This window comes from Pantoea sp. ARC270 (genome assembly GCF_003236725.1).
GTDB classification, from domain to species: domain Bacteria; phylum Pseudomonadota; class Gammaproteobacteria; order Enterobacterales; family Enterobacteriaceae; genus Pantoea; species Pantoea anthophila.
Map to the genome: position 1 here is coordinate 114,427 of NZ_PUGA01000001.1, position 55,937 is coordinate 170,363.

56 protein-coding genes and 1 pseudogene (2 of these 57 only partly in view) are annotated in these 55,937 nt (G+C 56.2%); 22 read left to right on the top strand and 35 right to left on the bottom strand.

Features of this window, described 5'->3' with window-relative positions; all coding sequences use genetic code 11:
- Positions 1–508, bottom strand: partial view of an alkene reductase gene (locus CKF42_RS00530; RefSeq protein ID WP_111207177.1) — the start only. 611 nt of this gene lie to the left of the window's left edge; 508 of the gene's 1,119 nt are visible here — the first part of the coding sequence; it begins with the start codon at positions 506–508; its stop codon lies beyond the left edge, outside the window.
- Between the two features lie 442 nt (positions 509–950).
- Between CKF42_RS00530 and CKF42_RS21470 the strand changes: the two genes are divergently transcribed.
- Complete coding sequence (locus CKF42_RS21470) at positions 951–1,280, top strand: DNA topology modulation protein FlaR (RefSeq protein WP_369974589.1); 330 nt, start codon at positions 951–953, stop codon at positions 1,278–1,280.
- Positions 1,281–1,322: 42 nt separating this feature from the next.
- Here CKF42_RS21470 and CKF42_RS00540 read toward each other — a convergent pair whose 3' ends face one another.
- The 5 genes from CKF42_RS00540 to CKF42_RS00560 form a co-directional block, all read right to left on the bottom strand.
- Positions 1,323–1,760, bottom strand: a complete 438-nt coding sequence (locus CKF42_RS00540) for a GFA family protein (RefSeq protein ID WP_111207179.1) — start codon at positions 1,758–1,760, stop codon at positions 1,323–1,325.
- A gap of 141 nt (positions 1,761–1,901) precedes the next feature.
- Entirely contained in the window at positions 1,902–2,531 is a 630-nt protein-coding gene (locus CKF42_RS00545) for a LysE family translocator (RefSeq protein WP_111207180.1), read from the bottom strand.
- Between the two features lie 306 nt (positions 2,532–2,837).
- On the bottom strand, positions 2,838–3,869 hold the full coding sequence (locus CKF42_RS00550; RefSeq protein ID WP_009093105.1) for a methionine synthase: 1,032 nt from the start codon (positions 3,867–3,869) through the stop codon (positions 2,838–2,840).
- A gap of 23 nt (positions 3,870–3,892) precedes the next feature.
- Positions 3,893–4,876: a DUF1852 domain-containing protein gene (locus tag CKF42_RS00555; protein ID WP_111207181.1), complete on the bottom strand. Its 984-nt coding sequence runs from the start codon at positions 4,874–4,876 to the stop codon at positions 3,893–3,895.
- A gap of 337 nt (positions 4,877–5,213) precedes the next feature.
- Positions 5,214–5,924, bottom strand: a complete 711-nt coding sequence (locus tag CKF42_RS00560; RefSeq protein ID WP_009093107.1) for an IclR family transcriptional regulator — start codon at positions 5,922–5,924, stop codon at positions 5,214–5,216.
- A 172-nt stretch (positions 5,925–6,096) separates the two neighbouring features.
- Here CKF42_RS00560 and CKF42_RS00565 point away from each other — a divergent pair, with 172 nt between their 5' ends.
- Positions 6,097–6,789 carry an RraA family protein gene (locus tag CKF42_RS00565; RefSeq protein WP_111207182.1) on the top strand — a complete coding sequence of 231 codons (693 nt, stop codon included), beginning with the start codon at positions 6,097–6,099 and terminating at the stop codon, positions 6,787–6,789.
- A complete protein-coding gene (locus tag CKF42_RS00570; protein WP_046102874.1) occupies positions 6,789–7,739 on the top strand; it encodes a hydroxyacid dehydrogenase in 951 nt (316 codons plus the stop codon). The genes CKF42_RS00565 and CKF42_RS00570 overlap by 1 nt, the downstream gene beginning before the upstream one ends.
- A gap of 552 nt (positions 7,740–8,291) precedes the next feature.
- On the opposite strand, the gene CKF42_RS00575 is transcribed toward CKF42_RS00570, so the two are convergent.
- Positions 8,292–9,632 carry an MFS transporter gene (locus CKF42_RS00575; RefSeq protein ID WP_033736842.1) on the bottom strand — a complete coding sequence of 447 codons (1,341 nt, stop codon included), beginning with the start codon at positions 9,630–9,632 and terminating at the stop codon, positions 8,292–8,294.
- A gap of 279 nt (positions 9,633–9,911) precedes the next feature.
- On the opposite strand from CKF42_RS00575, the gene CKF42_RS21290 reads away from it, so the two are divergent.
- Complete coding sequence (locus tag CKF42_RS21290) at positions 9,912–10,154, top strand: DUF2938 family protein (protein WP_255420956.1); 243 nt, start codon at positions 9,912–9,914, stop codon at positions 10,152–10,154.
- Between the two features lie 156 nt (positions 10,155–10,310).
- Here the strand turns inward: CKF42_RS21290 and CKF42_RS00585 are convergent, their stop codons facing one another.
- Positions 10,311–10,937 (bottom strand): LysE family translocator, encoded by a 627-nt coding sequence (locus tag CKF42_RS00585; RefSeq protein WP_111207184.1) that lies wholly within the window; start codon positions 10,935–10,937, stop codon positions 10,311–10,313.
- A gap of 437 nt (positions 10,938–11,374) precedes the next feature.
- Here CKF42_RS00585 and CKF42_RS00590 point away from each other — a divergent pair, with 437 nt between their 5' ends.
- Positions 11,375–11,854, top strand: a complete 480-nt coding sequence (locus CKF42_RS00590; protein ID WP_009092704.1) for an Lrp/AsnC family transcriptional regulator — start codon at positions 11,375–11,377, stop codon at positions 11,852–11,854.
- Here CKF42_RS00590 and CKF42_RS00595 read toward each other — a convergent pair whose 3' ends face one another.
- Positions 11,855–12,364 carry a GNAT family N-acetyltransferase gene (locus tag CKF42_RS00595; RefSeq protein WP_111207185.1) on the bottom strand — a complete coding sequence of 170 codons (510 nt, stop codon included), beginning with the start codon at positions 12,362–12,364 and terminating at the stop codon, positions 11,855–11,857. It lies immediately after the preceding gene.
- 298 nt (positions 12,365–12,662) lie between these two features.
- Here CKF42_RS00595 and CKF42_RS00600 point away from each other — a divergent pair, with 298 nt between their 5' ends.
- Entirely contained in the window at positions 12,663–13,463 is an 801-nt protein-coding gene (locus CKF42_RS00600; RefSeq protein WP_111207186.1) for an SDR family oxidoreductase, read from the top strand.
- A gap of 184 nt (positions 13,464–13,647) precedes the next feature.
- Complete coding sequence (locus CKF42_RS00605; RefSeq protein WP_111207187.1) at positions 13,648–14,133, top strand: glutathione peroxidase; 486 nt, start codon at positions 13,648–13,650, stop codon at positions 14,131–14,133.
- 70 nt (positions 14,134–14,203) lie between these two features.
- Here CKF42_RS00605 and CKF42_RS00610 read toward each other — a convergent pair whose 3' ends face one another.
- On the bottom strand, positions 14,204–15,073 hold the full coding sequence (locus CKF42_RS00610) for a LysR substrate-binding domain-containing protein (RefSeq protein ID WP_111207188.1): 870 nt from the start codon (positions 15,071–15,073) through the stop codon (positions 14,204–14,206).
- A gap of 160 nt (positions 15,074–15,233) precedes the next feature.
- On the opposite strand from CKF42_RS00610, the gene bla reads away from it, so the two are divergent.
- Complete coding sequence (bla, locus tag CKF42_RS00615; RefSeq protein ID WP_111207189.1) at positions 15,234–16,130, top strand: class A beta-lactamase; 897 nt, start codon at positions 15,234–15,236, stop codon at positions 16,128–16,130.
- Between the two features lie 77 nt (positions 16,131–16,207).
- Here the strand turns inward: bla and CKF42_RS00620 are convergent, their stop codons facing one another.
- On the bottom strand, positions 16,208–16,936 hold the full coding sequence (locus tag CKF42_RS00620) for an SDR family NAD(P)-dependent oxidoreductase (protein WP_058957224.1): 729 nt from the start codon (positions 16,934–16,936) through the stop codon (positions 16,208–16,210).
- A gap of 98 nt (positions 16,937–17,034) precedes the next feature.
- On the opposite strand from CKF42_RS00620, the gene CKF42_RS00625 reads away from it, so the two are divergent.
- Positions 17,035–17,415 carry a helix-turn-helix domain-containing protein gene (locus CKF42_RS00625; protein ID WP_009092712.1) on the top strand — a complete coding sequence of 127 codons (381 nt, stop codon included), beginning with the start codon at positions 17,035–17,037 and terminating at the stop codon, positions 17,413–17,415.
- 71 nt (positions 17,416–17,486) lie between these two features.
- Here the strand turns inward: CKF42_RS00625 and CKF42_RS00630 are convergent, their stop codons facing one another.
- A complete protein-coding gene (locus CKF42_RS00630; protein WP_111207190.1) occupies positions 17,487–18,734 on the bottom strand; it encodes a sensor domain-containing diguanylate cyclase in 1,248 nt (415 codons plus the stop codon).
- A 393-nt stretch (positions 18,735–19,127) separates the two neighbouring features.
- On the opposite strand from CKF42_RS00630, the gene CKF42_RS00635 reads away from it, so the two are divergent.
- Complete coding sequence (locus CKF42_RS00635; RefSeq protein ID WP_111207191.1) at positions 19,128–19,901, top strand: hypothetical protein; 774 nt, start codon at positions 19,128–19,130, stop codon at positions 19,899–19,901.
- A gap of 124 nt (positions 19,902–20,025) precedes the next feature.
- Here the strand turns inward: CKF42_RS00635 and CKF42_RS00640 are convergent, their stop codons facing one another.
- The gene (locus tag CKF42_RS00640; RefSeq protein ID WP_046102866.1) at positions 20,026–21,096 is read right to left on the bottom strand and encodes a LacI family DNA-binding transcriptional regulator; all 1,071 of its coding nucleotides are present in this window, start codon (positions 21,094–21,096) and stop codon (positions 20,026–20,028) included.
- A gap of 265 nt (positions 21,097–21,361) precedes the next feature.
- On the opposite strand from CKF42_RS00640, the gene CKF42_RS00645 reads away from it, so the two are divergent.
- Entirely contained in the window at positions 21,362–22,624 is a 1,263-nt protein-coding gene (locus CKF42_RS00645) for a maltoporin (RefSeq protein WP_046102865.1), read from the top strand.
- Between the two features lie 105 nt (positions 22,625–22,729).
- Here CKF42_RS00645 and CKF42_RS00650 read toward each other — a convergent pair whose 3' ends face one another.
- The 6 genes from CKF42_RS00650 to CKF42_RS00675 all read right to left on the bottom strand — a co-directional run bounded on the left by CKF42_RS00650 (position 22,730) and on the right by CKF42_RS00675 (position 29,999).
- Positions 22,730–23,044, bottom strand: a complete 315-nt coding sequence (locus CKF42_RS00650) for a glucose PTS transporter subunit EIIB (protein WP_046102864.1) — start codon at positions 23,042–23,044, stop codon at positions 22,730–22,732.
- Positions 23,045–23,268: 224 nt separating this feature from the next.
- Positions 23,269–25,329 carry a beta-galactosidase gene (locus CKF42_RS00655; protein WP_111207192.1) on the bottom strand — a complete coding sequence of 687 codons (2,061 nt, stop codon included), beginning with the start codon at positions 25,327–25,329 and terminating at the stop codon, positions 23,269–23,271.
- 41 nt (positions 25,330–25,370) lie between these two features.
- Entirely contained in the window at positions 25,371–26,564 is a 1,194-nt protein-coding gene (locus tag CKF42_RS00660) for an arabinogalactan endo-beta-1,4-galactanase (protein WP_111207193.1), read from the bottom strand.
- A gap of 3 nt (positions 26,565–26,567) precedes the next feature.
- Complete coding sequence (locus tag CKF42_RS00665) at positions 26,568–27,419, bottom strand: sugar ABC transporter permease (RefSeq protein ID WP_046102861.1); 852 nt, start codon at positions 27,417–27,419, stop codon at positions 26,568–26,570.
- 10 nt (positions 27,420–27,429) lie between these two features.
- Complete coding sequence (locus CKF42_RS00670; protein ID WP_111207194.1) at positions 27,430–28,737, bottom strand: carbohydrate ABC transporter permease; 1,308 nt, start codon at positions 28,735–28,737, stop codon at positions 27,430–27,432.
- Positions 28,738–28,778: 41 nt separating this feature from the next.
- Positions 28,779–29,999 carry an extracellular solute-binding protein gene (locus CKF42_RS00675; RefSeq protein WP_111207195.1) on the bottom strand — a complete coding sequence of 407 codons (1,221 nt, stop codon included), beginning with the start codon at positions 29,997–29,999 and terminating at the stop codon, positions 28,779–28,781.
- 322 nt (positions 30,000–30,321) lie between these two features.
- Here CKF42_RS00675 and CKF42_RS00680 point away from each other — a divergent pair, with 322 nt between their 5' ends.
- Positions 30,322–31,440: an ABC transporter ATP-binding protein gene (locus tag CKF42_RS00680; protein ID WP_111207196.1), complete on the top strand. Its 1,119-nt coding sequence runs from the start codon at positions 30,322–30,324 to the stop codon at positions 31,438–31,440.
- A gap of 110 nt (positions 31,441–31,550) precedes the next feature.
- Here the strand turns inward: CKF42_RS00680 and CKF42_RS00685 are convergent, their stop codons facing one another.
- Positions 31,551–31,862, bottom strand: coding sequence for a cupin (locus CKF42_RS00685; RefSeq protein ID WP_046102857.1), 312 nt, complete (start codon positions 31,860–31,862; stop codon positions 31,551–31,553).
- 279 nt (positions 31,863–32,141) lie between these two features.
- On the opposite strand from CKF42_RS00685, the pseudogene CKF42_RS00690 reads away from it, so the two are divergent.
- The 3 genes and pseudogenes from CKF42_RS00690 (at position 32,142) to CKF42_RS00700 (ending at position 34,999) form a co-directional block, all read left to right on the top strand.
- Positions 32,142–32,825 (top strand): annotated as a pseudogene (locus tag CKF42_RS00690) (hypothetical protein).
- Between the two features lie 95 nt (positions 32,826–32,920).
- Complete coding sequence (locus CKF42_RS00695; protein ID WP_009092717.1) at positions 32,921–33,529, top strand: dTMP kinase; 609 nt, start codon at positions 32,921–32,923, stop codon at positions 33,527–33,529.
- Positions 33,530–33,685: 156 nt separating this feature from the next.
- A complete protein-coding gene (locus tag CKF42_RS00700; RefSeq protein ID WP_111207197.1) occupies positions 33,686–34,999 on the top strand; it encodes an FAD-binding oxidoreductase in 1,314 nt (437 codons plus the stop codon).
- A gap of 57 nt (positions 35,000–35,056) precedes the next feature.
- Here the strand turns inward: CKF42_RS00700 and CKF42_RS00705 are convergent, their stop codons facing one another.
- Positions 35,057–35,449, bottom strand: a complete 393-nt coding sequence (locus CKF42_RS00705) for a RidA family protein (RefSeq protein ID WP_111207198.1) — start codon at positions 35,447–35,449, stop codon at positions 35,057–35,059.
- A gap of 141 nt (positions 35,450–35,590) precedes the next feature.
- Between CKF42_RS00705 and CKF42_RS00710 the strand changes: the two genes are divergently transcribed.
- The gene (locus tag CKF42_RS00710; protein ID WP_111207199.1) at positions 35,591–36,190 is read left to right on the top strand and encodes a TetR/AcrR family transcriptional regulator; all 600 of its coding nucleotides are present in this window, start codon (positions 35,591–35,593) and stop codon (positions 36,188–36,190) included.
- A gap of 76 nt (positions 36,191–36,266) precedes the next feature.
- Here CKF42_RS00710 and CKF42_RS00715 read toward each other — a convergent pair whose 3' ends face one another.
- Positions 36,267–36,842, bottom strand: a complete 576-nt coding sequence (locus CKF42_RS00715) for a TetR/AcrR family transcriptional regulator (protein WP_111207200.1) — start codon at positions 36,840–36,842, stop codon at positions 36,267–36,269.
- 181 nt (positions 36,843–37,023) lie between these two features.
- Between CKF42_RS00715 and CKF42_RS00720 the strand changes: the two genes are divergently transcribed.
- On the top strand, positions 37,024–37,686 hold the full coding sequence (locus CKF42_RS00720) for a glutathione S-transferase (RefSeq protein WP_111207201.1): 663 nt from the start codon (positions 37,024–37,026) through the stop codon (positions 37,684–37,686).
- Between the two features lie 135 nt (positions 37,687–37,821).
- On the opposite strand, the gene CKF42_RS00725 is transcribed toward CKF42_RS00720, so the two are convergent.
- The 7 genes from CKF42_RS00725 to CKF42_RS00755 form a co-directional block, all read right to left on the bottom strand.
- Positions 37,822–38,610, bottom strand: a complete 789-nt coding sequence (locus CKF42_RS00725; RefSeq protein WP_111207202.1) for an ABC transporter ATP-binding protein — start codon at positions 38,608–38,610, stop codon at positions 37,822–37,824.
- Entirely contained in the window at positions 38,607–39,293 is a 687-nt protein-coding gene (locus CKF42_RS00730) for an ABC transporter permease (RefSeq protein ID WP_046102848.1), read from the bottom strand. The genes CKF42_RS00725 and CKF42_RS00730 overlap by 4 nt, the downstream gene beginning before the upstream one ends.
- A 9-nt stretch (positions 39,294–39,302) precedes the next feature.
- Positions 39,303–40,028: an ABC transporter permease gene (locus CKF42_RS00735; protein WP_190311330.1), complete on the bottom strand. Its 726-nt coding sequence runs from the start codon at positions 40,026–40,028 to the stop codon at positions 39,303–39,305.
- A 6-nt stretch (positions 40,029–40,034) separates the two neighbouring features.
- On the bottom strand, positions 40,035–40,883 hold the full coding sequence (locus CKF42_RS00740; RefSeq protein ID WP_181405368.1) for a transporter substrate-binding domain-containing protein: 849 nt from the start codon (positions 40,881–40,883) through the stop codon (positions 40,035–40,037).
- Positions 40,884–40,896: 13 nt separating this feature from the next.
- Positions 40,897–42,087 carry a M20 family metallopeptidase gene (locus CKF42_RS00745; RefSeq protein WP_111207203.1) on the bottom strand — a complete coding sequence of 397 codons (1,191 nt, stop codon included), beginning with the start codon at positions 42,085–42,087 and terminating at the stop codon, positions 40,897–40,899.
- Between the two features lie 241 nt (positions 42,088–42,328).
- Positions 42,329–43,225, bottom strand: coding sequence for an alpha/beta fold hydrolase (locus CKF42_RS00750; protein WP_111207204.1), 897 nt, complete (start codon positions 43,223–43,225; stop codon positions 42,329–42,331).
- Positions 43,226–43,276: 51 nt separating this feature from the next.
- Positions 43,277–43,891, bottom strand: coding sequence for a TetR/AcrR family transcriptional regulator (locus tag CKF42_RS00755; RefSeq protein ID WP_111207205.1), 615 nt, complete (start codon positions 43,889–43,891; stop codon positions 43,277–43,279).
- A gap of 170 nt (positions 43,892–44,061) precedes the next feature.
- Between CKF42_RS00755 and CKF42_RS00760 the strand changes: the two genes are divergently transcribed.
- Positions 44,062–45,093, top strand: coding sequence for an AI-2E family transporter (locus CKF42_RS00760; RefSeq protein WP_111207206.1), 1,032 nt, complete (start codon positions 44,062–44,064; stop codon positions 45,091–45,093).
- Here CKF42_RS00760 and CKF42_RS00765 read toward each other — a convergent pair.
- Both CKF42_RS00765 and CKF42_RS21140 read right to left on the bottom strand, forming a co-directional pair.
- Positions 45,082–47,802 carry a cation-transporting P-type ATPase gene (locus CKF42_RS00765; protein WP_111207207.1) on the bottom strand — a complete coding sequence of 907 codons (2,721 nt, stop codon included), beginning with the start codon at positions 47,800–47,802 and terminating at the stop codon, positions 45,082–45,084. The two genes, CKF42_RS00760 and CKF42_RS00765, sit on opposite strands and share 12 nt — an antisense overlap.
- A 221-nt stretch (positions 47,803–48,023) precedes the next feature.
- Positions 48,024–48,449, bottom strand: a complete 426-nt coding sequence (locus CKF42_RS21140) for a hypothetical protein (RefSeq protein ID WP_233501015.1) — start codon at positions 48,447–48,449, stop codon at positions 48,024–48,026.
- Between CKF42_RS21140 and CKF42_RS00770 the strand changes: the two genes are divergently transcribed.
- From CKF42_RS00770 to CKF42_RS00780, 3 genes are read left to right on the top strand one after another with little or no spacing between them, the layout of a single operon-like run.
- Positions 48,370–49,413: an efflux RND transporter periplasmic adaptor subunit gene (locus CKF42_RS00770; protein WP_233501007.1), complete on the top strand. Its 1,044-nt coding sequence runs from the start codon at positions 48,370–48,372 to the stop codon at positions 49,411–49,413. The two genes, CKF42_RS21140 and CKF42_RS00770, sit on opposite strands and share 80 nt — an antisense overlap.
- On the top strand, positions 49,413–52,481 hold the full coding sequence (locus tag CKF42_RS00775) for an efflux RND transporter permease subunit (protein WP_111207209.1): 3,069 nt from the start codon (positions 49,413–49,415) through the stop codon (positions 52,479–52,481). The genes CKF42_RS00770 and CKF42_RS00775 overlap by 1 nt, the downstream gene beginning before the upstream one ends.
- Complete coding sequence (locus tag CKF42_RS00780; RefSeq protein ID WP_111207210.1) at positions 52,474–53,439, top strand: acyltransferase family protein; 966 nt, start codon at positions 52,474–52,476, stop codon at positions 53,437–53,439. The genes CKF42_RS00775 and CKF42_RS00780 overlap by 8 nt, the downstream gene beginning before the upstream one ends.
- Here the strand turns inward: CKF42_RS00780 and CKF42_RS00785 are convergent.
- From CKF42_RS00785 to CKF42_RS00795, 3 genes are all read right to left on the bottom strand, one after another.
- A complete protein-coding gene (locus CKF42_RS00785; RefSeq protein ID WP_111207211.1) occupies positions 53,389–54,117 on the bottom strand; it encodes a DJ-1/PfpI family protein in 729 nt (242 codons plus the stop codon). The two genes, CKF42_RS00780 and CKF42_RS00785, sit on opposite strands and share 51 nt — an antisense overlap.
- 99 nt (positions 54,118–54,216) lie before the next feature.
- On the bottom strand, positions 54,217–54,540 hold the full coding sequence (locus tag CKF42_RS00790; RefSeq protein WP_058957249.1) for an AzlD domain-containing protein: 324 nt from the start codon (positions 54,538–54,540) through the stop codon (positions 54,217–54,219).
- Positions 54,537–55,205 (bottom strand): AzlC family ABC transporter permease, encoded by a 669-nt coding sequence (locus CKF42_RS00795; RefSeq protein WP_111207212.1) that lies wholly within the window; start codon positions 55,203–55,205, stop codon positions 54,537–54,539. The genes CKF42_RS00790 and CKF42_RS00795 overlap by 4 nt, the downstream gene beginning before the upstream one ends.
- A 111-nt stretch (positions 55,206–55,316) precedes the next feature.
- On the opposite strand from CKF42_RS00795, the gene CKF42_RS00800 reads away from it, so the two are divergent.
- On the top strand, positions 55,317–55,865 hold the full coding sequence (locus tag CKF42_RS00800) for a helix-turn-helix domain-containing protein (protein WP_046102838.1): 549 nt from the start codon (positions 55,317–55,319) through the stop codon (positions 55,863–55,865).
- On the opposite strand, the gene CKF42_RS00805 is transcribed toward CKF42_RS00800, so the two are convergent.
- Positions 55,866–55,937 carry the 3' portion of a hypothetical protein gene (locus CKF42_RS00805; protein ID WP_111207213.1) on the bottom strand. It continues 267 nt past the right edge of the window, so the window shows 72 of its 339 coding nt (coding positions 268–339); the start codon falls outside the window, past its right edge; it ends in the stop codon at positions 55,866–55,868.

Here is a 55,937-nt window from a genome sequence, read left to right on the forward strand (position 1 = left end):
CATTTTCCGCCGCCCGCCGGTAAAGCGCCACAATCTCTTTTACTTCCGCGTTCGTCAGCGCCCGCGGCTCGCTGGGCGCGGTTAACATTCCGGTACCCGGTCCGGTTTCAATAAAGACCCGGACGTTATCGGCGGCTATCGCTGACGGCGCAACCGGGGCCTCTTTTCCTGGCTGAAGCTCATTATGGGACACCCGCCCCACGTGCCAGAGCTGGCAGAAAAGAGTGGCACCTTCCTGATGCACTGCTTCGGTGACTTTTTTCCACCCCGCAATCTGCGCGTCACTGTGTATCCCCGGCGTCCATGCATAGCCCTGCCCGCGAGGCTCAATCTGGGTGCCTTCAGTGATCATCAGTCCGGCACTGGCGCGCTGGCGATAATATTCCACCATCATCGGACCGGGAACATTGCCCGGCTGCTCACTGCGGCAGCGGGTCAGCGGCGGCAGAACGATGCGGTTACGGAGCTGAAGGTCGCCCAGGCTCAGGGGGGTAAAAAGTGATGGCATGACAAAAAAATCCTCTGGTGTTTGAAGAAACGACATTATATTTACACATTTAAATTTGTAAATGTGTTTGCGGACTTTTTATTTGTCCTGTGCCTGATTTCATCAGGTTATGAGAGACTTATCGCCAGGCGATGAACCTGTGGGGTAAGATTTCTGTTCCGGATGCAGACGCACCCCCCCTCAGCGGCATTTACCGGATTTTAACAGGGAGCTATATGTGAACAGGCTAATCTCGTCAGACGCGCTGGGACCACGCATCTGTATTCTCGGGCCTTCTAACAGCGGAAAATCTACGCTGGCTGAGGCCCTGTCACGCAAAACAGGTCTGCCTGTGGTGCACCTGGATCAGTTACATCATATTCCAGGCAGTCAGTGGGTGCCCAGGGAGCCGGACCTGTTCCTTCGTTTACACGCCGAAGCAGTCAGTCAGGAGAGATGGATCATGGAAGGCAACTACACCAAGTGTATTGAAGCACGGCTCGCCCGGGCCACCGGACTGATTCTTCTGGATGTCAGCGTGCCCTTAGCGCTGCTGCGCTATGTCCGGCGATGCTACTCCTCCACGCCGCGGCTCGGGGGACTCAGGACTCACAGAGAGCCGGTAAGCCTGGCGATGATAAACTACATTGCCCGCATCGCCCCTCAGAACCGGAAGCGGCACAGGCAGCTCTATGACTCGCTCACGCTGCCAAAACTGCTGCTCAGTTCTCCTCGCGCCATGAATATCTGCGCGGAAGAGTGGGGACTTCAGCTAAAACACCCTGGAGCATAACCAGCCGACGGCCAGGAATGCAGACAGAAACCCTCAGAGAAACTATGGCGATTCATCAGCAAGTTTCAGATGGGTCAGCAGCGCCGTCAGCGACGGCACCGGTCCGGCATGGGTGGTTGCTGAGCGGGTCGTGTCCCAGGGCATCGCATCATCGGTGCAGAAGTCGCCGACACACTGCATATCCACCGCCCCATTGAGTAAACCCACCGGAACCCACACATAAGGCCTGTCCCGCAGCGGGTTGGGCACGGTGGAGCCACAGCGGGTGCAGAAATCGTTGCGATAACCGCTGGCTTTTTGCCATGACGCCAGGTGATCTTCTCCGCCAGTCCAGCGGAACTCCCCCGCTTTCACCAGCGTCGCCAGGTTATAACCGGTTCCGCTCTGCTTTCTGCACAGCGAACAGTGACAACGGTAGTAAAGCGTGGGTGGCGCTGCCAGCTCAAAAACCACCGTTTCACACAAGCACGAGCCTTTCATTTCACCGCCTTGTTGATGTAATGAGAGAGGCCACCGCTGCGGATGCCCCCCTGATCGCAGTGACACCCTGGCGAAACCGTTGTTTGCATCAGCACAGGGGGTGCCATTTTCATGCAGAAGTCGCGAACGGCCATCCCCGACTTAGTGGCGACTGAACACCAGTTTCAGCCCCGCCAGCGCAAAGCAGCAGGCTAACAGCGCCTCCAGTCCACGACGGATGCGGCGATAGAACGCGCTCATCACCGCCGTCGAGAAGAGCAGCGCATATCCGCCGAACACCAGCAGACAGATCGTTGCACAGCCAGCGACGATCAGCGGTACCGTGGAGGCAGCCATATCGGGCTTCAGGGCAAAAGACATGATCGCCACCCAGGTGAGAATCGCCTTGGGATTGCCGACATGCATGAGTATTCCCTGGCGAAACAGTCTGCCCCAGGCGACCCGCTCAGTGCTGGCATCAATGTCTGTCGCTTCCGTGCGGCGCAGGGCCGATTTACCCGCTTTAAATGCCAGCCAGAGCAGATATAACCCGCCGCCAACCTTCAATACAATCAGCAACTTTGCGAAGGTGGCCAGCACCGTCAGCACGCCACAGGCGGCCAGTAGCGCCCAGATCATCGAGCCGCTCACCACACCTGCTGCCAGCGCCAGGGCGGCTCCCCTGCCCTTTTTCATCGCCGTTCCCATTATCGCCATATTGCTGGGACCCGGGCTGGCCGTGGCGACAAAGTAGGTGGTGAAAATCAGGAGTAATTCATGCGAAAGCGCCATAACTGCCTCTGAGATTGATTGTTATCAATCTGTTATATCGGTTGTGGCGAACATTTACCAGTGATGCTGTCGTCCGCCTGATGGGCGGAATCTCATTCAGCGGCGATAAAGATCAGGTCGGATGAGAGTCCGGATGAAATCCGGCAGGTTGAGCGGTTTATATGCGCATTTGTCATCGCGCACGGGCGCAGTGCTGAAGAGGTTTAGCGGGAAATGAGACGGGCAAAAGCAGAATTAAGAGTCAGTCCGGCCGATCGCATTGTGAAAATGAAATCATTCGCCGGACTGAACGGGCTCAGGAAGCGCTTATTTGCCCAGAATTTCTCTGCGGACAATCTCTGCGCCTGCGCTCAACGCGTTGAGCTTGCCATTGGCAACATGACGCGGCAGCGGGATCATGCCGCAGTTGGTCGAAGGGTAGAGATTTTCGGCATCCACAAACTGCAACGCCTTGCGCAGCGTACTGGCGACCTCTTCCGGCGTCTCAATATTATGGGTTGCCACATCAATGGCGCCGACCATCACTTTTTTGCCGCGAATCAGCTCGATCAAATCCATCGGCACCCGCGAGTTCTGGCACTCCAGCGAGACGATATCGATCGATGAGCGCTGCAGTTTCGGGAAGACCTCTTCATACTGGCGCCACTCGGTTCCCAGCGTTTTCTTCCAGTCGGTGTTCGCTTTGATGCCATAGCCATAGCAGATATGCACGGCGGTTTCACACTTCAGCCCTTCGACAGCGCGCTCTAGTGCCGCAATGCCCCAGTCGTTGACTTCGTCGAAAAAGACGTTAAAAGCCGGCTCATCAAACTGAATAATATCCACGCCTGCGGCTTCCAGCTCTTTTGCCTCCTGGTTGAGGATTTTTGCAAATTCCCACGCCAGTTTTTCGCGACTTTTGTAGTGGTTGTCGTAGAGGGTATCGATCATGGTCATCGGCCCCGGCAGCGCCCATTTAATCGGACGATCGGTCAGCTTACGTAGAACCTTTGCATCTTCGACAAAGACCGGCTTCTGGCGGGAGACTTCACCCACCACGGTCGGGACGCTGGCATCATAACGATTGCGGATACGCACCACTTCGCGCTTTTCAAAATCCACGCCGCTGAGGTGTTCGATAAAGGTCGTGACGAAGTGCTGACGGGTTTGCTCACCATCACTGACGATATCGATCCCCGCCCGCACCTGATCGTCCAGGCAGAGACGCAGCGCATCTAATTTACCCGCCACTAACTCATCATCCTGCAGTTTCCAGGGTGACCAGAGCACCTCTGGCTGTGCAATCCAGGAGGGTTTTGGCAGGCTGCCAGCGGTGGATGTCGGTAATAAGGTTTTCATAGCAGGTGACCTTTTAATTTTAATTAAAGAACGGATTCAGCGGACCATTGCGCCAGCAGGGTCTGGTTAGGCTTAATGAAATGGGCCTCAGTAAATTTCCCCTGCTCAACAGCCAGCCGGCTGCGCTCTTCACGATCGTAAACAATCCGGGTTAAAGAATAATCCTGATGCTGCAGCGTCGGCTGATAGCAGTGACCGGCAGCGGAATTCGCGTTATAGATTTCAGGGCGATAGATCTTCTGGAACGTTTCCATGGTGCTGATAGTGCCGATCAGCTCAAGGTCGGTGTAATCGCTGAGCAGATCCCCGTGGAAATAGAATGCCAGCGGCGCAACGCTGCCCTGCGGCATAAAGAAACGCACTTTCAGGCCCATTTTCCCGAAGTAGAAGTCGGTCAGTGAGGGCGCATCCTGCTGATATTCAATGCCCAGAATGGGATGCTGATTGCCGGTGCGCACATAGGTGTTTTTGCTGGACACGCTCAGGCAGATAACCGGTGATTTGCTAAAATTCTCTTTATAGACCGCTGAGTTAACAAAGCTTTTAAAAATGTTGCCGTGCAGCTGGCCAAAATCCGATGGGGTGCTGAATTCAGTCTGCCCTTTATTGAAATCTGCCAGCACCACGCTGAAATCATAATCACGCACGTAGGATGAGAAATTATTTCCCACAATGCCCTCGCTGCGCTCACCGGTGTGATGATCCACGATATAGGTTTTTAAAATTTCGATAGCCGGAAACGCTTCGCCGTCAGCGCCACCCTGCAGATTCAGCTCCGCAGAAATGATCTCCAGTTCAACGGAATAGCGGTCAGCCTTTGGATTGTCCCAGTGCGCCAGCGAGTTAAAACGATTATCGATCATCACCAGGGCGTTGCGCAGATTTTCCTGACGCTTTTCGCCACGCGCTAAATTCGCAAAGTTCGTCGTCGCGCGCGTATTTTTTGAAGGGTTATAGTTTTCGTCGAAACGAATACGCTTGATGGTAAAGGCAAAATCGTTGTTCATCGCTATCGGGTATCCTGGTCGCTGATATGAATTGTTGCTGAGAGGGTTATGCAGCTTTGCTATCCCTTAACAAGCATTCATATTTCTCAAAGTTATTAACAATTCTTACTTTATGCCTCAACGGGCGGGTGAAAAAAAGTGATTAAATTTCAACGAACATGAAGGAAATTCATGTAGAGACGGGAAAGCGGGGGATTTTTCACGATCGGGCGGGACATTCATTTACCCGCCCCCGTGCGCGGGCCTGTCACCTTCGCACAGAACCCGGCGTCGCGGCAAATCTGCACGGGTGCCGGGCTTATCTCACCAGCGGTAACGTTACCGCTGGTGCGCTGCGCTAGATCTTATAAAAATCATCGCAGAATGCTTTTCGCGCACCCGATTTCAGGGAAAGCCTGTGCGCCGCCTCTTTCATCAGTTTACCCAGACCACCGTCGCGCTTCGCCTCTGTCAGGCGTGAGGCGGGTCCGGTCAGGGCCAGGGCCGCGAGCATATTGTCGCCCTCACCAAACACCGGAAGTGATAATGAGGCGATATGCGGATCGCGGATACCAGAGGTAAACAACGGAAGTTCCGGCTGAGTCTCAAACAGCGGTTCTCTACGTCCCCAGCAGCGAAGCACCTTTCCGATGGCTGAATTGTCCAGCGGCAGAAACGTTCCGGGCAGACGCGTTTCCCGCAAGCCTTCTGACGGTTCCGCGCGGAACAGACAGAGTCGCTGATCCTTCTCGATAACATACCAGGTGGCGCTTTCACCCGTGGCCGTCGCCAGGGCATGAAGCTCAGGCTGGACGATAGTGGCAAGATGAAAGGATTGTTCATAGAGTTTGCCCAGATAGAGCAGTCTCGGTCCCAGGGTATAAACCCCGTTGTCGCGCCGGATAACGTAATTCATGCGTTCCAGTGAGTTCATCAGGCGATAAACCGTCGTTTTGTGATACCCGGAAAGCTGGGCCAGCGCGGTCAGCGTGAGTGACTCTTCGCCAGGCCTGAAACAATCCAGTAGCGCCAGCGCTTTTTCTACGGCAATTACGCCTTCATTCCCCATTAGCAGGTTCTCCTGTTTGCGACGGCAGGCAGTTTACCCTGTAATTTGTGATTCACATCGTATTTACATCACAAATGAATGCTTAACACTGGTGTGATCCAAATTAACATAGATATAGTAGTTTTATATTGTACAACAAAGTTGTACCTGGTAAAACGAAAGAGGATGATCTATGCCACATGCAGATAATACCTTCATCAATCGCGACATTACCCGTATCGCGCCAGAGCTCGTAAAACAGGCTGCTCAGTTTCAGGCCGCGATACTGGCAGATGTTGCCGGGCGACGCGGAACGCTGCACGGACGCGTAAAACCGCTTTCCCACACCATGAAAGTTGCCGGTCCCGCTATCACCGTTGAAGTCAGACCGGGTGACAATCTCGCTATCCACGCCGCACTGGCTATTGCCCAGCCGGGCGATGTGATTGTGGTTGATGGCAAAGGCGACATCAGCTGCGCATTAATCGGCGAAATTATGTCTACTCAGGCGCAGGCCTCTGGCATTGCCGGGATTATTATCGATGGCGCGGTTCGTGATGCCGATGCACTGAGCACCAATGGCTTCCCGGTATTTGCCGCGGGCCTGAACCCCTGCGGCCCGACCAAATCGGTGGCGGGACGGGTTAACTTCCCTGTTTCAGTAGCAGGCGCAGCGATTCAGCCGGGCGATCTGGTGATTGGCGATATCGATGGCGTGGTTGTGCTGCCTCGTGAAGCCGTTCCGGCCCTGATCGAACTGGCGCAGGAAAAACTGGATTTCGAAACCAGCCGCATCGCCGCCATTCGCGATGGCGATCTCCGCGCGCCCTGGTTAGAGAAAGCGCTGCTTACGGCTGGCATGCTGGTTGACGGGGAGGTGCTGTAATGACGACCTCTTCTCCTGTCATTCTGGTCACCGCCAGCGATCTGGCGCCGCAGGCAGTCAGCCTGCTCGACGATTTCACGATTGTGTATGCAGGCAAACAGCCGGGCGAAGAGACTCTGGTTCAGCTCTGCCAGCAGCACAACCCGGTGGGGATCATCGTCCGCTACGGCAAGATTAACGCCCGCATCATGGACGCCGCGCCCGCTCTGCGCGTTATCTCCAAACACGGCAGTGGCATCGATGTCATCGATCAGAAAGCTGCCGCTGAGCGTCATATCAGTGTTCAGTCGGCCCCGGGTGCCAACGCGGCTGCCGTGTCAGAGCACGCATGGGCGCTGATCCTGGCCTGCGCTAAATCGGTGATCCCGCTGGATCAACGCATGCGTCAGGGACACTGGGATAAATCGACCCACAAATCCGTCGAGCTGGAGGGCAGAACCCTCGGGCTGGTGGGTCTGGGGGCGATAGGGGGTCGCGTGGCCCGTATCGGCCGCGCTTTTGGCATGAACGTTCTGGCCTATGATCCCTATGCGCGCACTTTCCCGGATGAGTGTGTCTCCTCTTCGCTGGACGATCTGCTGCGTCAGTCAGATGTGATTTCATTGCACTGCCCGCTGACGGAACAGACCCAAAAGATGATCAACGCAGAGTCGCTGGCGTTGTGTAAAAAAGGCGCCATTCTGGTGAATACGGCTCGCGGGGGTCTGATCGATGATGAAGCCCTGATCGCGGCACTGAATGACGGCACGATCGCCTCAGCGGCGCTGGACAGCTTTGCCACAGAACCGCTGACCGCCCCGCATATCTGGCAGAATGTCGACAACGTGATTCTGTCGCCACACATTGGTGGCGTCAGTGATAACTCCTACGTGAAGATGGGCACCGTGGCAGCCACAAACGTGCTGAACGTGCTGGCAGAACCGGTGAAAGACGAAAGTCCGGTTTCCTGATCGGCTTTTCCTGACCGGCTAAACAGGCGCCTGGGCCGTTTAGCCGGTTTTTTTATGCGTTCTCTCTTTTGCCTGGCTGTCGGACTATGCCCTTGCCGCTTTACCGCCCTGGCCTCTGAAACTTTCCCTCTGCCCTCCCTGTGGCCTGCCACGCCCTGACAGACGCGCTCAGTATTCAGATGCCACATCGCGCCACTCCAGCTTTAAACACCCGCAGATAGCGTCACCTGACCCTGCAGGGCCAGACTCATTGTCAGCACCTCCCTTCTGGCTGAACAAGCGATCCTTACACCACTCTTCCTCCCGCCGAGGGTGAGCCCCTGCATACGGCCCGCTTTCGTCAGATGGCATTCAGAGGGGATGACAGCCCGCCACAGGCTTACAGGAGCGCCAGGCGTGGCTTAGTGAGAAGATGGGCGAGTTAACATGGCTGTTGAGTGAGCGAGAGGGGTGTTGCACATAAAGAGATCGATCAGGAAAAAGAGGCGGTAGGAGGATGAGTGAAGGGAGAAGCCCGGAGACGCGGCGAGCAGCGTCACCGGGCTGACAACGTTATTTACTGACGGGTGAAGCGGTATTCTCAACTTCAATGTTTAATTTTTTGGTGCGTCCCATAACCAGCACGGCGATGCCGCCGACGCTGCACAGCACAGCCAGTGGCAGCATTGCCAGGGTGTGACTGCCGGTGGCCTGATTGATGATGCCGTAAACGTTAACCATCAATCCTCCGCCAATCAGGTTAGCCATCGCCCCGATAGCAGCCAGACCCGCCGCAGCCGTCGTGGATGACATCCAGCCCGAAGCCAGCGCCCAGAAAGGACCTTTCATTGAGTAAGCACCAATCAGCACCAGCGACAGAATCACGACGCTGCCGGTCAGCGTGTTGGTCAGGAATGCAGAGAGCAGACCGCCTGCGATTAAAAACAGCGTCAGCGCGGTGTGCCAGCGACGTTCGCCGCTGCGGTCAGAGCTTCTGCCCCAGACAATCATCAGAACAGAAGCCAGACCGTAAGGGATCGCATTTACTAAACCGGTCGTGAAGTTGTCCAGACCGAAAGATTTCAGCAACTGCGGAGACCAGACACTCAGCGTTGAACCTGCCGCCGAGGCACCTGCATAAATCAGCGCCATCACCCAGATATGTTTATGGCGCAGCAGCTTCCACAGGGAGATGTGACCGATCGCTTTTTTCTTCGCGTTTTCCGCTTCCAGCGTGGTATTCAGCCAGGCTTTCTGCTCCTGATTCAGCCAGCTGGCATCAGAGGGGCGGTTGCTCAGCATGAAGAAAGCAGCCACCCCCAGCACCACGGCCGGAATGCCTTCCAGGATGAACAGCCAGTGCCAGCCGCGCATGCCCAGCCAGCCATCGAGTGACAGAATCAAACCTGAGATAGGTGAGCCGATAAAGTTCGCGGCAGGGATAGCCACCATGAAGGTCGCGATGACGCGTGCACGGTATTTGCCAGGGATCCAGTAGGTCAGATAAAGAATGACGCCCGGGAAAAATCCTGCCTCAGCGGCACCCAGTAAGAAGCGCAGAACATAGAGCGTATTGGCGCTTTCGACGAAGGCCGTACAGACCGAGATGATGCCCCAGGAGACCATGATGCGGGAGATCCAGATCTTTGCACCAATCTTCTGCATCGCAAGGTTGCTGGGGACTTCAAACAGGAAGTAACCAACGAAAAACAGGCTGCTCGCCAGGCCAAATACCGCTTTGGACAACCCCAGATCTTCGTTCATCTGCAACGAAGCCATGCCTATGTTGCCGCGGTCAATAATGGCAATCAGATAACAGACAATCAGAAATGGCAAAATGCGCCAGACCACCTTTTTTACGGTCTGCTGCTCGATATCGGCAGAGAAAGTCGTGATGTGCTGTTTTTCAGACATGATGATCCTCACATTTTTGTCATCGTTTTGCGCGTGATACGCAAAACGCATTGTTGTACTCTGTAAAACATTAATGTACTCAGTAAAATCATTATCACGATAAAAAAGCGTCTCCGCCGGAAGATGTAATCAGGTTGTGTTATTTGTCACAAAAAAGTATTCAGCACATCTGGTTTATGTGACGAGCAAGCCGTTACCAGGATAAAGACCGGACAGATTTTTTGCGGGGCTAATGCGACGGGAGAGAGTAATGAGAAGAAAGGCCGTCATCCAGGGATAATTTTTGCTTTTATACCGCTTATTCTGGATGGATCGGCCTGGTTTCATGATCCCTCATTCAGGACGGCTCTGCTGACTGGTCTGCTAACGCTATCCGCTCCCTTTATCGTGCTTCAGCCCGCGCTGGGTTTTGGCTTCGCGGCGTCGCGAACGCCCCGTCCCTGGCGAGCCCGACTGCTTAGCCTTCTTACGCATATAGCGTATGGATGCGGACTCTCAATCACAACCTTGCTGACTTATTAGCGTCGGATGGAGGCTCTGCCTGGAACGCGCTGCATTTGATGCCACTGCATTCTCCTGACCGAAAACGGCAAGTGGCTCTTTAAGATTGCGGAAGAACAGAGCGCCCATTCATTCAACGATTCTCAGGGGAGCGGGTTGCGGATATATAGCCGGAAGTTAAAGATTCTTTATTACCATTCCAGACGCAGCCAGAATCATAATGGATGCGGCCAGTCGAAAAAGGCGTCGTTGCGCTTTTTCACTGGCGAGCAGATGGCGTATTCTGAGCGCAGCAAGAATAAAAACCGCGCCAACGCTTAAAAGGACCAATACGGTCACGGGCACCAGCATTCCTCCCCACATTTTTAATGACACATTATCCAGAGAAATGACAAGAGGCAGTATCGCCAGATAGAAAGCGATAGTTTTGGGATTCCCAAGCGTTATGGTCAGCCCTGAAAACCAGGCTGTTGCCAGTTCTTTGTTTGTCGTTTTCTGTGCAATATTTATCGCCTCCGGCTGACTGCACCAGAACTGCCATGACAGCAGACATAAATAGAGTGAAGCAGCATAGTTAATCAGGGTGAAGATAGTGTCATTAGTCTGCCCAATAACCCCCAGACCAAATATCGCCAGTGTTAAATAGATCAAATCCCCCAGAATAAGTCCTGCCAGCATAGCAAAAGCGGAAACAGCACCCCCACAGACACTACGTGCAACCAACGCCGTCATTCCGGGGCCGGGGATGGCAGCAGCCAGACCGAGAGCTGCAACATAAGAAATTACCTGAGCGATTCCAGACATCGTCATTCCTGTTTTTAATAGAAGAGAGAGGGACGGCGGATTAAAAGCGCCGCTAATTCATGTAGCAATAATCTTTATTGTTTTGGACACCACCAGAACGCTTCAGAGAAAATTAACGGAGCCAGGGAAATTAAAACTCTGACACCCGCTTTTAAATTGCATAGCGTAAAACAGACTCTTATGCAGGTCATAATGAGAAGAGTCAGGTTTAAAACCCTCTTTTTTTGCCTTGAGCCAGAAAATAAATTCAGGTGATTGAGAAAGAGAAGAGTATGCATGACCTCTGAACAGGATCTTATCCTGCCTTATCTCTCCTGAACGGTGAATCAATTATGCCGTAAACAAAGAGGAAAGAGTCACCTATCTCATTTACCCGGCGCAGGTTTTCAGGTAGAAATAACCACTTATTGATTACATTAAGAAAGGAATTTCCCTAAATGGCACTCAGCCCGACAGATGTGAAGATTCTGGAAGTTCTGCAGAACGATGCGCGCGTCACCAATCAGGAACTGGCGGAGAAGATCAACGTTTCAGCTTCTCCCTGCTGGCGCAAAGTGCGCAGGCTTGAAGAAGATGAAGTGATCAAGGGTTACCGCGCTGTTCTGGATCGCAAAAAGATTGGTCTGGGCGTGATGGTTTTCATTCGGGTAGTCATTGACAGCCACAGTGAAGCGCAGGCCAGAAAGTTTGAAGAGGAAGTCACGGCGCTTGAGGACGTTGTGGCCTGTTATAGCATCGGTGGGGATGCCGACTTCCTTCTGCAGGTTGTCGCATCGGATCTGGATTCCTATGCCGATTTTGCCATGTCAGTAGTGCGCAGATTGCCGGGAATCAAAGAGATGCAGAGTATGTTTGTCCTTAAAGAGATCAAACCACTCGTTACTTATCCTGTAAATAAAGCGTCTGTGCAAGGATGACTACGATAGCACCTTAGCAAAGCACACCGCCTCTTCCCGGTTTATGTACGGCCCATAATTTGCGATGCGGTTATATCCGCTGTTCTGATAAAAACGGACAGCCTTATGGTTCACAGCACGGGTTTCGAGCCAGATTTCCGTATACCCCCTTCCCAGCGCCGACTCTTCGAGGAAAGTCAGTAATGCTCTGCCGATCCCGGCTTCACTGCGGTCTGAATACATTCTCTTCAGTTCGGCAACCGTCTCTGTAAGCGGTCGGATAGCGCCGCAGCCGACAGCCACACCCTGATGATTTCTGGCCACCACCCAGAGCGCTCTCTTTTCATCCATAGCAGCCATTGCAAAGTGTCGCCTGCCATCATCGCCGGTTATCGCCGCGAGCTCGGCTGAAAGCGCATTTATCAGCCGTTGCGACTCCGGGGCGCAGGGATCGGCTTTTTCTACCCTAATCATGCCAGCCTCCGTTTTTCTTTTAACCGTCAGAATAAAACGAAATCCGGTCAGCGACATCCCCCTGGCACTCATGGACGGGATTAATAAGACTGGACCCGTCTCACAATGCCCGGATGAGGGCTCGTCGCGCATTCACGGCTAAGCCTCTACTTCGCATCTATAATTCAGTAATTCATCACCCTGCGCCCTTTTTAATCGTGGCAGCGAGAGGTCGCGGTTCCGCCTCACGCAGAGACTGGCGGCAAAAAACAGCTGAGTGCCCCAGCCTCTTACGGCGCAGCTCCCGCTGAGTGACGCACAGAACAGAACGGCCGGTCACAACATAAATTGACTCTTTACTGAATAAGGAAACCTCATGAATCTATCTCTCAAAAATCAGGTTGCGCTGGTGACCGGTGCCAGTTCAGGCCTCGGCTATGCCTGTGCAGAAGCCCTCGCAAGGGAAGAGGCCGCTGTGGTCATTAACTATCACAGTCAGGCCGAGCCTGCCGAAGAGCTGGCAGAAAAAATCCGGGCCGGTGGCGGTCGTGCCATCGCGGTGAAAGGCGACGTGTCGAAAGAGGCAGATGTCGACAATCTCTTTGCGCAGACCCTTGCTGAGTTTGGCAGACTGGACATTCTGGTGGCTAACTCAGGCCTGCAGAAAGATGCCCCCTCAATCGATATGACACTGGAGGAGTGGAATACCGTTCTGGATGTAAACCTGACCGGGCAGTTTTTATGTGCGCGGGCTGCGCTGCGCCAGTTCCGCGATCAGGGACACAGTCCGGAGATCAGCAGAGCGGCAGGGAAGATTATTCATATGAGTTCGGTTCATCAGCTCATTCCCTGGGCCGGACACGTTAACTATGCCGCCTCCAAAGGCGGCGTAGACCTGCTGATGAAGACGCTGGCGCAGGAGGTGGGTGAGGCGCGTATCCGCGTTAACTCGGTTGCGCCTGGCGCTATCGCGACCGCCATCAATGAGGAGACCACTCAGGGTGAGGCGGGCAAAGCATTGTTAAAACTGATCCCCTATGGCCGCATCGGTGCGGCTGAAGATGTGGCGAATGCGGTGGTCTGGCTTGCCAGCGATCTTTCCGATTACGTTCATGGCACGACGCTCTTTATAGATGGTGGCATGAGTCTTTATCCCGGATTCCGCGACAACGGCTGATTCCTCTGCCTCGCGCAGAGGATCAGGGCGGCAGGTCTTATCCGCCCCCCTGGCAGTGACCGGCGCCCGAAGCAGTGCATTCTCCGGGCGTTTGTCTCTGCGGTGACTGCCGCTCAGCAGGTGATCCGCCCGCTGCGCCATGCGACAATCGCGCCTTACACGGTTTTGTTCTGAGGTTTCCGACATGACGTCCTTTTATCAATTCACGGCCCCGCTGCTGAACGGTCAGATGGCCTCCATGGCAGACTACGCAGGCAGGACGGTGCTGGTGGTCAACACCGCCAGCCGTTGTGGGTTCACACCGCAGTATGCTGGCCTGGAAACCCTTTATCGCAGATATGCCGATCAGGGACTGGTGATACTGGGTTTCCCCTGCAATCAGTTCGGCAGGCAGGAGCCCGGCAGTGCTGACGATATCGCACAGACCTGTCACATCAATTACGGCGTAAGTTTCCCGATGTTCGGCAAAGTGGAGGTCAACGGAGCCGCGGCACACCCGCTGTTTCGTTATCTGAAAGAGGCGTTACCCGGCATTCCGGGTGGCCGAATCAAGTGGAACTTCACGAAATTCCTGATTGGATCCGACGGCACACCGCTAAAACGATTCGCCCCCATCACCGCCCCGGAGAAGATGGAGTCGGCCATTGTCGCTGCGCTGCCAGGGCGATGAGCGCGCCTTCTGAAGATCGAAGCCCGCCGACAGGTTTCTGCCCTGTTCTGAAGCGCCGCGATATCAGGCGCTACTGTCTGATAATGGTCTGAATAATCCACTCACGGAATATTTGCATCGACGGCGTCATTTTCCGGGCTCTTTGCCAGGTCAGCCAGTATCCGTCATTGCCGGAATAAATATCAAAAGGCCTGACGAGCAGTCCGCCTTTTATTTCCGGTTCAAACATGATTTCCGGTGCCAGCGCAACGCCCCCGGTAATCAATACGGCATCAATAATCAGACGCGATGAATCCAGAACAGGCCCGTTAATTCTGAAGGGGGGAATACCCGCCGCAGCAAACCAGTTCTCCCACTCTTCATGACGATAAGAGCGCAATAAATTTTCGCCCGTAATATCCTCAGGCCGGTTAAGTCTTTTCGCCGTATCTGGCCGGCATAATAGCGTCAGCGGTGCATCAAACAGCAGTTGATTATGTGATGCCGACCAGTTGCCAGAACCATATCTTATAGCAAAATCGACACCTTCACCGGCGATGCTCACCACATTGTTATTGGTCTGAATACTCAGTTCGATAGCGGGATGGCGTTGCCGGAAATCGTCAATTTTCGGCAGAAGCCAGCCCAGTGCAAAAGTGCCGACACAGGAGAGCGTGAGCGCCTCCCTGACTTCTCCCCCTTCAAACTGACGATAGGCTTTCTCAATCCGATGAAAGGCATCAGAAATCTCAGAAAACAGCAATCGCGCCTCATCGGTCATTTCAAGACCACGCGAAAGCCTTCTGAATAATGTGATCCCTAACCTCTCTTCAAGCAGCCTGACCTGCTGGCTGACCGCCGCCTGCGAAACGAACAGTTCCATGCCTGCCCGGGTAAAGTTGAGGTGGCGGGCAGAGGCTTCAAATGCACGCAGAGCGTTAAGCGGAATATCCCCTTTCACTATAGCCCCCAGAAAAAGTTATGACTGGCATCAATTTATACCGTTTTGACTCACCGGAAAACTGATTTATTTTGGAGCCCGTAATTAAGGGGAACGATATTCAGTCACGGCCTTGTGACAATTCAGATTTAATTAATTTTTGTATAGGGAACGTTTAATAATGAATAAATTTAAAAACCGCCTGGCCGGAATAGTGTTATTCGCCGCAGCGGGATGTTCAGCGTCAGCACATGCGGCTTTCGATCAGCAATCCCTGAACAATCAGTTTGAGAAACTTGAACGTCAATCCGGAGGCCGGCTCGGCCTGGCCGTCATTGATACGTCTGATAGTGCGCAATATTCCTGGCGCGGCAACGAAAGATTTCCACTGTGCAGTACCAGTAAGGTGATGGCCGTTGCTGCGATATTAAAAAAGAGCGAAGAGTTAAAAAAAAATAAAAATGCTGATACTTTACTTAATAAGAAAATTCATATAAGTCAGCACGATATGGTGAATTACAATCCTGTCACCATGAAGCATATCGGTTCCGCAATGAGCCTCGCGGAGCTGAGCGCGGCGGCCCTGCAATACAGCGATAACGCGGCGATGAACAAGCTGCTGGCGTATCTGGGCGGCCCGCAGCATGCCACGCAGTTTGCGCGAACCCTTGGTGATACGACGTTCCGGCTGGACAGAAATGAGCCAGGCCTCAACACCGCGATTCCGGGTGATCCTCGCGATACCACTACCCCTTCAGCGATGGCAGCGAGTCTTAACAAACTTATTTTAGGTTCTGCGCTTAAAGACGATCAGAGAGCCACACTGACAGCCTGGATGAAGGGCAATACCACGGGGGCAGCCAGTATTAAAGCGGGCCTTCCGGCAGACTGGATAGTGGCCGATAAAACCGGCAGTGGCGACTACGGCACCACCAATGACATCGCCGTTATCTGGCCGAAAAATCATGCCCCCCTCGTCCTGACCACCTACTTTACGCAGCACGATAAAAACGCCGCCGCGCGTAAAGATGTGCTCGCCAGCGCAGCCAGAGTGATTGCGGGCGCTGTCCAGCAATAAAGACGGACAGGTTCAGAGCTGTTCTGTGAGCAAAACCGGCCCTGGCCGGCCGGTTTACCGGTTTCAGCACAGGGCCGTCAGGCCGTCATGCCACCATCAATCACCAGTTCGCTGCCGCAGATGTAACGGCTTTCGTCCGAGACCAGGAACAGGGCCGCTGCAGCCACTTCATCCGGATCGCCCAGCCGCCCTGCCGGTATTCGCGCGCTCAGTGCCTGCCTTACCTCATCGCTGGCCTGGTCGAACATCGGCGTATCCGTCGGGCCCGGACTGAGTGTATTGACCCTGATACCGCGCGGTGCCAGTTCGCTGTTCCAGGTGCGGGCATAAGCGCGAACAGCGGCCTTACTGGCAGAATAGGTTCCATAACCCGGATTGGCGATTCCCCCCGCAATGGAACCGATCAGCAGAATGGCCCCTCCCTCCTCCATGAGCCTGACAGCATGCTGTACCGTCAGCACCATGGCACGAACGTTCAGACCAAAAATAAGGTCAATATGCTCTGCTGAGGTCTCATCCAGGTTTGCCGGTACAGCCACACCTGAAGCATTAACCAGGATATCGAGGCGACCGGCTCTGGCCTGAATCGTCCCGAACAAACGTACGAGATCGCTGGCATCCGTCAGGTCACCCGCTATCGCTTCAGCCTGACCGCCGGTTAGCGTAACCGCCTCTGCCAGCTGAGCTTCGCGTCGGGCGGTAATAAAAACCCGTGCGCCTTCCTGTACAAAACGGCGAGTGATGGCAAGACCAATACCGCTGCTGCCACCGGTCACCAGAACCACTTTTCCACTCAGTTTCATCATTGCCACTCCGTAAAGAGGTTGAACGATGGATGATACATTTCGTATATTTAGTGTCAATTACGCACCTGATGTACACCAGATATCATTGAGGAAACCGTATGGCCACCGATATCACCGCTCTGCTGGCAGAGATCAACAGTACCCGCCCGATCCTGGAACAGGTTGCCAATAAATGGTCGGTGTTAATCCTGACCGTGTTGTGCTCACAGCCGTCGCGATTTAATGCCATTAAGCGCAGGCTCGATCCCATTACTCACAAATCACTGACTGAGGCATTACGCCGTCTGGAGCGAAACGGACTGATAAGCCGGCACGTGATCGCCTCCTCACCTGTCGCGGTGGAGTATGCGATCACGCCTCTGGGCAGAACCCTGCAGGACCCGTTTGTCGCGCTGGTCAACTGGGCGAAGCAACATGGCGAAACCATGCAGCAGGCTCAGGAGGGGTATGATGAGCGTGAGCCGGGACAGCAGACGTGATCTTCAAGTGCGGGAGACAGGAGTGAGATGGCGCTAAGCGCAGCGGCTGACAGAATTCGTACAGCCAGTGATCACAGGGCTGCCTGCTCAAAAAACTGATAGGAGCCATCGCGGCGGGCTTTAGCCTGATACATCGCTTTGTCGGCGCGCTCGAACAGCATTTTCGCCGTTGCCGTTCCGAAGCGGGCCAGGCTGATGCCAATCGCTGCACCAATGCGCACGTCCATGTTATCGATGACGAAGGGGGCCTCCAGGCTGTCAATAATGCGCAGGGCGATGGCCGATGCCACCCCGCGATGACTGCACTTTGCGGCCACAATAAACTCATCGCCGCCCATCCGGGCCACCGAGTCGCCCGGGCGCATGCAGCGCTGCAGCCGTTCACCGACCTGCTGCAGTAAGGCATCCCCTGTCGCATGGCCCATAAGATCATTCACTGCCTTGAATCCATTGAGATCGATAAACATCACGGTGGTGAAAGCCGGGTCCTCTGTCTCCGCCAGCATTCGGCCAATCTGCTCGTTAATCCAGGCGCGATTAGGCAGCCCGGTCAGCGGGTCGCGGGTCGCCAGCTCTTCGAGATTGCGCATCCTTTCCTTGTCACGCGTGATGTCACGCGAAACCAGCACGGCACCGATATTTTTGCCTGAAGAGGGATTGCTGACGCCACAGGCTTTAGTGCCCAGCGTGAGGTAGTGGCCGTCACGATGCCGTTTACGTACTTCAACCACATCCGGCAGCATTCCGCCGCTGAAGATATGTGCCAGCGCTGCCGAGGCAGATTCGCGATCGTCAGGATGCAGGAAATCGACCACCAACTGACCAACCACCTCTTCAGGTCTCCAGCCTATCATTTCGCTGTAGGAGGGCGAGATCGAGACGTATCTGCCATTCGCATCACAATGGGCAATCAGATCGGTACTGTTCTCGATCAGCAGGCGATATTCCGCCGCCGTGCGCACCGCATCCTCCAGCGCTTTACGCTGCGCAGTCACATCCAGGATGAAGCCGTTGTACTTCTGGTGGGAGGTGCCAGGCAGACTGTCCGGCAGGCCGGAAACCACGACGCGGCGTGTTTCACCGTCCAGACAGTGGATAGGCACTTCAAAGTAGAAAGGGGTCAGATATTCCAGCGCCGCGGTCAGCTGCAGCGCGATCTTTTCATCATCGTCAGCCTGCGCCAGTTCCAGCCAGGAACTCAGCGTCACCCCCTTCAGGGCAGGCATCAGGCCAGCCGGTGTTTCCTGACTGGCAACGCAGATACCCTGCGCGTCTGTAGACCAGACGGCAGTGAAAGAGGGTTTAATCATTAAGTTCATGGCGGCCGACTCCGATGTTGCTGACGATATTAAACAAGCTCAATACTCGTCGCTACAGACCTGATTATAACCGTAAATGTCCGTCTGACGCGGCAGGAGGCGACAGTCACTGGGTGAGCCTGAGGCGAAACCGGCCATCGCGCATGGCGGGCGCCCGGACCTGGCAGGCCGTTGTTTCTGAGGCCGCGATCCTTACAGGGATGTGCGCAGAACGTTTATGACAGGGTGCAGTCTCTGAGGTATCAGCTCCTGTTTATCGGCTCATCAGGCCGGAATCTTTAGCCCTGTCGCGTTAACTGCCCCACTTTCCGGCGCTTCATCTTTCCTTAAGAATACTCTTATAACATCCCTGCTCTGTTAGCTCATATTGGGCTTTTTCCGGAGCGTGACCCTATGCAAAATAACAACACAGCATCGCTTTCTCTGAGTAAAGTGCCTGCCGTAACCGCGGCATTCTGGTTAACCAAAATCGCGGCGACAACCCTGGGTGAAACCGGCGGCGATGCGGTAACCATGTCAATGAATCTGGGATATCTGACCGGTACGCTGATTTTCGCCATTATCTTTCTGGTCGCGGTGGTGGTGCAGATTAACCGTCCCGGTTTCAATAAATGGATTTACTGGTTCACCGTGGTGGCAACCACCACGGTGGGCACCACGCTGGCAGATTTTGCCGACCGCTCCCTGAATATTGGCTATCCGGGTGGCACTCTGCTGCTGATCACGCTGCTGACCCTCTCTCTGTTTCTCTGGAAAATAACCTGCGGCACGGTGGCGGTCAGTTCGGTGAACAATGGCGTCACTGAGACCTTCTACTGGGTGACCATCATGTTTTCCCAGACGCTGGGCACGGCATTAGGTGACTGGGCGGCAGACAGTGAAGGACTGGGTTACGATGGCGGTATTCTGCTGTTTGCAGGTGCGCTGTCGCTTATCTGGGCGGCGAGTCGCTTTACCTCGCTTTCGCGCACTGCGCTATTCTGGGCGGCCTTTATCCTCACGCGGCCTCTGGGCGCAGTGGTGGGCGATTTTCTGGATAAACCGCTTGCCTCGGGCGGGCTCGCGTTGAGTCGCTACGGTGCCTCGCTGACGCTGGGCCTGATCATCATCGCGCTGCTGGTGCTGCTGCCCCAGCGCCCGGCCGCGAAAACCGCCACCGCGCATTAACCGCGCGACCGGGAAAACGGGCGCACGCCCACCTCAGTCCCTGTCAGAGCCGCCTGCACCGGCGGCTTTTCAGGATTTGCCGTTAACAGGTGTACCTGCTCTGGCTACAGAATATGCCGGCTGGCTACTCAAGCCGGCTGGCGATGAGGCGCAGTTGTTCTGCTATCTGCTTTAAATCCCGCTGCTGCTGTCCGGCCATACCGGTTGAACTGCGCACCACCAGTTTAGCCGGCAGAATCGAGGAAGAACGCTGCTCATCCTGTTCGCTGGCCAGCAACAGCCTTGCAACCGCCTCTTTGCCCTGCAAATCGAGGTCCAGCGACACCGTAGTCAGCGCCGGATGAAAAAACGCACTTTCATAGGTGTCGTCATAACCAATCACAGAGATCTGGCCCGGCACCGCCACGCCGCGCTGATGCAGCGCGCTCAGCACACCCAGCGCCATCTGATCGTTGCCCACCAGCAGTGCGCTGAATCCGGGCGCTTCCCGCAGCAGCTGCAGTACACCGTTGTAACCACTCTGTGCGTCCCAGTTACCGTGGCTGATGCTGACGGGCTTCAGACGGTAACTCTCCAGCGTATCCAGCCAGCTTTTCAGACGCAGATTTGCTGAAACCGACTGCTCGGGTCCGGCCAGCAGGGCGAACTCGCGATGGCCCTGCTCATAGAGATATTTAACGCTGGCACGGGTGCCGTCAGCCGGGTTAAACGAAACGTTAAACACCGCGCTGTAAGGATCGACATCCAGAAACAGACAAAGGATATCGTCATTCTCCTGCACGATTTGCTCAGCATCGTGGCTCTCCAGCGGGACGTTGATGATCACCTTGTCCACCCGCTGAGACTTCAGCTCATTGATGCAATCCTGGAGGCTTTGATTGACGTTCTCATCAATCATGGCGATTAGCACCTGGTAGTCAGCAGCATTAGCATAACGTTTAACCGCAGCGGCCACCTGCGAGGGGGCATGCAACGCCAGCGAGGTGGTCACCAGACCCAGCGTGGTGCTCTGCTTACCCACCAGTTGCTGTGCCAGCCTGTTAGGTACATAGCGCAGGGTTTCAATAGCGTGTTCCACCTTGCGCCGCGTTGATTCCGAAACGTTTGCCGACTTATTCAAAACCCGCGAAACCGTCTGATACGAGACGCCAGCGTGGCGGGCGACATCCTCTAAGGTGGCATTTTTTGATTTCATAATTCGCATCCCTGATGACCAATGGCGGAATGGTATCACAGCCGTGGTGTCAGCCAGCCCACCGCTGTCACATTGCATGAATAAAAAGTAAAAGTAATACCTTCACATATTGAGATTTGGTGATCTGATTCACTAATCGTTACAAATGGCGCCGCTTTATTTGCAGTACTTCACACATTATCGCGATTTTATTTGTCACTCATCTGACAAAAAGCGTTTACTGCCGCTGTCATGTGAACGTATTACAAATAAAACTGAGGATAACATGGAAACAAGGTTACGTACTGCTGCCGTGGCGCTTGCTGCGGCCCTGACTTCCCCGACGCTCTATGCCGCTATCGACAACATTGATTTCCATGGCTATCTCCGTGGTGGGGTGGGCGTATCGCAGGATGGCGGTATTGAAGAGTATCAAAAGAACAAAGTCGGCCGTCTCGGCAACGAAGCGGATACTTACGGCGAGGTCGAACTGGGGAGTGAGGTTTACAAGAAGGATGATGTCAGTTTTTATGTCGACACCATGGTCAGTATGTTCTCCGACGGCTCAAATGATAACGAAACCACCTTCGGTGACGATGCTCAGTTTGGCCTGCGCCAGCTTAATCTGCAGATCAAAGGACTGGTGCCGGGTGACAAAGATGCCGTGATCTGGGGCGGTAAACGCTACTATCAGCGTCATGACCTGCACATTATTGATACAAAGTACTGGAATATCTCTGGTTCGGGTGCCGGTATCGAAAACTACACGCTGGGTCCGGGTGCTGTCTCTTTTGCCTGGATTCGCGGCGATGCCAATGATGTGGATTACCGCGTCGATGGCGACAACGACGTCAACATTAACTACCTGGATCTGCGCTATGCCGGCTGGAAACCCTGGAGTGGAGCCTGGACCGAGTTTGGTATTGATTACGCCATGCCAAACACCACCAACAAACAGAAGGAATATGGTGGTCTCTATGACGCGGATAATGGCGTCATGCTCACCAGTGAAATCAGCCAGGACATGTGGGGCGGCTACCAGAAACTGGTCTTCCAGTACGCCAATAAAGGTCTGGCGCAGAATATGATTTCGCAGGGCGGCGGCTGGTATGACATGTATAACGATACCCGCAACGCCAGCGGCTACCGCGTGATCAATACCGGTCTGCTGCCGGTCACCGACAAATTTTCCCTGAACCAGGTCTTTACCTGGGGATCAGCAGACGATATCACCGCCCAGACGAGTAAAAGTACCCTGCTGTCGCTGGTGGGTCGCGGTCAGTATCAGTTTACGCAATATGTCCGCGGCATCGGCGAAGTGGGTAGCTTCTGGCAGAAAGATGAAAACAAAGTGGGCAGCGACTACAAAGCAGCAGGACAGAAATATACGCTGGCACTGGGTCTGGCAGCCGGTCCCGAATTTATGTCTCGTCCGGAACTGCGCCTGTTTGCCTCTTATCTGAATGACTCAGAAGATGGACACAGCTTTAAAGACAACACCAGTAATAACACCTGGAACTTCGGCGTACAGGTCGAAGCCTGGTGGTAACTGCGCCATCGCCTCCCTGGAGTCATTGTTAAGCTCTTATGCAGGGGCTTTATGGATAACCGGCGACGGTTATCCATTTTTTTGTCCTGGATTCAGACCAGTGTCTCACTCCGGCTGAAAGAAACGCTCTTCCAGCAACTGACGCAACGGGTCGGACTGCCTGCCAAAAATCGCATGGACTTCCTGTCCCAGAATGACCACGCCAATTGCCCCTGCCTTCTGTAATCCCGCCGTATCCACCGCCTTCAGTGAGGTCACCTTCACCCGCAGCCGGGTTATACAGGCGTCCACCTGCTGAATATTGTCACGCCCGCCAAAGCACTCGACAAGCCGCTCCAGTAGCGCGTTGTCTATTTCAACCTCCTGTGCCGTAATCGGCTGCCGGCTGAAATATTGCTTAAACGATTTCAGACTCACCATGTTGTTCTCCTTCAGAGGATAAAAAGGCGGGCTGCTGCCCGCCACTCACGACTGATACACGAAAACGAGCGGGCCATGCCGTGACTGCCCGCAGAAGATAGCCTTTTCCTGCCCTCGGCCTCTAAAAAACCAGCCCTGCATCAACAGCAAAACCCCGCTCTTCCTGCAGAGAATGCCATCTCTTAAAGTGATGGGGGCATAGGCCCCCTGAGCCTGTGCTCTCCCTACTCCAGCGGTCGGCTCAACACACGGCATCCCCACGCTGCCAGCATCAGCGATCCTGTCATGGGTGTGCCATCAATCAAATCGCTCAGCCCGGCAGGCAATAACACCTGCTGCGTCTGGCCAGTAAAGTTCTGCACAAACAGAAACGCCTGTTCACCATCGGTACGCCGCTGAACGACCACCCCAGGTGGCAGCTCAATCGGCAGTGCGCGCGGTAATTCCAGCTGCTTAATCAGTGCACCGTAAAAATCCCGATGGAACGACAGATCATTACGCGACGCGATATACCACGCTTTACCCTGACCTACCCGATTTACGGTCACCGCTGGCGTTCCGGCATAAAAATCACTCTCGTAACTGGCCAGCGCCGTCGCCCCTTCCAGATGAATATGCTCGCAAAGCTCGCGCGCCTGATAAGGTCCGCTCAGCCCCAGCTCATTGCCGCGTATCCCGCGCACGCCGTTGAACTCCTCATCCGTCAGACTATCGATCTCTTCTGACCAGATGCCGAGTAATGGCCGCAGCGGACCCGGGAATCCTCCGAGGTAACAGAGATCGCTCTCATTTACGATGCCGCTCCAGTAACTGGCGACAAAATGGCCGCCGCGCTCCACATGCTGCCTGGCCCGTGCTGCAAAACCATCACGCACCATATAGAGCATTGGCGCAATTACCAGATCGTAGCCGCTGAGCTCGCTATCACCATTAATCACATCCACCGCCACCCCCTGCTCCCAGAAGGCACGATAGTGTTCGTTCACCGTGCGCTCATAATGCAGGCCCAGATTGCGTGGTCCCTGCGCGTTATCCATCGCCCAGCGACTCTCCCAGTCAAAAATGATCGCGACGCGCGCCTCAACCCGACTGCCCATGACCGGCGTCATCGCTGCCAGCATCCGGCCCAGCTCTCTGACTTCACGCCCGGTGCGGGTATCAAGATGACCGACATGATCGACCACCGCACCATGAAACTTCTCAACTGAACCCCGACTCTTGCGCCACTGGAAATACTGCACCGCGTCCGCACCATGCGCCACTGCCTGCAGGGAAGAGAGAATATGCATCCCCGGCTTCTTCAGCTTACTGGTCGGCTGCCAGTTCGTTGCGCCTGGCGTCGACTCCATTAATACAAAGGGCTTGCCCTGTTTCAGGGTGCGCATCAAGTCGTGGTACATCGCGGTATAACAGGCAAGCGTGGTCTCATCCCTGACGTTGTGCCACATCGGATAGCTATCCCAGGAGATAAAATCGAGTGCTGATGCCAGCTTCCAGTAATCGTAGTCGTAGAAATACTCCATGAAATTGGTGGTCGCGGGCAGGTCAGGATTCGCCTGTCTGAGCGGTTTAATCTCCTCACGACAGAAGTCCGTCACCTGATCGGTCATAAACCGACGCCAGTCCAGATTCAGACCGTGGATCGACATTTCACCCTGCGGCGCTGGCGACACAATCTGTGACCAGTCACTGTAGGTATGACTCCAGAAATCACTCCACCAGGCGAGATTCAGATTATCCAGCGTCTCATAGCGGCGCTGCAGCCAGCCGCGAAAGGCCTGCTGACAGCGGTCGCAGTGACACTCCCCGCCATACTCGTTAGAGACATGCCAGCCGATCACCGCAGGATGATGCGCATAGCGCGCCGCCAGTCTGCTGTTTATCGCCTGCACCTTCTGACGATACACCGGTGAGGTCATACAGTGGTTATGACGGCCGCCATGCAGGGCGGGTATGCGATCGCGCCCCACACGCAGTACCTCCGGATAAGCCTGCGACATCCAGGCCGGGCGCGCTCCGCTGGGCGTGGCAAGAAACACAGATATTCCCTCCAGCCAGAGCGAATCGATCACTTCATCCAGCCAGCCAAATTCATAGCGTCCCTCTTCCGGCTCCAGCTTAGCCCAGCTGAAGATACCCACCGACATGACGTTACAGTTCGCCTGCTTCATCATCGCGACATCGTCATCAATAATGCCCGGCTGGTGCATCCACTGCTCCGGATTGTAGTCAGCACCATGCAGCAGCCGGTTAACCCGGGCGCTGAGCGGGGGAAATTTATTCATACCTGTTCCTCAGAGGAAGAGATCAGCGTCAACGCTGATAGTTAATTGAAAACCTGTAGCGAAGGCAGGGCCTTGCCGTGACAGTCAAACAGCGCCTGGTTCTCGCGGGCGTTACCCTGTTTCCATTCGTCGTGGATATATTTCATGCCTGCGGGCGTGGCCCAGGTATTACCCGGCGCGGGGATCCACGCCGGTTCCCAGTACACCAAGCCCTTACCGCGATGATCCGGCACCGCCAGTACCGCTGTGATCAGGTCATGCAGATAAGCCGCCTGCCCTGCGACCGTGCCCGGATAACCGCCTGCCTGCGCCTCTCTGGCCTGGAAACTGTTCTCAGCGCTATCGCAGTTTTCCAGCGTGTAGCCATAGGCGGCTTCCACCACCATCACGTCTTTGTCGTAGCGCCGGGAGATGTCATCCATGTTTGCTTTCAGTGCACTGATGGGGCCGTTCCAGTAGGTGTACATCGACAGTCCGATCACATCGAACGGCACATCGCGCTTAACAATTTCGTCGAACCACCAGCGGAACATATCGTTTTTGGTGCCCTCAGCCAGATGCAGCATGATCTTCACCTGATGCGGATCGCTGAGGTTTTCACGCAGCCCGCTGATGCCTGCCTTGAGCAGGCCCACCAGCCGATCAAACTCACCGCCGTTCTGGCCCCAGCTTTTGCCTTCCGGCCAGAGCATGCCGCCATTAAGCTCATTGCCAATCTGCACAATATCCGGCATCACGCCTTCTGCTTTGAAGCGGGCGAGGGTGTCGCGCGTGTAGTCGTGCACCTTTACTTCCAGCTGGGGAAAGGTCAGCGACTGCCAGGCTTTAGGCTTGAACTGCTTGCCGGGGTCGGTCCAGAAGTCGCTGTAATGTATGTCGAGTAACAGCTTCAGACCTGCCGCTTTGACACGCTTCGCCAGCGCCAGCGTGGTCGGCAGATCGTTACCGCCACCGCCATAGGTGTGACCGTTGTCGTCGTTAGGATCGACCCACAACCGCAGCCGGATAGTGTTGATACCGCTGGCTTTCAGAATGGCGATAGCATCCTGCTGTTGATTCGCAGCGTTATAGAATTTCGCGCCCTGCTTCTCCAGTTCTGCCAGCGAAGAGATGTCCGCCCCTCTGATAAAATCGGCAGGCCACGGTCCGGCAGAGGCGATGTCTGGCTGTCCGGCGGCGAGCAGCGGCGTCGCCCAGGCCAGCGCCAGGGCGAGAAATAATCGTTTTGGTGACATGATTTATCCTTTTGTACTGCCTGAGGCGAGGCCGGAGACAAAGTATTTCTGCAGGGCCAGATAGAACACCGCGACCGGCAAGGCGATCAGTACGGCACCGGCCGCATAGGTGGTGTAGCTGGCACCCATTTTTTGCGACACCAGGTTGTAGAGGCCAATCGGCAGCGTGTACTGCTCCGGCGTGCGCAGAATGGTACTGGAGAGGATGAAATCGCCCAGCGGTCCGGTAAAGGAGAACAGCGCGACCACCGCCAGAATCGGCTTCGACAGCGGCATGATGATCTCTGCAAAGATGCGGAGATTGCCTGCACCATCCATACGTGCCGACTCATCCAGATCTTTGGGAATCGAGTCGAGATAGCCCTTCATCAGCCAGGTGTTCATCGGGATCATCCCGCCGACATAGATCAGCACCAGCGCCAGATGGCTGTTGATTAATCCCAGCAGTTGCGACAGGACGAAAATCGCGATAAGCGCCGAAAACTGCGGGATCATCTGCAGCAGCAGAAACAGCATCAGGCCATTCTGCCGCCCTTTAAAACGAAAGCGGGAAAAGGCGTAGGCGGTACAGCTGACGCTGATTAACGTCAGTACCATGGTCAGGAAGCTGATTTTCATCGAGTTCCAGTACCAGGTCAGATAAGGGACCGTGCCGTTGAACAGGTCGCGGTAGTGCTGCAGCGACGCATTCTCCGGAATGATCGCGCTGCTGAGCAGACTGTTGCCCGCATTCAGTGATGCGCCTACCGTCCAGACCAGCGGATAGATAATGATGGTCGAGACGGCCAGCACCACCAGCCAGGTCAGCGACAGGCGTATCCACCTTTCGCGTTTAATACTGCCGGACTTCGCCATAACTGCTCCCTTACACCATCTCATCTTGTTTAAACGACCGGGTCGCGCGGAACTGCCAGAGCGCCAGACCTACCACGAAAATCGACAGCAGAATGGTGATCGTGGCGGCGATGGCATATTGCGACGACGACATGGTGAGCTTGTAGATCCAAGACACCAGGATATCGGTGCCGCCGGCATTCGATCCCGCCACCGCCGGACCACCATTGTTAAACAGGTAGATGATGTTGAAATTATTAAAGTTGAAGGTGTATTGCGTGATGATGATCGGCGCAATGGCGTAGAGCACCAGCGGCAGCGTGATGGTTTTCAGTCGTGTCCAGGCGCTGGCCCCATCCATGATTGCCGCCTCATAGAGATCTTCAGGGATCGCCTGCAGCACTCCGGTCGTCATCGCAAACACAAACGGGAAGCCGAGCCAGGTCTGCATCATGATCAGCGCGGTTTTAGTCCAGAACGGGTCGGTCATCCAGGCTTTAGGTGCGATGCCAAAGAAGTCGAGAATCGCATTGTTGATTACGCCAAAGCTGTCATTAAACATCCCGGCAAATACCAGAATGGTGACAAAGCCCGGCACCGCCCAGGGCAGGATAAAGAGAGTGCGGATCAGCGGCTTAAAGCGCAGGTCCTTCTGATTGACCAGAATCGCCAGCATCACGCCGACGGTGCACTGCAGCGTGGTCGCCAGCAGCGTCCAGACCACGGTCCATTGCAGCACATCGAAGAAGGTGGAGCGCCAGATTGACAGCGTAAAAATGTTGATGAAGTTTTTGAAACCCACCCAGTCCACCAGCTTCGCCGGTGGCGTGTGATAGAGGTTGTAGTTGGTGAAGGCGATGGCGAATCCAAACAGAATGGGAAACACCACCACAAACACCAGCAGAATAAAGCCCGGCGAGATCATCAGGTAGGGGAAGCCGTCACGCAGCAGCAGCTGATACTGCTGACGCACACTGTTAAGTGGCTCTCCCCTGTCGCGCTTAGCGCCATTGATCCAGGCGTCACGCACCGACAATCCCCAGATCGCCACGCCGAAAGCGGCTATCAGCACACTGATAATTCCCTCCGCCAGCAGGAAAATGGAGTTATCACGCGGCACCGCTTCACCCAGCGTGTAGAGACCCCAGAATCCTTCTCGCAGAAAATCATGGAAGATGCCGGCAAAGCTGCTGAGCAGAATCAGAAAGCAGACACCTTTCGCCCACTGGCGGTGGTAAAACTGGCCGAAGCCAGGCAGCAGTGCCAGCAGTGCACCGGTCGTCGCATGACGACGCGGACGCCTGGCCGTCACCAGATGTTCCTCGGAAGATATAGCCACTCTCTGATCCTTATCCTGTAGGGTAATCCCGTGAACCGGCCTTACTGATTACTGGCCTGCATCGCTTCAATCTGCATGGTGATCTGTTTCACCGCGTTATCCAGCGCGGCTTTTGGCGCCTGCTTGCCGGAAACGCTCAGTTCCAGCGCCGCATTAGCCGGCCCCCACACTTCCTGCATCTCCGGCACGCCTGGCATGGCTGACGCGCGCGCTGACTGCACCGCGACCGCGTTGGCTTTCTCATCATCTTTAATCATCGGATCGTTCATCAGCGCAGTCACCGGCGGGATCTCCTGGGTTTTCTGATAGCGCGCTTTCACGTACTGCGGCTGGTTGATAAAGGAGAGGAACTGCTGTGCCAGCGCCTGATCTTTGCTCCAGGTCGATACCACATAGCCTTTAACGCCCAGGAAGGAGCTCATCGGCTTGCCGTTTGGCAGTAGCGGCAGTGGTGCCACGCCATAGTTGATCCCGGCCGCCTGATAAGGCTGGAACGCCCACGGCCCGTTGATCACCGCCGCCGCTTTCTTCTCGGTAAACAGCGAGTCGATTGCGTTAAGGCCGTTGTCGCCCATGATGCCGCCAGGCAACAATCCTTCGCTGAAGAAGCGCCTGAGATAGGTCACGGCCTCCACACTGCCCGGCGTGTTCAGTCCGATATCCTGAGTGTTGATGGCACCCTGTGCATTTTTACCAAAGATGTAAGCGCCCATCGGAGCCATCACGCCCCAGCTGTAGTAAATCTGGTCGAACTTCGCCAGCAGGCCATACTGTTTTGCCTCGCGCTGCTTCTGCGAGAACGCGCGATACTCATCCAGGGTTTTCAGCGGCGCGGGCAGCAGATCTTTGTTGTAAATCAGCACCAGCGTTTCTACGGCTTTGGGTATGCCATAGACCACCTTATTCTGCGTGAAGGCCGCCATCGCCGAAGGGGTGTAAGCGCCCTGCTCTGCTGCGTCAATCTTCAGTGGGGCCAGTAATCCCTGCACGACCGCGCTGCCAAGCTGATCGTTAGGAATGACCAGAACATCAGGGCCGATTCCGGCCGGCCCGTCCAGGCGCAGCTTTTCAATCTGCTGTGCAAAAGGCATCTCCTGTACTTTCACATCAACATTGAACTGCTTCTGGAAATCAGCGACCGCTGCTTTGATGCCATCCGCTTTCTTAATATCTTCCCAGACTGTGAGTTGCTGAGCGGCCCAGACGGATTGATTCAGCATCAATGCTGACAGAAGTAGCGTCACGCTGGTTTTGATTTTCATTACTGGCCTCATGTGAAGGTATTACATTTAATGTTATTTCCGCTGATCTAAACCTGACAATTTTCCAGATGGCAGGGAGTTATCAGGCAAATGCAACGTGATTAACGTATCGCAATTTCGCTTACGCTACGCGGAACATCAGAAACGCTCCAGCCCCTTCATGCCAATGTGTGATCGCTATTACAGAAATCAAAAACAGCGGTAGGGCGCCTCCTGGCGTAACGTTATAGTCATGGCAGGTAGCATCACGGCTGACATGTAAAGCGACCACCTGGTATACGTATTACATTTAAGCCACCAGAACCATACCATGAGGATCAGCATGTCCAGCATCAGATTGAGAAATGTGACCAAACGCTTTGGCAAAACAGAAACGCTGAAAAACATCGCGCTTGATATTGAAGCCGGAGAGTTTGCGGTCTTCGTGGGTCCTTCAGGCTGCGGTAAATCCACCCTGCTGCGGCTGATTGCCGGGCTTGAAGAGATCAGTGACGGGGAAATCCTGATCGATGAGGAGGTGATGAATGATGTCGCCCCCTCACATCGCGGCGTGGCAATGGTGTTTCAGTCCTACGCGCTCTATCCCCATATGACGGTGGCAGAAAATATTGGCTACGGCCTGAAGGTGAATGGGCTGCCAAAGGCGCAGATTGAGCATCAGGTCGCAACCGTTGCAAAGACGCTTCAGCTTGCGCACCTGCTGGATCGCAAACCCCGGCAGCTTTCCGGCGGCCAGCGTCAGCGCGTGGCCATTGGTCGTGCCATTGTGCGTAATCCCGGGGTATTTATGTTTGATGAGCCTTTGTCGAATCTGGATGCGGAGCTGCGCATCGATATGCGGCTGCACATTGCAAAACTGCATCAGGAGCTGAAAACCACGATGGTCTATGTCACGCATGATCAAACCGAAGCGATGACGCTGGCCGACAGGATTGTGGTGTTGAACGATGGCAAGGTGGAACAGGTCGGCCCACCGATGGAACTCTATTACAATCCGATTAACCGTTTTGTGGCGGGTTTCATCGGCTCACCCAGGATGAACTTTCTGCCCGCCCGCGTGGAACAGTGTGGCCCGGCGGGGCTGATCGCGTTGATCAATGGTGGGGAACACCGGTTGCAGCTTCCTTTACCTCTGCGCCAGCTGCAGCCTGGCGATGAAATCACGCTGGGCATCCGACCGGAACAGCTTCAGATCAACGGTGATGCGCCACTCAGCATCCACTTTCACTGCGAGGTCGTGGAACGTCTGGGCAACAACACCTGTCTGTTTGGGCAGAGCCACGGTTATGATGGTTTCAAAATGCTGCTGCCCGGGGACGTGCACTTCCATCCCTACCAGACCCTGCGTCCCACTTTCCATCCGCAGCACTGCATGGTGTTTGATGCTGACGGAGCACGTATCAGCGCAGATATTGAGATGCCACAGGTGCGCGCAGCCTGAGATCGCTGACTAATATGTCCGGGAAAAAAGGCCGGAAACGGCCTTTACTGCCGGAGCGGCCTATCCGGTCAGTCTGATGCGCCTCCTGACCCGGCGGAACAGGTTACCACTTAAACCGATCCCTCTTTCTCGATGACCAGCACGCGGGCAACGCCCTGGGGACGCGCGATATGCTCTGTTCCTTCACTGGCATAGAAAATATCGCCTGTATTCAGAACCCTGCTTTTAATCTCACCCTGTTCTTTATATTGCATTTCAACACACCCATCCATCACCGCAAAAACCTCCTGCCCATCGTTGATGTGCCACTTATAGGGCCGATCGGTCCAGTGAAGTTTCACGCTGGTATTGCCGAAGCTCGCGATGTGCTGAGCGTCCCAGGCCTTCGAACCGGTAAATTCTGTGCTGCGGTAAAAATTCATTTTATCTCCGGTAACAGACATACGTTTTCGTCATCGGCCTCATGAATAGCAGAGCAACAACATGGATTCCAGACTCATGCCCGCGCTTGTCCCGATCTGTCCCGATGTTGTCCGGTTAAGGCGTTATCAGGAGATCCGGTAGCCCCGATAAAGCCCGGTAAGTAGTGAGGCTTAACCGCTTCCGGGATGATCACTGAATGAATCGCCTGGCCCGGATGCGATGGCAGGGATAATATTGACGTTGCGTCTCTGTTTCCCCCGACTGTCAGAAGGAGTGTCATGAATTCAGCGACTCTGCAAAACCTCTATCACGCTGCCAGTGAGAAAACGCTCGCGATGTGGGCGAAAAACGCGGGGATTGGGGAGATTAAGAAAGAGAGCTATTACGACCCGGTGAAGCTGGCCCTGGCAACCGGCATTCAGCCCGCCGTTCCCCCCGCGGTTTGACGTTTGCTGGATGAACTGAAACAGCTTACCGGAGATGACCCTCTGGCCGATACCTTGCCGGAGCAGGGTCTGCACTTTACCTTTTTACCCCTGACCCTGCCGCTCTATATTGAGCACGCACCTTTGCCGGAAAAAATAGCTGAACTCAGGGCGCTCTGGTCCGGTTTTCACGCGCAAAACATTGTTATCAGAGATCTTCGTTTAGTCGCGTTGCCGGGACAGCTGTTGCTGGCGGGCATCCCCGACACGCCGGCAACAGACCTGCGTCACGCCTTCTGTGAAAAGGTTCTCAACTCCCGCTGGAAAGAAGAGTTGCTGATGCGTCACACCGGCAGCGCTCTGCCGGCCCCCTTCTGGCACACGACCCTGCTGCGCTACGGCGCGGCTTATTTACCCGCGCCGCTGCGGCAGTTCTTTCTGGCACGCCAGACCCTCAATTACGGGAAGGTAGAAGGCGAACTGATGCTGGCAGAGGTCAACTACAACTGGACAACCTGTTATCCTTTGCAGGATTAATTGCGCGATCAGAATCAGCTCATTCATTCAGGAAAGAAGATGTCTCTGGCAAAGAAAGATTTCACCCACATCCCTTCTCACCCGTCAGTCAGACCATGAATCGTCAGCTGTTTGTTTCTCTGGATGGCCCCAAAGGTGCCGGTAAAACGACCCTGCTGGAAGCGATCACGGCACGGTTAAGGGCAGACAACCGAAAGGTGGTCCGGCTTTGCGAGAAAAAAAGCGATCCTGACAGAGCGCAGACCATGGCGCTGGTTAACCGGCTCGCCAGAGATCCCTCTGTGGATCTGGAACGGGAAGTTTGTGAGCGCTTAGCGGCCAGCCGGGCGTGGATTTCCCGCAACGTGCTGACCCGCCAGCCGCCCGACAGCATTATCCTGATGGATCGCTGGTATCCCTCCGACGCGGCCTTCCGCCGGCGGATCCCGTTTGCAGAGATTTTGCAGATGAACCACGCGCAGGACGTGCGCATACCGGACCTGCATGTCGGCGTGGTCACCGCGCCTGAGATTTCATGGTCACGGGCCGCAGCACGTTCCCGCGGGCTGGGAAGCACGGTCCTTCACAGGCTGGAAGAGCATGCCGAATGCACGCGGGCGTTCGAGCGTGAAATTGCCCGCACCGGCTGGGTTTTATGCCGTAATGAAGGCACGCTGGATGAAGCCGCCATGCAGGTCACGGCTGAGATAATCCGGGTGATTTAATCTGAAATCCTTATCGCCTGCTGGCAAGGCGGTAAAGAGAATAGCGACCTCTGCCCGCGAAATTTGTCTGAAATCAATCTTCGTCAGGTTACCGCTGGCACTGCGATCCTGCTTTCCCTTATAAAATTCCTTTATTTTTCTATAGGGCACAGGGAATTGCGCTACGCATCACTACCTTTTAATCATAATGAACCGGGCTGGCCTGCGGGCGGGCACGCTTATGCGCCGCAACCGGCTCTGCGAGGCGATATTAAAGCAGACTGGGTTATCGTCGGCGCGGGGTTCGCCGGTGTCGCTTTTGCGCGCCGCCTGGCAGAAATTAAACCCGAGCTGAAAATCGTTATCGTCGATGCCTGTACCACAAGGGAGAGCGCATCGGCGCGCAACTCAGGGTTTGTTATCGGACTGCCCCACAATATTGGCAGCTCCACGGCGGAGTTAAAAAAGGCGCATGCTTACCGGAATCTGCTTCAGGAAGGCATCCGGCAGCTGGAGCAGGAGATTTCGCAGCATAACCTTCAGTGCGACTGGCAGAAGGTGGGGAAATATCACTGTCAGGCGGAACGGGGCAACGATCGTATTTTAAATGAATACAGCCGCCATCTCGATCTCATGGATGAACCCTGGACGCTCGCTTACAGCGATGAGCTGTACCATAAACTCGGTACGCGCTTTTACAGCAAAGGGATCTTTACGCCGGGCTGTGTGCTGGTTAATCCGGCGCAGCTGATTGCCGGCCTGCACCACCATTTACCGGAAAATGTTCAGCGCTTCGAAAATACACCCGTACTGGGGATTCGTACCGACAGTCTGGCGGAGGTGGTGACCCCTTTTGGCACAATCAGAACAGCTCAGGTCATGCTGGCGACCAACGCGTTATCGCCAGAACTGCGCCCTGGCCTGGCCCGTCAGGCCGCTATGGCCACCTTCGCCAGCATCACCGAACCGCTGACGGTGGCGCAACTGGCGACGCTGCCCCCGATGCAGAGCTGGGGCGTCACGCCGGTGAATGCCATTGCCGGAGCCACCTTCCGTTTCACCACCGACCGCCGTTTTCTGATTCGCCAGCATGTTATTCCCGCGCTTCGGGGACAGGTCACTGCGGCACAAACCCATCAGGCGACGCAACACCATCAGCGCCTGTTCAGCAAACTCTATCCCACCCTGAACAGCGTGAAGATCACACACACCTGGTCCGGCACCCTGAGCGTGACACGCAACGGCGCACCGCAATGGGGTGTGCTGAACAGAATTATCTGCACGGCGGGCGGCTGTAACGGCGCGGGCGTATCGAAACAGACCGTGGCGGGCTCGCTGCTGGCTGACTTCATGCTGAAGCAGGATAACCCGCACCTTGCGGATATGCTGTCGCTGGGCCAGGCCAGTTTCATGCCGCCCTCGCCCGTGCTGGATATCGGCATTGCCCTTTCGCTGATGAAAGAGCGTTTCCTGGGGCGTAAAGAGAACTGATCACAGCCTCGCTGAACGCCAGTGTCGCTGGCAGGACGATGTGACGAGAACCTTCCGTTATCCGGGAATGCGGGCAATGACCTTGATCTCAAAATCGAACCCAGCCAGCCAGGTCACGCCGACAGCGGTCCAGTTGGGATAAGGCGGTTGCGGAAAGATGGACGCTTTGACCTGCATGCTCGTCGCAAACTGATTTTCAGGATCGGTGTGAAATGTGGTGACGTCGATCAAATCATCAAAGGTGCATCCTGCCGCCGCCAGCGTCGCCGCCAGATTGTCAAATGCGAGGGCGACCTGGGCCGCGAAATCAGGTTCCGGCGTACCGTCTGCCCGGCTGCCGACCTGACCGGAGACAAACAACAGATCGCCTGAGCGGATTGCCGCGGAATAGCCATGCTGCTGATAAAGTGCGTGCCGGTGAGCGGGAAAAATGGGTTCGCGCGTGATCATCGTGTTTCCTCGGGTTACGGAATGAATGCAGGATGCGGCACAAACCGGAATGATTTAATATACGCCGCGTATGTCACATTAATAATACATACGCTCCGTATGTCAAATAATATACGCGGCGTATGTGAGCTGGAGGAGTTTATGGCAGCCAGTCGCGCTGAAGCGATGGAAGCAAACCGTGCAAAACTGATCGCAGCAGCACGGAAAGCTTTTGCTGAAAAGGGCTTTGCCGGGGCCTCAATGGATGAACTGACGGCGAGCGTCGGGCTGACGCGTGGCGCGCTTTATCACAATTTTGGCGACAAAACAGGGCTGCTGGCAGCGGTGGTGGCGCAGGTCGATGGGGAAATGGCGCAGCGGGCTCAGGCGGCGGCCGCTTCGGTAACGGATGAGTGGGAAAGGCTGATCGCCGAAGGGATCGCCTACATTCGTCTGGCGATGGATGCCGAAGTCCAGCGCATCGTGTTGCGGGATGGCCCGGCTTTCCTGGGCGATCCTGCGCAGTGGCCCAGCCAGAACAGCTGCCTGGCAGCCACACGGGAACGTCTCGTCAGGCTGATTGAAAGCGGTGCGGTTAAGCCGGTCGATGCCGACGCCGCCGCACATCTGCTTAACAGCAGCGCCCTCAATGCTGCACTCTGGGTTGCAGCCAGCAGCAACCCGGAAAAGGCGCTGCCAGAGATGCTTGAAGCCTTCACGCTACTGGCAGGCGGCCTGCGCCATCAGGCGGTTAAGACCTGAGGCGTTATCCGTCGTGACGCGAATCCTGCTGAGCGGCTGCCGCCCGTCGCTGAACAACGCGTTCCCGCGGGGATATTCAGGCTTGTGTCGGCAGCGGAATCAGGCCGCTCTCCTCATAGGTCGCCATCAGATGATCGAACAGGGTAATATCCTGCCGCGTGCGGGCAATTAACTGCGCACCGGCAACCGCGGTATAGATGGCCAGCGCACGCTGCGCGTTTTTTTGTGCGTCATCGGGCGTCATTTCATTCAGCACCTGATGCAACCATGCCACGTTCGCGTCGACGAAACACTGCACCTCACGCTTCACTTCTTCAGGCAAATCATCATATTCGGCCGCCATGAAGCTGGATAAACAGAGCCTGTTGGCGTCAGCCAGAGAACGCCGGAAAATTTGCGGATAGTGCTTCAGGGCTTCAGCGGGAGAGGCACTTTGCTCCCGGATGGTCTGTAACGCCTGTGCAGTATCCTTCCAGTAGCGATTTGCCACAGCCGCGCCAAGGTCTGCCTTACTGGCGAAGTGATAATAAATACTGGCATTTTTGATGCCGACTTCGTCAGCAATGGTGCGGAAATTTATCCCGTTGTAACCATGATTCTGCGCAGCACGCTTTGCGGCTGCCAGGATGCCCTCACGCGCATTCAAGCTCATAACGCTGTTTTCCTCTGAAACGTGAGGAGGAAGTATAGGGAAAAAATTTTTACCTGCCAACTGGTAGACAGATGTTGACAGGCCGAATTTCCCTGGCCACAATCTACCTACCATTTGACAGGTAGGTAAATAAATCATGACTTCTTCAGACGCTGTATCACACGTTTCAACTCAACCTTCGATGAAAATCTACGACTGGTATGACGGCCCCTATCCTGCCCGGGTCAGAATAGCCCTGGCGGAAAAAGGTCTGCTTTCTCAGGTCGAATTTATTCCGGTCAATCTCTGGAAAGGGGAACATAAAAAGGCGGATTTTCTAGCCATCAATTACTCAGGCACACTGCCGGTGTTAGAACTGAGTGATGGGACGCTAATCGCGGAGTGTACGGCAATCACGCAATATCTGGATCGGCAGGATCAGCATCCCCTTCTGACGGGTGTGACCCCGCTGGAACAGGGGGTGATTCATATGATGACTAAACGGGCCGAGATTGAATTTCTGGATGCGGTAAGCGTCTATTTCCATCATGCCACGGCAGGTCTGGGACCCGAGGTTGAGCTTTATCAGAATCCGGAATGGGGTGCGAAGATGGGCGAAAAAGCGCTCAGGGGCATGCACTACTTTGACCGCGTTTTACGCTCACAGCCCTATGTGGCGGGCAACACCTTCTCAATGGCCGATATCGCCGTCACCGGTGGAATGATATTCGCCGCCCTGGTGAATCTGGCTATTCCGGAGGAGTGTGAGGCGCTGAAAGCGTGGTACCTGAAGATCCAGCAGCGTCCCAGCTATCAGCAGTGGCAGGCCATGGTAGACGCAGGCCGTCCCGGCGCAGAAGCCTAGTCCCGGGTCAGATCGTGGCGGGAGCGGTTTGTCTGAATGAAACCTTCCCGCTCGCTGCTGTAAAAATCCCCGGCGTTCGCCCGGGGATTGCTGTCATTCTTAAGGTGTCGTTCGCGCTGCGCGGCCCTGCCTGCTTCAGCCTGCCTGCCCGGTATTACGCTCAAAGTGACTGTTCACAAAGGCGCGGCAGCGTGGCGAAATGGGATCGAGGAACACCTGTTCCGGCGAACCTGACTCCTCGATGATCCCCTGATGCAGAAACACCGCCTTGTTCGACACGTCTCGCGCAAAACCCATCTCATGCGTGACGATAATCATGGTGCGCCCCTCTTCCGCCAGGCCGCGGATCACCCGCAGGACTTCGCCCACCAGCTCCGGATCCAGCGCCGAGGTCGGCTCATCGAACAGAATCGCTTTCGGCTGCTGCGCCAGCGCCCGCGCAATGGCCACACGCTGCTGCTGTCCGCCGGAGAGCTGAGAGGGCCAGGCGTCGCGCTTTGCATACAGCCCGACCTTGTGCAGCAGCGCTTCCGCCTCTTCGACAGCCTCGCGGTGGCTGCGCTTCTGCACATGAACCGGGGCTTCAATAATGTTCTGCATCACGGTTTTATGCGGCCACAGATTAAAGCTCTGAAACACAAAGCCGAGCTGCATGCGCATCAGCTTAATGCGCCGACGCTGCTCCCGGTTCAGTTTTTCATCGGCGTTATTCAGCGTGACGCTGACTTCGCCTACCGCTATCTCACCGGCCTGAGGCACTTCAAGAAACGGGATGCAGCGCAACAGCGTACTTTTGCCCGATCCGCTGGCACCAATCAGCGAAATCACGTCGCCATCCTGGGCAGTCAGACTGATGTCGTGCAGCACTTCGTGTCCCGCATAACTCTTTCTGAGATGGCTCAGCATAATCGTGGGGGCCGTCATGAGCGTGCTCCAAAATAGTAAGGTGACAGGCGTCGTTCCAGCATTGATACGCCTTTGCTGACCAGCATGGTCAGTATCAGGTAGATCACCGCCGCGCTCAGGAATACCTCCAGCGCCCGGAACGTGGAAGAGACGATGGAATCCGCAATGCCGGTCATCTCCATCAGGCTGATGGTGCTGACCAGCGAGGTCGCTTTGATCATAGAGATGATTTCATTGCTGTAAGCCGGAAGCGCCTGACGGATCGCAATCGGCAGGGTGATGCGGGTAAAGATTTTGTACGACGACATGCCCGACACTCTGGCGGCTTCCAGTGACTGCGAGCTGACAGCCCGCAACCCGCCGCGCAGGATCTCCGAGGTATAGGCGGCATCATTGAGGATCAGCGCCAGCAAGCCGCACCAGTAAGGATCGCGCAGCAGCGGCCAGAACAGGCTCTCCCGCACCGCCGGTAAACTGCCGAGTCCGTAGTAGACCATAAAGATCTGGATCAGCAACGGCGTGCCGCGAAACAGCCAGACATAAAAGCGGCAGAACAGGCTGCCGACTCGCGTCATACGCAGCAGATTAAGCAGCAGGGCCAGCACGCCCCCTCCCAGCAGCGACAGCAGCGCCAGGTTGATGGTCAGCGGCAATCCCTTCAGCAGCGCCAGCAGCGTCTGCTGTAAAAAGTTGATATCCACGTGGACTCCCTAGCTTTTCACGCGCTGTTGACCGCGCATCGCAAATTTCTCCACGTAGCGGAACACCATATCGGAGCAGGTGGTGATAATCAGATAGATCACGGCACCCACGCTGTAAAAGAAAAAGGACATCTGGGTCGAGTTGGCCGCCGTTGAGACCTGATTCATGGTTTCAACCAGTCCGGTCACCGACACCAGCGCCGACTCTTTGATCACCGATTGCCACTGGTTGCCCATACCGGGTAACGCCGTGCGCAGCGCCTGCGGGACGATGATGCGACGGAACATCATCAGTCGCTCCATCCCGGTGACGGTTGCCGCTTCCAGCGTTCCACCCGGAATAGCGTAGAAGGCCCCCCGGAATACGCCGCTCTGATAGGCACCGGAGATCAGCCCGATGGCAATCGCCCCCGCCACGAAACCGTTCACATCGAACGGTCCCTGCAACCCCAGCGCGGTGCCGACGGCGGAAACCACCTGGCGTCCGCCAAAGTAGAACAGATAGATCACCAGCAGTTCCGGCACGCCACGAAACAGCGTGATGTAACCGGCTGCCAGCCGCCGCTGCCAGCGCGCGCCGGCGATCTGCATCCAGCAGAGGACGCTGCCGAGCAGCGCACCCAGCAGCCAGGCGCAAAGTGAAACGCTGACGGTGACGGCGGCGGCGTTAAGCAGCACGCCGCCCCAGCCCTCGTCCCCAAAACCCAGCATCTGCCAGTCAATGTTCATCAGCATCCGCGGTTACGCTTTTGGCGCGACGTCTTCGCCAAACCACTTGATTGAGAGTTTGCTCAGCGTGCCATCTTTGATCATCGACTCCAGCGCCTGATTCAGCACCTGCTGCAGCTCGCTGTTGCCTTTGCGCAGGCCAATCGCCGAGCCCGCGCCCAGTACGCCACCCGAGAAGCCGTAGCCGCTGCTGCTGATCGCATCCGCATGCTTTTTCACAAAGGCGTTGAGGTTGGTGCGGGATGCCATTACCGCGTCAACGCGCCCGTTCATCAGGTCAGCAAAGGTTTCAGGACCCGCCTGATAGGTCCGGATGGTGGCGACATCGCCGAGGTATTTCTGCAGGAAATCGGCCTGAATGGTGGCGACCTGTACCGCGATGGTTTTGCCTTTGAAAGTGGTTTTCAGATCGTCGATCGCTTTTTTCATGCCCGCGTCATCATCGGCCGTGACCACCGTGCCACTGCCTGGCAGCGTGGCCAGCGGGCTGTTTTTAGCGGTGACAAAGCTGGAGACGCTGACGGTGTACTGATGGGTGAAGTCAATCGCCTCAGCCCGTTTCGGCGTCACGGTCACCGCATCGACCACCGCATCATATTTGCCATCGATCAGGCCCGGGATCATGCCTGACCATTTCTGGGCAATGATTTCATATTTGAAACCTGCCCGCTTAGCCAGCTCCGCCACCATATCGGGCTCATAGCCGACGATTTTTCCGCTCGGGGTGGTCTGATTAAACGGCGGATAAGCCGCTTCGGTAGCAAATTTCAGGGTGCCAAAATCTTTTGCCTGGCTGAATGCAGACGTGGCAAGCAGGGCCACGGTCATAGAAGCCGTGAACAGACGGTTACGCATCATCATAAAACCTCATTTATTATTCGGAGAGTAAATCAATGGCAAGGCGGGTCAGCGCCTGCGTCCCGGCGGCAATACTGCGTTCATCCGGCTGATAGTCGGAGTTATGCAGGTGATCGTCACGGCCCGGGGTTGCCGAACCGATATGGATCTGACATCCCGGTACCCGTTCCGTAAACAGTGAAAAATCTTCGGCGCCAAAGCTGGCGCTCGGCTGAGCGATGATGGCTTTACCGAACTGATGAGACAAAATCTCTTCCAGGGCGTCAATCAGGCGATCGTCATTCATCAGGGGCGGAACACCCCGCTGGAAATTCACCTCAACCCGCACATTCTGCGCCAGCGCCACGCCTTCACACATCCGTTTAAACGAGGCTTCCATAGCAGCACGCACCTCGGGAGATTTGGTCCGGATGGTGCCCTGGAACAGGCAGCTGTCAGGAATGATGTTGTGGGTGGTGCCGCCCTCAATGTGTCCGATGGTTAACACGGCAGAGTGCGCCGGATCGCGTTCACGCGAAATGATGCTCTGTAACTGGCTGATGAGATGCACGGTGGCGATGATCGGATCGGTGCCCATGTGCGGACGCGCCGCGTGGGTCGAAACGCCCTGCACCGTGACATCAAACTCGTCACTGGAGGCGGTGCTGGCGCCGCGGGTCAGCGCAATCTCACCCGCGGTCAGTTCAGGCTTGTTATGCAGGGTTATCGCCCAGTCGACGCCGTCTGCTGCGCCATCGGCGATCATCGCTGCGGCACCGCTCTCAGGCGTCTCTTCTGCGGGCTGGAAGATCAGCCGGACGCGGCCTTTCAGTTGCTGTCGATAGTGCAGCAGGAGTGTAGCCACACCCAGCATCGTCGCGGTGTGAATATCGTGACCACAGGCGTGCATCCTGCCGGGATAGCGGCTGGCAAACGGCAGACCCGTCTGCTCATGGATGGGCAGCGCATCCATGTCAGCGCGCAACAGCAGCGTCTTTCCAGGCTCTGCGCCCACAATATCTACAACAACGCCGCTGCGGCCGACGCCGGTTTGCGGGTCCAGACCCTGAGCCCGCAGGTAGTCGGTCACCACCTGGGCAGTGCGCAGCGTATCAAAGCCTAATTCCGGATGCGCATGGATATCACGGCGAATCGCAACCAACTGCGATTCAAGTTCATTGACTCTGGCTTTTATTTCCCCGGCCAGTCGTGCTTTTTCCTGATTCATAGCCGCCCCGGCAATAGCAGACCGGCATGCCTATGCCGGTCCTTATTTTTATTTCATCCTGATACAGGATGGTGATGACCGTTTATTTATTCACAGCACGTGACAGAAAGCAACGCGTAATGCGCCTTCAGGAATTAATATAAATCAATAAGATAGAACTATTTATTGGAAAGCCGTATGAGAGAGTCGTGGATAAGTAATAATATTAATAATCCAGTTCGCAACATTACTTTCCCTGATGTTAATTTATCCGTTCCGGCTTATCCGGATGCCGCATAAAAAAGAGTGAGAGTATTTCCGCTAATTTCTCCGGCTGTTCGTCGGGAATAAAGTGGCCACAGTTGAGAATATTTTCACTGTAAACCGGCTGTGCCACCGCGCGTAACGGTGTGGCCATATCCGGTATCGACCCCTGATCGGCACTGACTGCCAGCAGCGGTATCTCCAGTTTCCCTTTTAACGCGCGCTGGCGATTCTGCTCTGCAGAGCGCTCAAACGAACGGTAGAAAGCCAGTCCGGCGCGCAGCGCGCCGGGCTGCTGGAAGATGCGCAGATATTCACGACGCGCCGCCGCATTAATATGATGCGGATTCGCGGCCTTACGGTTAAAAAACCACTCCAGGTAGATCGCCTCTCTGCCCGCAATCAGCGCTTCCGGCAGATCATTCAGGCCATGAAAGGCGAAGTGCCAGATTTTAGCGGCGTTTTCACCCGTGACAGGCAATGAATCCGGCAGGGTAACACCGGGTATGCCGCCATCCAGCAGCGCAAGAGAGCTGACCCTTTCCCTGAAGCCCGCGGCCAGCGCCCACGCGACCCAGGCACCAATATCATGCCCGACCAGATGAAAGCGCTGGATGCCCAGCTGATCCAGCAGCGCCACGATATGCTGCGCCACGCTGTCGGTGTCATAGCCATCGGGCGGAAAGTCTGAATCCCCCTGGCCAGGCAGGTCAGGTGCAATCACCTGAAAACGGCTCGCCAGACGGGGGATCACCTCCCGCCAGGCGAAGCTGCTCTGCGGAAATCCGGCGAGCAGCACCACAGTTTCTGCCTGCGCATGGCCTGCGCTAAGGTAGTGCAGCCGCTGTGAATCTGTCCGGACAAAATGGTGCTGATAGGGAGCAAAAGCGTGCATAAAACCTCCTGATAATAAGGAAACGATCATTTCCTTAATGAGCAAAAAAATTCAGTCGACGATTTTCAGCGCCAGCGGAATGATGCTGGCATCGGGCCGGGTGGCCGCCACTTTGCCCGCCACCCGCATGCCCAGCACCAGACAGAGCAGCAGTGAGGCGGTGGAGTCACACTCCAGTGACGGGTTGACTGAGCCATCCTGCTGACCCAGACGGATAAGCTGCTGCAGATTTTGCTGATTGCGCAGCAGGGCGGCGCTGACCGCATCAGCCAGCTCCTCATCCAGGGTGTGCAGCTCAACGGCACTGACCGCGACCAGACAGCCGCGCTCACCTTCAACATCGCGCACGGAATCGACATAAAAACGCAGCAGCGCCGCCAGCTTCTCCCGGCCCGTTTCACATTCGGCCAGCCGCGCGGCCAGACTGCTGTTGCGCAGTGAGAGATAGCGGGCAAAGACGGTTGCAAACAGCGTGCGCTTGTCGGTAAAGGCCTTATAGATGCTGCCGGTGGTCAGCTGCATCGCCTGCCCGAGATCGCCGACTGACGTCGCGTGATACCCCTTCTGCCGGAACAGCAGCATCGCCCTGTCCAGTGCGGCATCCGTATCGAATGCCCGGGGTCGTCCCCGCTCGTGATGGGGGTTGTTATTCATCGTCGATTCCATTAGGAAATGATCATTTCCTTTAAGATAGCCGTTTTAACTTTGCGGGCAAAGCTTTTTTAACACCCTTTCTCATCCGCCTGTGGAGGGCCTCTCACCCCTGACCTGACGCAAAGCAGTCAGGCTGACGCCTCATCTATACTGCTGCTTCTGTTAGCTGAAGGAGCCCCATCATGGGACTACGCTGGTTCACTCCCGGGTCACCGCTGGCACGCGTGCTGTTTATGCTCGCCTGCCTGACCCTTATTCTGACAGGCCTCTATCTGGCCGCTCCGCTCATCAACCAGGTTCTGCTGGCGATGCTGCTGGCTATCATGCTTGACCCGTTGATTACCCGGCTGGATAAAAAGCGCATCCCCCGCATCGTCTCGTCACTGCTGGTGATCAGCCTGATGCTGTTTATCATGGTCATCACTACCCTGAAACTCTCGGTGCTGACACCGGATTTGATGCAGCTCAGTCGTCAGGCGCCGGTGCTGCTGGCCGCCCGACTGGATCAGCTGACGCTGGCTTTTGCCCGGCTGGATATTGCGGTCACCCCCGACAGATTACTGGCCTTTGTGGATGCGGGAGCGATAGTACGTATCGTCACCGCCTTTCTGACGCAGATCCCGGGCGTGATCTCCTGGTGGATTATGGTGTTCCTGATGCTGCTGTTTATGCTCTATGAGATGCCGCTGCTGAAAAATGCGCTGCAACGGCGTATGCAGGGAGAACAGCGGGCCTTTTATCTGGCGTTACATGAGGGGATTCAGAGCGTCATTGTTTATGCCCGGGTGAAAACCCTGACCAGCATTCTGGGTGGGGCGATCGTGGGTGCCGGCGCACATCTGATCGGGCTGAAGTTTGCCTTTTTCTGGGGCGTGCTGATGTTCATGTTTAACTACGTGCCGGTGCTGGGTTCGTTTCTGGCGGCCATTCCGCCCGTGATCCAGAGCTATCTCCTGTTCGATCTGCAGGTCGCGCTGGCGGTAGCCCTCTTCTTTGTGGTGCTGAATCTCTGTCTGAGTTCGGTGATTGAACCGCTGCTGATTGGCAAGCGACTGAATCTGGCACTGACCACGCAGCTGCTGGCCTTTCTGTTCTGGCAGTCGCTGCTGGGGATTACCGGCGGGATACTGGCCATTCCGTTGACCTTTCTGATCAAAAAAGTCCTGCTGGCGAGTTATCCCCGGCAGGACCCGATTTCTGAGTTAACGCAGTGACGGCGTTTTCACCCGCCAGCTGCGGGTGAGACGTTTTTCAATCTCTACCACGGCAAAGATGGCGATGCCGACCAGCAGCGAAATCAGCCAGTAGTTAATCGGCAGCGGGCGGGTACCAAACAGCGTGTTCATCAGGGGCACATAAATGATGATCGCCTGCAGGATAATCAGCACCAGCGTGACGAGCCAGAGGCCCCGGTTTTTCAGCAGACCGCGATCCAGCGAGAAGCCATCGGTGTTACGGCAGTTCAGCATATAGACCCACTGCGCCGTTACCAGCATCTGCAGCAGCACGGTGCGGATAAACTCCGGGCTATAGCCGCGCGGCTGCAGCCAGGCTTCCAGCACAAAGGCACTGACCGCAATCAGCAGGCTGACAAAGACCACGCGCCAGATGGCGTAGACATCCATAACGTGGGCCTTAACATTGCGCGGTGGCCGGCGCATCACGTTAGCTTCGGCAGGCTCAAACGCCAGACCAAATGACAGCGTGGCCGAGGTCGCCATGTTCATCCACAGAATCTGAACCGGCGTTAACGGCAGCAGATTACCCATCAGAATCGCGATGATAATCAGCAGCCCCTGTGCCATACAGGTTGGCATGACAAACAAAATGGTCTTTTTCAGGTTGTCATAAACCCGACGCCCTTCTTTGATCGCCGCCGCGATGGTGGCGAAGTTATCGTCAGCCAGAATCATATCGGCCGCCTCTTTGGTGACCTCCGTGCCTTTGATGCCCATCGCAATGCCCACGTTAGCCTGTTTCAGGGCGGGGGCATCGTTCACGCCGTCGCCGGTCATACCGACGATCTCCCCGCTCGCCTCCAGCGCTTTTACCAGACGCAGCTTATGTTCCGGGCTGGTGCGGGCAAAAATGTCATAGGTTTTTGCAGCCGTTGCCAGTTCGGCATCGTTCATATGCTCCAGCTCATAACCGGTGATGGCGGCCTGGCTGTTACCGATCCCGAGCATCTGACCAATCGCCATCGCCGTTTCCTGATGGTCGCCGGTGATCATTTTGACGCGGATGCCTGCTTTCTGGCACTCATCAATGGCCGCAATGGCTTCCGGACGTGGCGGGTCCATCATGCAGGCCAGCCCCAGCAGAACCATCTCACTTTTCAGATCGGCGTGATCCAGCGACGTCACGGGAGCGGCGGTTTTCTTCCAGGCGGCAGCGACGGTGCGCAGCCCTTCACTGGCGTAGGTGGTAATGGCCGCATCCCAGTATGCGCGATCAATCGGTTGCGGGCCGTCCGGGGTCTGCTGCTGCTGGCACAGCGTTAGCAGGACATCTGGCGCGCCGGTCAGCAGCACCCAGGATTCGCCATTAATCACACAGCTGACGGACATATATTTGTAGAGGGAATCAAACGGCAGTTTGCTGACCACTTCCACCGGCTGCGGGGTCGTCAGCCCTTTGGCCGCCAGCACCTTGAGCGCCCCTTCAGTCGGGCCACCGACGATGGTCCAGTGTCCCTGACTGTCCTGACGCAGCTGGCTCTCGTTACAGATATTGACCGCCTGCAGGAAGTGCTGGAACAGGGGGTCCTGCGCCGCATTCACACTGCCCTGCTCCGCCACGATCTCCCCTTTGGGTTCATAGCTGTTGCCGCTGACACGCCAGCGGCTCTTCGCCAGCACCACCGCTTTCACGGTCATCTCATTCATGGTCAGCGTGCCGGTTTTATCGGAGCAGATCACGGACATCGCGCCCAGCGTTTCCACGGTCGGCAATTTCCGGATAATCGCATTAGATCGCGCCATCGACTGGACGCCCAGCGACAGGATGATGGAGATAATGGCGGGCAGACCTTCCGGCACGGTAGCAACGGCGAGGCTGATCACGGAGAGCAGCAGTTCGCCCAGCGGGATATCCCGCAGCAGATAGCCAAAGATAAACAGCACCACCATCATCGCCAGGATGATGAGAAAAATAGCCTTACCAAGTTTATCGATCTGCACCAGCAGCGGGGTTTTCGCCTCTCTGATGCCGCTGATCATCGCGTTGATATGGCCCAGTTCGGTGTCGCCGCCGCTGGCAATGACCACGCCTGATGCGGTACCGGAACTGACGGTGGTGCCGGAGAAGGCCAGATTCAGTCGGTCGCCCAGCGATTTTTCGCCGCTGAGCGTATCGCTGTTTTTTGAGACCACGGTCGATTCGCCGGTAAGAATGGCTTCTTCAACCCGCAGGTTATTCACTTCAGACAGTCTCAGGTCGGCCGGAATTTTATCGCCGGGCCGCAGCATGACCACGTCACCCACCACGATATCGCGCGTCGGCACCGTAACCTGTTTGCCATCCCGAATCAGCATCGCTTCGCTGGCGAGCATATTCTGGATGCTTTTCAGTGATTTCTCGGCATTGTTCTCCTGAACAAAGCCGATGAGGGCGTTAATCACGGCCACGCCAATAATGACAAAGGTATCCACCCAGTGCCCCATCATCGCGGTGATCACCGCCGCCGCCAGCAGGATATAGATCAGCACATCTTTAAAATGGGCGATGAATCTGAGCAGCGCAGACTGGTCAGCCTTTTGCGGCAGGGCGTTCGGGCCCTGCTTCCGCAGACGTTCCTGGGCTTCGGCAGTCGATAATCCGGCGGGCGAGCTTTTCAGATCAGAAAATATCTCTGTCACACTGCGCTGATACCAGGGGCGCTCAGATAAAGCTGATGCTTTATCCTGCTTATCATTATTTAGCATATATAAACCTCGTGCCATTTAGCGATGAATTAAAGGCGCAATTAAAGGCACGCATTTTGCGGGAAGCCGTGCCCGCCGGTTATGACCGATATCATATTTAGGTAAGAAACGTCCGATGGATAACATAAACAGGCTAAATTAAATCTGACTTATATTATGAGAATGACAAGATGCTTTTCGTTTAACTACGGTTTAAGTCATCTGAGGCAGTGTGCTTCGGCTTATATTTCGCCTTGAAAAAGGAAACGCTGATGAAAAATCAGAGCATTATCATGCTTTGCGGTTTCGTTATTTTCGCGGTCACCGCCACAACGCTGACAGGCCTCCTGACCTGGCTGGTGGTGAGGCAGCTGGCGGCATAAAACGGATTCACAAACCTTTTGCCGTTGCGGCAGACGCAGACGCAGACGCAGACAGTGAATATTAAATTTTATTTTATCCCGGTTGCGAAAAGCATCAGGGCGAATCACGCCTTCGTGTTTATCGTGCCGCCGTGAAATATCTGCAGCTAAGGCGAAGACAATGATTAAACGCAAAGTTATCTCTGTTTTTCTCTGCTGTTTTTTTATGACAGCGTGCGATGAAAAAAAAGAACCGGAAGCGCCGCCACCCCGCGTCGTTAAAGTTTTTACGCTTGATTCGGACATGGCGCAAAATATCCGGATCTTTCCTGCGCGTATTCAGGCCGGAGATAATACCGATCTCGCCTTTAAACGGCCTGGCCAGTTAATTCAGCTCGATATCCGGGATGGCACCCCGGTGAAAGCGGGACAGGTTCTTGCCAGCCTGAACGATGCCGATGCGAAGCTGCGGGTGCGGGACCGGCAGACGGCGCTGCAACTGGCAGAGCGGCAGTTTCAGCGTTTCCGCACGCTGGAGCAGCGCAGCGCCGTGTCGAAGTCAGAGATGGACGTGCAGCGAGCGAACCGCGACACCGCCGCGACGGCCCTGAAAATCGCGCAGGAAGAGTTGCAGTTTCTTACCCTGCGCGCGCCGTTCGACGGGGTGATAGCAAAAGTGCAGGCGCGAAATCATCAGGTGGTGGCCGCCGGGCAACCCATTGCGCTGCTGACGCGATCCGATCTGCTGGACGTTATCTTTACCGTGCCGGAAACCCTCTTCTCCGCGCTGGACGTTCAGAACCGTCACTATCAGCCCGAAGTGCAGTTTAACGCCCTGCCGGGTCGCATTTTTACCGCGCAGTACAAAGAGCACACCAGCCAGACCAACGCCGCGACGCTGACCTGGCAGGTGGTGCTGACCATGCCGCGTCCGGCCGATCTGCCGGGCGTCAGCGGCTTCAGCGGCTCGGTTCGCGTCAGGCTGCATAATCTGCCGACTGCCGCCGCCCAGCCGCGGCTGGTGGTGCCGGTGGCCGCCGTGTTCAATCCGGACCGCAGCCCGACGAATCAACCGCACGTCTGGCTGGTCGACGAAGCGGGCGACGGCTTACGCGTCACTGACAGGCCGGTCACCACGGGCCGCCTCACCGCTCAGGGCATTGAGATCCTGAGCGGGCTGAAGCCGGGCGACCGTATTGTCGCCGCCGGTGTGGGGGAGCTGCGCCAGGGTGAAGCGGTGCGCATCTGGCAACGTGAGCGGGGGTTATAATGGGGATTCAGGCGCATTTTCTTGATAAGCCCGTCCGCATCTGGCTGGTCATTCTGCTGCTGGGCGTGGGCGGTCTCTATGCTCTGCTGAACATTGGCCGTCTCGAAGATCCACTGTTTACCATTAAGTCGGCGGTGATTGTCACCCACTATCCCGGCGCATCCGCGCAGCAGGTGGAGGAGGAAGTGACGCTGCCGCTGGAAAATGCGCTGCAACGCCTGCCTTATCTGGACAACGTCACCTCCATTTCAGGCAACGGCCTGTCGCAGATTACCGTGAATATTCACCCCCGCTATCTGGCCGATCAGCTGCCGCAAATCTGGGATGAGCTGCGCCGCCGGGTCGGCGATGCGGCCCGGCAGTTTCCCCCTGGCGTGCAGGCACCGCTGGTCAACGACGACTTTGGCGACGTCTATGGCTACTTCTTCGTCATTCACTCCAAAGATTTTACCAACAGTGAGCTGCGCAACTACGCCGATCAGCTGCGCCGCGATCTGGTGCTGGTACCCGGTGTGGCGAAAGTGGCGGTGGCAGGCGTTGAGCAGGAGGAGATCCGCATCGCGCTCTCCACCAGCAAAATGACCGCTTACGGCATAACGCCGCAGCGCGTGGCCGACCTGCTGAGCCGCAACAATGGCGTTGCCAGTGCCGGTGCGCTGCGGGTTGAGAGCGAGTCGATCCGCTTTCATCCCACCGGCGAGCTGGTGACGCTGGACGATCTGGCCGATCTGCCCCTTCTGCCCGCCGGCAGTCCGCAGAATCTCCATCTGCGTGATATCGCGACCCTGACACGCGGCGTGACCGATAATCCGGCCAATCTCTACTTTGCTGACGGGGAAGCGGCGCTGGCAATTGGCGTTTCGTTTGCGCCAGGCGTCAATGTGATCGACGTCGGCAAGGCCCTCACCGCGCAGCTGGAGCAGGATCAGCAGGACACCCCCGTGGGGATCAGCCTGAAGGTTTTCTATAACCAGGCGCACGAAGTCAGGCAGTCGGTCGACGGCTTTATCCTCAACTTTCTGATGGCGCTGGCCATCGTGGTGGGCACGCTGCTGCTGTTTATGGGCCTGCGCAGCGGCATGGTGATTGCCGCCTCGCTGGCGCTTAACGTGCTCGGTACACTTCTGATCATGTTTCTTTTTAACCTCGAGCTGCAGCGGGTGTCGCTGGGTGCACTGATTATTTCTCTCAGCATGCTGGTGGATAACGCCATCGTGGTGGTGGAAGGAATAAAAATCGATCATCAGCGCGGCCGCCCTCTGCAACAGGCCATTGCCCGCATGGTGCGTCGCAGTGCCCTGCCGCTGCTGGGTGCCACGGTCATCGCGATTCTTGCCTTTGCGCCGATTGGACTGTCGCAGGATTCCACCGGTGAATATTGCAAATCGCTGTTTCAGGTGCTGCTGATCTCCCTGATGCTGAGCTGGATAACTGCGCTGACCCTGACCCCGGTCTTTATCCACTGGAGTGAACGGCGGCGGGGTGCGATTCAGCCTGAGCAGAACGCCGCCTCTGCGCCTTATCAGGGGATGGTTTTCCGGCTCTATCGCAAGGCGCTGGGTGGTCTGCTGCGTTTTCGCCTGACGACGCTGACGGTGATGGTGGCACTGTTAGCCCTGTCGCTGTATGGCTTTACCCTGGTGAAGCAGAACTTCTTTCCTTCCTCCGGCACGCCGATCTTTTTTACCGATCTCTGGCTGCCCTACGGCACCGATATCCACTATACCGCCGGGACGGCAGCGGATATTGCGCGTTTTATCAATCAGCAACCGGACGTCGCGGCGACGGTAACGACCGTCGGCCAGGGCGCGCTGCGCTTTACGCTTACCTATGACGCCGCACGTCAGTACAGCAACTTCGCCCAGATTATGGTGCGGGTGAAGGATGGCAGGCAGATGGAGGCGCTGTCGCTGAAAACCGAGAGGTTTATCCAGCAGAACTATCCGCAGGTCAGGCCACGCATTAAGCGCATCCAGTTTGGCAGCGCCAGCGACAGCGCGATTGCACTGCGGGTTATCGGTCCCGATCCTGAAGTCCTGCGTCATATCGGCAGCCAGCTGGATGCGATTTTCCTAGCTGATGGCTCAGCCTTCCCGGTTCGTAACGACTGGCAGGAGCGCAGCAAGGTGCTCCGCCCGCTCTATTCGGTGCTGCGCGGGCAGGAGCTGGGCATCGATAAGCGGGATATTGACCAGGCGCTGAGGATGAATTTCAGCGGTGACGCCGTCGGCCTTTTCCGTGACGGTTCGCGGTTGATGCCGGTGATGCTCTACCCCGCCGATGAGGAGCGGCAGAGCGTCGATCATATTGAGAATATCCAGCTCTGGAGTAGCGCTCTCCAGCACTTTGTGCCGATGAGCAATGTGATCGCTGACTTCCGGCTGGCGTGGGAAAATCCGCTGATTATGCGTCGTGACCGGACGCGCGTGCTGACCGTTCAGACCGATCCCGATCCGGCTTCGGGGCTGACCGCAGCCCAGGTGGTGGCCCGGGTCCGGCCGCAGATCGATCAGCTCAGACTGCCCGCAGGTTACCGGCTGGAATGGGGTGGCGAGCTGGAGAGCTCGCGTGAAGCGCAGAGCGGCCTGCTCAGTTCGCTGCCGGTGGGCTTTCTGGCGATGTTCATCATTACCGTGCTGATGTTCAACTCGCTGCGCGACGCCGTGGCTATCTGGATTACGGTACCACTGGCTTTGATTGGCGTGACCTGTGGCTTTCTTCTTACCGGTATTCCGTTTGGCTTTATGGCGCTGATTGGCCTGCTGAGTCTGTCGGGTATGCTGATCCGCAACGGGATCGTGCTGATTGAAGAGATCCGGCTGTTCCGCCAGGAGAAACCCTTGCAGCAGGCGATTACTGATGCCGCGACGTCACGCCTGCGCCCTATTCTGCTGACCGCCTTCACTACGGTGCTGGGTCTGCTGCCGCTGCTTCGCGACGTTTTTTTCCAGAGCATGGCGGTGGTGATTATCTTCGGCCTGGGGTTCGCCACCGTGCTGACGCTGCTGGTGCTGCCGGTATTGTATCGCTGCTTCCACGATGGGGAGCAGGAGGCGCAGGGTGAATAAGAGCGGGCTGGCGATGCTGAAGACGCTGGCCTGCATCGCGGCGGTGTCGTTTTTTACGCTTTATCAGAGTTACGACCGGTACTATTACGATGTCAGCCTGACGCTCAACGTGCTGAGCTTCGTCTCCACCATCGCCACGCCGCTCTATTTTCTGCTCAGCGGCTATATGGATGCGGGTGAGCAGCCTACCCCTGCGTGGCAGCTCGGCAGGATTCGCCGCATTCTGCTGATCTTTCTCTTCTGGTTCAGCTTTTTCTGGCTTGCCGGGATGCACCACAAGGGGTATCTGATTCAGCCGTGGTTTGTGATCGCGCTGATCGTGATTTATGTGTCGCATCCCCTGATCGACCGGCTGGTCCGGCGGCCGGGCGTGATGGCGTCACTCATTTTTCTGCTGCTGATTTTCGCGTTTACCTATGATCTGCTTGCCAGTCTCTCCCCGGAGAGGCGCTTTTTATCGCTGCCGCCGCAGTATCGCATCTGGACATGGGTGCTCTACTACCTGTCGGGCCGGCTGATGGCCGCGCCCGCCGTCATGCCTTTTTTCACCTCACCGCGGGTGATAAAAACCAGCCTGCTGCTGCTGCCTGCGGTCTACCTGTTTACCTGGCTCTACGAGCGGTACTACTTTATTGCGCGCTTCCTGGCGACCAGCAACGAGGTGCTGCTGACCGGTTCACAGGTTTATCTGCTGGTGGTGCTGATCGTCATCAGCATCAACGCCATCCGGCTGCCGGCGCGCGCCCGGTGGGTGACGCCGCTGCTGACCACACTGGGAAAAACCATGACGGGTGTTTACATCCTGCACTATCTGATTTTTGGACTGCTGGCCGCAGCAATCCGCATCGAGACGCTGGGCGATAAGCTGCTGGTTATCGCCCTGACCCTGATATTCAGCATGACAGTGTCACTGCTGCTGCTGCGTATCCCCGGCGTGCGCAAACTGATCAGCCTGTAGCCGCGCTGCTGCCGCTTCGGTGGCCGCACGGCGAGTGGCGATAAACGTCGCCATCTTCGTCCGGGCTGCTTCGACTTCCTGAGGGGGAGCACTCTGCGGAGAACCGCTGTTATAGGGCGGCGCAGGATCGTATTCCATCTGCAGCTGAATCGCTCTGGCTGTCGCGTCATCTGCAATCTCCGCCACCAGCGTCAGGGCAAAATCGATGCCGGAGGTCACGCCTGCCCCGGTGATGCGATTGCGGTCCCGTACCACCCGCTCACTCACCGGCTGCGCACCCAGCAGAGCCAGCTGATCGAGGGAACTCCAGTGTGAGGTGGCCCGGTAGCCCTGTAACAATCCGGCGGCCCCCAGCACCAGCGAACCGGTGCAGACCGAGGTGACCCACTGCGCCTCACCGGCTCGCTTCCGGAGGAAGTCCAGCGTTTCCGTGTCCGACATCAACGCAATCTGGCCCGGCCCGCCGGGCACAAAAATCACATCCAGTGGCGGGCAGGCTTCAAAGGTGGTGGTCGGTACAATCGCCAGGCCACGATCGGATCGCACCGGCTGAGTATCCTTCCAGATCAGATGGCACGCCACGCCGGGCGTGCGCGCAAAGACTTCCCAGGGACCGGTTAAATCAAGCTGGGTGAGTTCGGGGAACAGCAGCAGACCTATCTGTAACGGACGAGGCATAGAAAACTTCCTGTCAGGAGATAAGGGATCATCATGCCGTGATCCCAGACCCGAATACAACGTCCCGCCCCTTTTTTCGGTCTGAGGAGTCCCGCGTAGTCAGGGCACACCGAGAAACCGCAGCAGCGCCGTCATCGCCGCCGCGCCGAGAATAATCATAATCAGCGGTGCCCGACGCCAGGCCAGCAGCAGGGCAAAGCCGACTCCGGCTACCCGGGCCACCCCGGCAAAATGGTGACCTTCAAACAGCGTCGTGGTCGCCGCCACCGCCAGCAGCAGGATGGTTGCAGCATCGGAGAGCATCTGCTGTGAGCGCTCACTGATAGGAAGACGGTTGCCCAGTCTGACACCGGCAAACCGCATCAGCCAGGTGCCGGCGGCCAGCAGGGCGATGCCTGCGATGAGGGTTCCCTGATGCGTCATTTGCGCGATCTCCATGTCAGCAGGCCAAGCAGCGAAAACAGCACCGGCATGCCTGCCGGTACCAGCGGCGTCGCCACCAGTGACAGCAGCGCGCCAACGGTGGCGGGGATCCGGGTGCGTCGCTGCCGCAGCGCCGGGAAGATCAGAGCGATAAGAATCGCCGGAAACACCGCATCCAGCCCGATGACCGAAATATCGGGGATGAACTGACCAATCATCGCCCCGGTCATCACGGTGGTCGGCCAGATCAGCCCGATACCGATGCCGCACAGCCAGAATGCGCAGCGCCGCTGAGCCAGCTGCGGCTGAGAGATGCCAAAGACCACGCTTTCATCATTCATGATGTGACAGCCAAACCAGCCCTGTGGTCCCTGACCCACCAAATCTTTGACCGCGATGCCAAACGGCAGATGACGCGCATTCACCAGCAGGCCCGCCGCGGCGGCGGTAAAGGGACTGCCTCCGCCGGCTACGATGCCGATGAACAGAAATTCTGACGCCCCCGCCAGCACCAGCGTTGAGAGGGCCAGCGGCACCCAGAGCGGGAATCCGTCGGCAGACGCCAGCGAGCCATAGGATAAACCGACAATACCGTCAGCGACGCAGACAAGAAAGATCGCTTTGATCACCCCCTTGTCCAGAACCTGCATGTGCGGAAAAAGCATCACTCCCTCTCGTAATGAACATATAATCCGATATAATGAACACGTTATAATCGATTTACAAGTCGAACGTTTCGTTCGATATAAAAAACAGTGCATCTGTCAGGAGTGCAAGTGAATACCCCTATCAGCATTATCGCCAGTGCATTAGTGCGGGAACGTCAGCGGGCAGGCCTGTCGCTGGCCGAAGTGGCACGCCGTGCCGGGATTGCCAAATCGACCCTGTCACAGCTGGAGGCCGGTGTGGGCAATCCCGGCATTGAAACGTTGTGGTCACTCTGCGTGACGCTGAACATCCCCTTTTCGCGCCTGATGGAGCCGGACACCCGTCAGCTGCAGGTGATCCGCCGAGGAGAAGGCCTGTCAGTGACCGCTGAGCTGGCCGATTATCAGGCCATTTTACTGGCTTCCTGTCCTCCCGGTGCCCGGCGTGATATCTACCTGCTGGAGGTTCAGCCTGGCAGCGAGCGCGTTTCACATCCGCATAATCCCAATACGGTCGAGCATATTATTATTGCCCGCGGCCGGGCGCTGGTCGGGCCGGTCGATACGGCGGTCGAACTGAACGTCGGGGATTACATTACCTATCCGGGTGACGAACCTCATCTTTTCCGCGCACTGGAAGCGGATACGCTGGCGATGATGATTATTGAGAATCACTGATCACCCTCCGGTCAGGAGAGGCTGACTCTGTTCGGGCGTCAGGTGGGTAATCAGCTGCACCTGACACGCCAG

What these genes read in the sequence shown, in the direction of transcription:
- CKF42_RS21470 (WP_369974589.1), top strand. Translation starts at nt 951, where the DNA reads ATGGAAGGCAACTACACCAAGTGTATTGAAGCACGGCTCGCCCGGGCC.
- CKF42_RS00540 (WP_111207179.1), bottom strand. Translation starts at nt 1,760, where the DNA reads ATGAAAGGCTCGTGCTTGTGTGAAACGGTGGTTTTTGAGCTGGCAGCG.
- CKF42_RS00545 (WP_111207180.1), bottom strand. Translation starts at nt 2,531, where the DNA reads ATGGCGCTTTCGCATGAATTACTCCTGATTTTCACCACCTACTTTGTC.
- CKF42_RS00550 (WP_009093105.1), bottom strand. Translation starts at nt 3,869, where the DNA reads ATGAAAACCTTATTACCGACATCCACCGCTGGCAGCCTGCCAAAACCC.
- CKF42_RS00555 (WP_111207181.1), bottom strand. Translation starts at nt 4,876, where the DNA reads ATGAACAACGATTTTGCCTTTACCATCAAGCGTATTCGTTTCGACGAA.
- CKF42_RS00560 (WP_009093107.1), bottom strand. Translation starts at nt 5,924, where the DNA reads ATGGGGAATGAAGGCGTAATTGCCGTAGAAAAAGCGCTGGCGCTACTG.
- CKF42_RS00565 (WP_111207182.1), top strand. Translation starts at nt 6,097, where the DNA reads ATGCCACATGCAGATAATACCTTCATCAATCGCGACATTACCCGTATC.
- CKF42_RS00570 (WP_046102874.1), top strand. Translation starts at nt 6,789, where the DNA reads ATGACGACCTCTTCTCCTGTCATTCTGGTCACCGCCAGCGATCTGGCG.
- CKF42_RS00575 (WP_033736842.1), bottom strand. Translation starts at nt 9,632, where the DNA reads ATGTCTGAAAAACAGCACATCACGACTTTCTCTGCCGATATCGAGCAG.
- CKF42_RS00585 (WP_111207184.1), bottom strand. Translation starts at nt 10,937, where the DNA reads ATGTCTGGAATCGCTCAGGTAATTTCTTATGTTGCAGCTCTCGGTCTG.
- CKF42_RS00590 (WP_009092704.1), top strand. Translation starts at nt 11,375, where the DNA reads ATGGCACTCAGCCCGACAGATGTGAAGATTCTGGAAGTTCTGCAGAAC.
- CKF42_RS00595 (WP_111207185.1), bottom strand. Translation starts at nt 12,364, where the DNA reads ATGTCGCTGACCGGATTTCGTTTTATTCTGACGGTTAAAAGAAAAACG.
- CKF42_RS00600 (WP_111207186.1), top strand. Translation starts at nt 12,663, where the DNA reads ATGAATCTATCTCTCAAAAATCAGGTTGCGCTGGTGACCGGTGCCAGT.
- CKF42_RS00605 (WP_111207187.1), top strand. Translation starts at nt 13,648, where the DNA reads ATGACGTCCTTTTATCAATTCACGGCCCCGCTGCTGAACGGTCAGATG.
- bla (WP_111207189.1), top strand. Translation starts at nt 15,234, where the DNA reads ATGAATAAATTTAAAAACCGCCTGGCCGGAATAGTGTTATTCGCCGCA.
- CKF42_RS00620 (WP_058957224.1), bottom strand. Translation starts at nt 16,936, where the DNA reads ATGATGAAACTGAGTGGAAAAGTGGTTCTGGTGACCGGTGGCAGCAGC.
- CKF42_RS00625 (WP_009092712.1), top strand. Translation starts at nt 17,035, where the DNA reads ATGGCCACCGATATCACCGCTCTGCTGGCAGAGATCAACAGTACCCGC.
- CKF42_RS00630 (WP_111207190.1), bottom strand. Translation starts at nt 18,734, where the DNA reads ATGAACTTAATGATTAAACCCTCTTTCACTGCCGTCTGGTCTACAGAC.
- CKF42_RS00635 (WP_111207191.1), top strand. Translation starts at nt 19,128, where the DNA reads ATGCAAAATAACAACACAGCATCGCTTTCTCTGAGTAAAGTGCCTGCC.
- CKF42_RS00640 (WP_046102866.1), bottom strand. Translation starts at nt 21,096, where the DNA reads ATGAAATCAAAAAATGCCACCTTAGAGGATGTCGCCCGCCACGCTGGC.
- CKF42_RS00645 (WP_046102865.1), top strand. Translation starts at nt 21,362, where the DNA reads ATGGAAACAAGGTTACGTACTGCTGCCGTGGCGCTTGCTGCGGCCCTG.
- CKF42_RS00650 (WP_046102864.1), bottom strand. Translation starts at nt 23,044, where the DNA reads ATGGTGAGTCTGAAATCGTTTAAGCAATATTTCAGCCGGCAGCCGATT.
- CKF42_RS00655 (WP_111207192.1), bottom strand. Translation starts at nt 25,329, where the DNA reads ATGAATAAATTTCCCCCGCTCAGCGCCCGGGTTAACCGGCTGCTGCAT.
- CKF42_RS00660 (WP_111207193.1), bottom strand. Translation starts at nt 26,564, where the DNA reads ATGTCACCAAAACGATTATTTCTCGCCCTGGCGCTGGCCTGGGCGACG.
- CKF42_RS00665 (WP_046102861.1), bottom strand. Translation starts at nt 27,419, where the DNA reads ATGGCGAAGTCCGGCAGTATTAAACGCGAAAGGTGGATACGCCTGTCG.
- CKF42_RS00675 (WP_111207195.1), bottom strand. Translation starts at nt 29,999, where the DNA reads ATGAAAATCAAAACCAGCGTGACGCTACTTCTGTCAGCATTGATGCTG.
- CKF42_RS00680 (WP_111207196.1), top strand. Translation starts at nt 30,322, where the DNA reads ATGTCCAGCATCAGATTGAGAAATGTGACCAAACGCTTTGGCAAAACA.
- CKF42_RS00685 (WP_046102857.1), bottom strand. Translation starts at nt 31,862, where the DNA reads ATGAATTTTTACCGCAGCACAGAATTTACCGGTTCGAAGGCCTGGGAC.
- CKF42_RS00695 (WP_009092717.1), top strand. Translation starts at nt 32,921, where the DNA reads ATGAATCGTCAGCTGTTTGTTTCTCTGGATGGCCCCAAAGGTGCCGGT.
- CKF42_RS00705 (WP_111207198.1), bottom strand. Translation starts at nt 35,449, where the DNA reads ATGATCACGCGCGAACCCATTTTTCCCGCTCACCGGCACGCACTTTAT.
- CKF42_RS00710 (WP_111207199.1), top strand. Translation starts at nt 35,591, where the DNA reads ATGGCAGCCAGTCGCGCTGAAGCGATGGAAGCAAACCGTGCAAAACTG.
- CKF42_RS00715 (WP_111207200.1), bottom strand. Translation starts at nt 36,842, where the DNA reads ATGAGCTTGAATGCGCGTGAGGGCATCCTGGCAGCCGCAAAGCGTGCT.
- CKF42_RS00720 (WP_111207201.1), top strand. Translation starts at nt 37,024, where the DNA reads ATGAAAATCTACGACTGGTATGACGGCCCCTATCCTGCCCGGGTCAGA.
- CKF42_RS00725 (WP_111207202.1), bottom strand. Translation starts at nt 38,610, where the DNA reads ATGACGGCCCCCACGATTATGCTGAGCCATCTCAGAAAGAGTTATGCG.
- CKF42_RS00735 (WP_190311330.1), bottom strand. Translation starts at nt 40,028, where the DNA reads ATGCTGATGAACATTGACTGGCAGATGCTGGGTTTTGGGGACGAGGGC.
- CKF42_RS00740 (WP_181405368.1), bottom strand. Translation starts at nt 40,883, where the DNA reads ATGATGATGCGTAACCGTCTGTTCACGGCTTCTATGACCGTGGCCCTG.
- CKF42_RS00745 (WP_111207203.1), bottom strand. Translation starts at nt 42,087, where the DNA reads ATGAATCAGGAAAAAGCACGACTGGCCGGGGAAATAAAAGCCAGAGTC.
- CKF42_RS00750 (WP_111207204.1), bottom strand. Translation starts at nt 43,225, where the DNA reads ATGCACGCTTTTGCTCCCTATCAGCACCATTTTGTCCGGACAGATTCA.
- CKF42_RS00755 (WP_111207205.1), bottom strand. Translation starts at nt 43,891, where the DNA reads ATGGAATCGACGATGAATAACAACCCCCATCACGAGCGGGGACGACCC.
- CKF42_RS00760 (WP_111207206.1), top strand. Translation starts at nt 44,062, where the DNA reads ATGGGACTACGCTGGTTCACTCCCGGGTCACCGCTGGCACGCGTGCTG.
- CKF42_RS00765 (WP_111207207.1), bottom strand. Translation starts at nt 47,802, where the DNA reads ATGCTAAATAATGATAAGCAGGATAAAGCATCAGCTTTATCTGAGCGC.
- CKF42_RS00770 (WP_233501007.1), top strand. Translation starts at nt 48,370, where the DNA reads ATGACAGCGTGCGATGAAAAAAAAGAACCGGAAGCGCCGCCACCCCGC.
- CKF42_RS21140 (WP_233501015.1), bottom strand. Translation starts at nt 48,449, where the DNA reads ATGTCCGAATCAAGCGTAAAAACTTTAACGACGCGGGGTGGCGGCGCT.
- CKF42_RS00775 (WP_111207209.1), top strand. Translation starts at nt 49,413, where the DNA reads ATGGGGATTCAGGCGCATTTTCTTGATAAGCCCGTCCGCATCTGGCTG.
- CKF42_RS00785 (WP_111207211.1), bottom strand. Translation starts at nt 54,117, where the DNA reads ATGCCTCGTCCGTTACAGATAGGTCTGCTGCTGTTCCCCGAACTCACC.
- CKF42_RS00790 (WP_058957249.1), bottom strand. Translation starts at nt 54,540, where the DNA reads ATGACGCATCAGGGAACCCTCATCGCAGGCATCGCCCTGCTGGCCGCC.
- CKF42_RS00795 (WP_111207212.1), bottom strand. Translation starts at nt 55,205, where the DNA reads ATGCTTTTTCCGCACATGCAGGTTCTGGACAAGGGGGTGATCAAAGCG.